This is a genomic window from Catenulispora sp. GAS73, assembly GCF_041262085.1.
Taxonomy (GTDB): domain Bacteria; phylum Actinomycetota; class Actinomycetes; order Streptomycetales; family Catenulisporaceae; genus Catenulispora.
Map to the genome: position 1 here is coordinate 115,344 of NZ_JBGCCM010000013.1, position 55,340 is coordinate 170,683.

Below are 55,340 nucleotides of genomic sequence, written 5' to 3' on the forward strand. Positions count from 1 at the left end.
AGTGAAGGTCCTGGCCTCGGGCCGTTCGAGGTTCCGCCTGTTCCAGCCGCTGTACCCCAAGTTCCCGCCGTTGTGGACCGGCGAGTACTGGGTCCGGCTGAACAAGAACATCCGGTCGTTCTTCGAGTTGCTCGGCGGGCTCGCGGAGCTGCTCAACTGGTGAGCTGCCGGCTGGTGAGCTACCGGACCAGATCCGCCAGATGCCCGGCCACGACCGCCCGGGCCTCGTCCGCCGTCAGCCGGGGCGGGTCGGCCGTCAGCTGGATCACCAGTCCGTCCAGCAGCGCGTGCAGCCGCTGGGACTCCAGGGCCTGATCACGGCCGGTCCCGAGCCGTCCGATCTGGTCCAGCGTCATCATGACGCTGTCCACCGAGCCCCTGATCGCGTCGTCGATCTCCTGTCGCCGGCGGGCCAGGCGGAGGTCGGACCGGGCCAGTGTGACCAGGGCGAACCAGACCTCGGATTCCACCCGCCGAGGCGGATCCAGCGGCAGCAGTTGCTCCAGGTGTTCCTGCAGCACTTCCGGCGTGGGCACCCCGGCGCCGCCCTCGTGCAGTTCCCGGACCCGGTCCTGCGCCATGCCGACGATCAGGTCCACGGCGAACAGGACCATCTCCGCTTTGTCCGGGAAGTAGTGCCGCAACGCACCGGCCGACCAGCCGGCCTCCTGCGCGACTGAGCGCACCGTCACCGCGTCGAAGCCGTCCCGCAGCGCGACCCGCCACAGAGCCTCGCTGAGTTCGGCGCGGCGGCGCTCGTGGTCGACGACTTTCGGCACGGCGCCATTCTCACACACGTGTGTTAGATTGTTTTTGATACCGCTGTGCTAAAAAACGGGAGGCAGTCATGGACGGCGGATGGACTCGACGGGGACCCTGGTGGCTCTACGTGCTCGTGGTGGGCGGCCTGAACGTCGTGCGCCAGATCCTGTTCCCGCCGTCGCGGGTCGGGAGCCTGGCGACGATCGGCCTGTTCGTCGTGGTGCTGATCATCAGCTTCATCGTGATCGAGCTTCTGCGGCTCCCACGACACCGGGCCGACCGGCCCCGATGATGGCGGGGTCGGCCGGCCCGGCGGTCGACGGACCGGTCCCCACGGTAGTGGGGCCGATCTATCGGGCCGGTTGTCGAACCCGGCCCGTCCATGGTGGAGAAACAGGCTCCTCTGCCGCAACATTCCTCGGCGGATCCGTAGTGTGGCGAACGCCTCAGATCATTGACTCGGGCCCGGGACCGCGGCCTGCCGCAGCTCTTTGCGATAGGCGCCGGGCGGCATCCCGAACCGCCGCTTGAACGCCTTCGCGAACGCGAACTCCGACGTGTAGCCGTTGCGCTCGGCGATCGCCGCCAGCGGATCGCCGGACTGCCGCAGCATCCGGGCCGCCGTGACCATGCGCCAGTCGGTGAGGTAGGTCAGCGGCGGCTCGCCGACCACGGTCGCGAAGCGGCGGGCGAACGCGGCACGCGACAGCCCGGCGCGCTCGCCCAACGACTCGACGGTCCAGGGATGGCCGGGGTCGTCGTGGATGGCCTGGAGTGCCGGGGCGACCACCGGGTCGCCGAGGGCGGCGGCCCAGCCGCGGGCGCGCTGGTCCGGCTGCTCGGCGTACCAGGACCGCAGGATGTAGAGGAGAAGCAGGTCGACCAGCGTCGCGACCACCGTGTCCGAGCCGGGCTGCGGCGCCTGGATCTCCGCGCAGAGTTGCTCGACCGCCGAGCGCAGCGCGGGGTGCCGGCCGGGGCGGGCGGGCAGGTGGATGACGTCCGGCAGGTCGCCGAGGACCGGGTGCCGGCGCTCGACGTCCAGCGGGTACGCGCCGCAGATCAGGACCGCGGCGGCGCCCTCGCCGGGCACGGTGAAGCGGCCGATCGGGGAGCCCGCGCCGACCTTGTCCGGAACGAAGTCGATCGCCGGGGTGCCGGGTGTGTCGCAGAGGGTGTGGCCGCTGCCGCGCCGCAGGAAGATGATGTCGCCGGGACCGAGCGCCAGCGGTTCGCCGTCCGGCGGCACCAGATGGCAGCCGCCCTCGGCGACCACGTGGAACCCGGCCCCCGCGACCGGCTGGAAGCGGACGGCCCACGGCGCGCGGGCCTCGGTGCGCACCACCGCGGGACGACCGGTGCGCAACGCGTCGAGCGCGTCGCTGAGGATGTCCATGACGCCACGGTAGCCGCCGATCGGCGAGACGATAAGACAGCGAATCAAGATTCTTAGCCATTCATCGTCTCGCTACGCCGTCGTACTTTCATCGCATGACGACCACAGTGCTCGAACAGACGAAGGCGGACGCCGCCTCGGGCCCGGCCCGGGCGCGCCAGCCCCTGGGCCCGGACGCGGGCCTGTCCAGGAAAACGACGCTCCTGTTCTCCGCCGCGGCCGGGATCGCGGTCGCGAACCTCTACTACGCGCAGCCCCTGCTCACCGCCATCGCCAAGTCCTTCGGCCTCGGGCCCGGCACCGCCTCGCTGCTGGCCACCGTCGGGCAGGTCGGCTACACGGTGGGGTTGGCGCTGCTGGTGCCGCTGGCCGACGTGGTCAACCGGCGGCGGCTGCTCGTCGGACTGCTCGCGGTGACGGCGGCGGCGCTCGCCGCCTCGGCCGCCGCGCCGGGGTTCACCGTCCTGGTGGTCTCGGCGGCGGTGCTGTCCACGGCGGCGGTGGCCGGGCCGGTGCTGGTGCCGTTCGCCGCGACGTTGGCCGAGCCGCGGCAGCGCGGGGCGGTGACCGGATCGGTGATGAGCGGCGTGCTGATGGGGGTCCTGCTGTCGAGGACGGCCGGCGGCCTGCTCGCGCAGCTCGCCGGTTGGCGCGCCGTCTACGCGGCGGCCGCCGTGCTGACGCTGGGCCTGGCCGTGGTGCTGCACCGGGTGCTCCCCGACCTCGCGCCGTCCCAGCATCTCGGCTACGGCGCGCTGCTGGCCAGCGTGGTCCGGCTGGTGCGGGAGGAGGCGGTGCTGCGGCAGCGCATGGCGTTCGGCTTCCTCGGCTTCGCAGCGTTCTCGGTGCTGTGGACGTCGGTCGCGTTCCAGCTGGCGCGGCCGCCGTACTCCTTCGGCGAGGCCGCGATCGGCTTGCTCGGCCTGGCCGGGGCGGCCGGTGCCGCGGCGGCGAAGGTGACCGGCCGGGCCACCGACTCCGGGCGGGACGGCCTGGTCAGCGGCCTGATGTTCGCGACGATGCTCGGCGCCTGGCTGCTGCTCGGCGTGCACGGCGGCCACTGGCTGATCGCGCTGGTCGCCGGCGTCGTGGTGCTGGACCTCGGGGTCCAGGGCGCGCACGTCACCAACCTCGCGGTGGCGCTGCGGCTGCGTCCGGAGGCGCGGAGCCGGATCACCACGGCCTACATGACCGCGGTGTTCCTCGGCGGCGTCGCCGGTTCGGCGGCTTCCGGCGCGGCGTTCGCGGCCGGCGGCTGGACCGCGGTCGCCCTCACCGGGGCCGCGTTCTCCGGAGCGGCGCTGGTGTTGTGGGCGGTCGGCGCGCTCGCCGGCCGCCGCCGCTGATCAATCCTTTCCGGCAGCAACGCTTTGTCGTACTCGCAGCGTCGTAGTGGGTAGACGGGTTCTGGACCGTGGGGCGGTCCGGAACCCGTCTGGTTTTCGGCGCACGACTTTTCAGCGCGCGACGCCGAGCCCTTCGAGCACCTGCGCGCCGGGCAGGCCGGCGATCGCAGTACCCGGCAGCCACAGCTTCGATCCGCGGATCCCGGAGCCGACCACCGCGACCGGGGCCGCGGCCACTGCCGCGTCGACCAGGACCGGCCAGTCCGCGGGCAGGCCGATCGGCGTGATGCCGCCGTACTCCATGCCGCTGAGCTCGACGGCCGTGTCCATCGGGGCGAAGGACGCCTTGCGCGCCCCGAGATGCTTGCGGACCAGCGAGTTGACGTCGGCCTTCGTGGTCGCCAGGACCATGCAGGCGGCATAAGAGGTCTGCTCGCCGCGCCGGGCTGCGACGATCACGCAGTTCGCAGATTCCTCGGGCAGCACTCCGTACGCGGCGCAGAACGCCTCGGTGTCGGCCAGTTCGGGATCGATCTGCGCCACCTCGACGAGCGGGGCGAGGGCCGGCAACGCGCGCAGCGCGGTCGCGACCGGCGCCGCGAGCAGGTCGGGGCGGTCCAGGGCGGGGGTGCGGACTACGGCTTCGGTGGGCATGGACCGAATCTACGCCGGTGATCCGAGCGGCGCGGAGGCCGCTCGGGGACGGGGTTCCGGTTACCGCACGACTTACAGCACGACCGGGGTCGGCGCCTGGGCCGAGGACTCGGTCGCGGTCGCCGTCAGCTCGGCGGCCAGCACCGCGCGGTGCGTGGGCCGGGCCTCGGCCAGCCGTTGCATGCCCTCGTCGGTCAGCACCACGAAGACGCCGCGCCGGTCGGAGCTGCACAGGGTCCGGGTGACCAGATTCTGGGTCTCCAGACGGCCGATCATCCGCGACAGCGCGCTCTGCGTGATCGGGACGTGCGCGGCCAACTCCTGCACTCGCGGCGGCTCGGCGCAGTCGTACTCCGACAGCGTGTCCAGCACCTCGAACTCGCTGGCCGACAGCCCGTGCTGCCGGTCGAGCTCCAGCTCCAAGGCGTTCCACACGCGGGTCTTGCGCGCGACGAGCTCTCGCCACTGTTCGACGAGGTTTCGCTCAAGGAGGGACTCGGTCTCCATGGCGCCATGATAACACGTGCGAGCGCACAAGATTCTCCCGCACAAGGTTCCACAACATAAAGTGCCGACGCATAAGTTGCTTGCGCACTAAGTGCACGTGCATGTAATCTCCACGGCATGAGCCACAGCGACACCTCGACAACTCTTCGTCCCGGCGAGTCCGCCGCGTCGGGACGTTGGCCACTTCGTTTGTGGGGCGCCCTCATAGTTCTGTGCGGTGCCCTGTTCCTCGACGCCCTCGACACCTCGATGGTCGGCGTCGCGCTGCCGTCGATCCGCGAGTCCCTGCACCTGTCCACCTCGTCGTTGCAGTGGGTCGTGAGCGGTTACGTCCTCGGCTACGGCGGTTTCCTGCTGCTCGGCGGACGCGCGGCGGACCTGCTCGGCCGGCGCCGGGTGTTCCTGACCGCGCTCGCGGTCTTCGCCGTGGCCTCGCTGCTGTCCGGCCTGGTCGACGACGGCAGCCTGCTGATCGCGACCCGGTTCGTGAAGGGGATCGGCGCGGCGTTCACCGCCCCGGCCGGCCTGTCCATCATCACCACCACGTTCGCCGAGGGGCCGGACCGCAACCGGGCCCTGAGCATCTACACCACCTGCGGCGCCGCCGGGTTCTCGCTCGGCCTGGTGCTCTCCGGCCTGCTCACCGAGGCCGGCTGGCGCTGGACGCTGCTGGTCCCGGCGCCGGTGGCGGCGCTGATCCTGGTGATCGGCGCGAAGCTGATCCACCGCGACCAGCCGGTCGCGAAGGAGGACCGCGGCGGGTACGACATCCTGGGCGCGGTGACCAGCACCGGCTCGGTGCTGCTGCTGGTCTTCGGGATCGTCCGGGCCCCGCAGATCGGCTGGCTGGCGCCGGTCACGCTCGGCACGTTCGTCGCGGCGGCCGCGCTGGCGGCCGGGTTCGTCGTCACCGAACTGCGGGTCGCCAACCCGCTGGTGCGGCTCGGCGTGCTGCGCTCCCCGTCGCTGATCCGGGCCCTGATCGGCGGCGGCCTGATGTTCGGCGGCTACGCCTCGTTCCAGTTCGTCGTGACGCAGTACCTGCAGACTCTGTCCAAGTGGAGCGCGCTGCACACCGCCCTGGCGTTCCTGCCGGCCGGCCTGATCGTCCTGGTCGCCAGCTTCAAGATCGCCGACGTCCTCAACAAGTACGGCACGGCCCGGGTCGGCGTCGCCGGCTTCGCCGCCCTGTCGCTGGGCTACCTGCAGTTCCTGCGCATCGGCTCGACCCCGAGCTGGTGGGTGATCCTGCCCTCGATCGTGCTGCTGGGCCTGGGCTTCGGCCTGGCCTTCCCGGCGATCAACGTGCAGGCCGCCTCCGGCATCGCCGACGAGGAGCAGGGCCTGGTCTCCGGGCTGCTGAACACGGCGCTGCAGGTCGGCATCACCGTGGTGCTGGCCGCCTCGACCGCGATCATCGCCGCCAACGGCGGCAACACCGCCCAGACCAACGCGCAGGTGCTCTCCAGCTACCGGCCGGTCCTGGTGTTCGTGGCCGTGGCCACGGTCGGCGGGCTGCTGATCCTGGCCGGCGGGTTGTTCCGCGGCCGCCGCACCGCGGTCGAGTCCACGCTCGCAGAGGAGCTCGAAGACGAGCTCGACGTCCTGGTTCTGCGTGAGCAGGACTTGATGGTCTGAGGTCACCAGCCATCCGGCAGGACGCCGGAGCGCGCATCGGCGCCGGCCCCCGGAAACGGGGGACCGGCGCCGATGAGTTTCGCGAAGCGGTTTCGTCTGTTGTGCTGGGGGCGGAAAACGCCTCGCGACGTACTGACCACACACGAACCGCTGGAGGACCGCCATGGCCGACAAGACCGTCGCCGAGAAGCTCGCCATCAAGCCGGGCCGCTCGGTCTGGACCTCGCATCCGGACCGGTTCGCCGAGGTCGGCGTGTTGCCGGACGGGGCGGAGCGGGTCGACGACCTGGCGGCTGCCGACGTCGCGGTCCTGTATGCCGACGACGCCGACTCAGCGCGGGCGCTGTTGACCGTGAACCAGGCCGACATCGTCAAGCCGCTGGTGGTCTGGATCGCCTACCCGAAGGCCAACCGGACCGACATCAACCGCGACAGCCTGTGGCCGATCGTCGTGGAGTTCGGCATGCGGCCCAACGGGCAGGTGGCGATCGACGAGGTCTGGTCCGCCCTGCGGTTCCGCGCCGACAAGCCCGGCGAGGAACCATTCAAGGGCGGCGCACAGAAGTAGGGAAAGCCCAGGAGTAGGGAAAGCCCAGAAGTAGGGAAAAGCCAGAAGTAGCGAAGCGTTGCCGTTACTCGACGACGATCTCGACCGGGATGTTGTCGCGGGTCGCGTTGGAGTACGGGCAGACCTGGTGCGTGGCCTCCAGCAGGGCCTTGCCCTTCTCGCCGTGCAGCTCCTCGGGGAGCTCGGCGCGCAGCACCACGGACAGGCCGAAGGCGCCGCCGTCCAGGCTGTTCAGCGTGACCTCGGCGGTCACCGAGGCGTCGGAGACGTCCACGCCCTGCTGCTTGGCGACCAGCTGCATCGCGCTGGCGAAGCACGCCGAGTAGCCCGCGGCGAACAGCTGCTCGGGGTTGGTGCCCTGGCCGTTGCCGCCCAGCGACTCCGGGAAGGCCATGTTCAGGTCGAGCTTGCCGTCGTCGGTGAAGGAGCGGCCTTCGCGGCCGACGGAGGTGGCGACGGCGGTGTAGACGGGCTTCATGAGCGGGCCTCCAAGGTACGGGAAGGGCTTGGACCAGACAGATCTGTCTGTCTGGTTCGCTGCTTACAGTAGACAGATCTGTCTGGTACCGTCAAGTGTGTGAGGTCAGCCCGTACCCGAGTTCTCGAAACCGCCACGTTGCTCTTCTACCTGGAGGGCATCCACACCGTGGGGGTCGACCGGGTGATCGCCGACGCCGGGGTGGCGAAGGCGACCTTCTACCACCACTTCAAGTCCAAGGAAGAGCTGGTCGTGGCCTATCTGGCCACCGAGTACGAGCGCCAGCGCGAGCTGTTCTCCGCCGTCCCGGGCGACGGCGTCGAGCGCATCGAGACCATCCTCGCCAAGCTTGCCGAGGTCAGCGTGGGACCCGGGTTCCGGGGCTGCCCGTTCCTCAACGCGGCGGCGGAGTTCGCCGATCCCGACCATCCGGTCCGGCACCTCGTCGACGACTACCGCGCCTGGTACCGCGACCTGATGCGCGACATCCTCGTCGCCGCGGGCCGCTCCGACGTCGACCAGAAGGCCGATCTGCTCCTGCTGGTGCGGGACGGGATAGCTGTGGCCGGCGGCCTCGGGGACAAGGCGGCCGTGGAGGCCGGCGTCCGGACCGCCCTCGCCGGGCTCTGAGGGTTCTGCTTCAGGCCGAGGTGACCGAGACCGCGCCGGCGTCGGACGACACCGTCACGTGGTGGCTCGCGGAGGGATCGTCGGGGACGTCCACAGTCCGCGCACCGGCCTTGCTCGACGCGTCGACGGCATAGGCCCCGTTCGGCACGGCCACGGACACCTCACCGGCCTTGCTGTGTACCGTGACGTCGTCCGGCGGCGCGGCGAACGTCAGGTTGACCGCGCCAGCCGAGTCCTGGACCCGCACCTTCGGCGCGCGCAGGTCGTCGCCCTCGACGTGGCCGGCGGACGCGATGACGTCGACCGCCCCCGAGACGCCGTTCACCGTCACCTCGCCGGCGTGGTCGACGACGGTCACTGCGACGGAGGCGGGCACGGTCACGTCGTAGGCGATTCCGCAGCTGTCGCACCCCGAGGTCAGCTCTAGGACGCCGCCGGTTATGGTCTGACCCGGGGTCGGCGGCTGGTCAGTGTGGTAGTCGATGTCGCGGTGCACCACGATGCCGCCGCCGGTGTCCCCGGCGTGGATCACGATCTGGCCCGCGGGGTTGTCGATCCGCAGGGCCTGGACCTTCTGGGTGATCGTGGCGTCGTTCTCGACGTGGTGGTCGTTCAGGTAGCTGCACCCTGACGCGCCGACCACGACCAGGGCCGCGGCGCAGGCAGCCGCGATCGCGGCGACCCGGCCTTGACTCGTTCGGCCCGGATTCGCTCCACCTGTCGTGCGCATGGCACCCACCCCCATCGGTGACGAGACTGCGGCGGCGCTGCTCGCCCCGCGGCCGTGGTCCAGCCTAGAGAGTGCAGAGAAGTTTTGCAAAGCATCTCTGCAAAGATATTTGCAGAACTCTCGGCATCCCGGGATGTGCGAGATAGGGTGACGCCGTGCCCCAAACGCCCCCCGAGCCGATCGGCACCGCCGCCGGCGACCGGTCCACCATCTTCCGTGTACTGGCCAACCCGCTGCGCCGCCGGATGCTCGCCTACCTGCAGCAGCACCGTGAGGCCAACTCCACGAGCCTGGCGAAGGCCCTCGGCGAGAGCACCGGCACCACCAGCTACCACCTGCGCAAGCTGGCCGAGCTGCGGTTCGTCGAGGAGATCCCGGAGCGCTCGGCCGGCCGTGAGCGCTGGTGGCGCGCGCTGCCAATCCAGCTGGAGGCGCCGGACCCCTCGACGATGGACCCCGCCGAGTTCGCCGCGCTCGCGGACCGGGCCCGGGAACAGGCGACGCACGACATCGACCTGTACTACCGCGTGCTCACGCAGTACGAGGGCCCGGAGGGACCGGCGCAGATCTTCCGCGGCGGCTTCTGGATGACCGAGGAAGAGTTGTCGGGATTTCTGCGCGAGTACAACGAGCTGCAGTGGAAGTACGGGCACGCCGATCCCCGGGAGGCGCCGGAGGGTGCGCGGATGATGGCGTTACGGATGTTCGTCATCCCCGAACCGCCGGAGGATCCTGCGGCGCAGTGAGCTCAGGCCACGGGCAGGACGATCGCGGAGCCGGGGCGGATCGCGACGTGGAACGCCTCGCGTCCGGCGGCGAAGCGCGGGTGGGCACCGCCGCTGATCTGGACGCGTATTCGGTGGCCGGGCTGGAAGCGGTGGGCTGCCGAGGACATCGCGATGGTGACGGCGGTCTGCACGGTCTGCACGGTCTGCTGGGATCCTGGATCGACACCCGTCACGCGGGCGATGCCGTCGCAGACGTTCCAGGAACGGCCGCGTTCGTCGACATCGCAGAGCCGGACGAACAGCGTCGCCGAAGGCGCCTGTCCACCGGGATCGGCCAGGATTTCGGCGGCCACCGCGCCGACGACTTCGATCGCTTCGGTCAGCGGCGGGCTGGTGAACACCAGGACGTCCGCGCGGCGTTCCAAGGCCCTGTTGTCCCGCACACCTGCCTTCTGTGCCAGGCCGCTGCCACCGACCGACGGGGTCGGGTCGGCAGGGTCGTAGCGCACGGCTCCAGCCGCGGGGAGGCCCTGCGGCGGCTCGCGGGACAGCGCGCCGTCAGGGTGCGGATACCAGGCCACCGGTAGCGCCGCAGGCGGCCAAGCCGACAGATCACGCCACGCGCCGCCGCTGCTACCGCCACCGCCGTCCGCCCCACCGACGGCGACGTGGACGCGCCCCTTCGGAGGAGCGGGGTCGACGAGGTGCCCGCGCAGCCACGCCACGGATTCGGCGAAGACCGTCCCGAGGCCTCGTTGCAGCGTCGAGGTGTGCGTCCATGGCCCGACCAGCAGCGATCGATGCCCGGACGGCATCCGCGAGTACTGCTGGAGCGCCTGGTCCAGGGCCACATCGGACCAGCCGCTGACCACCAGCGTCGGGACCTCGAAGCGGTCGGCCGACGCCAGGAGATCCGTGCCCTGCCAGTACCCGTCGGCGGCGTCCGGATGAGCGACGGCGCCGGTGAGGGCTATCGGACTTCGGCCCATGACCTGTGTGTACGCATCGATCGGCGATTCAGCCCGGACGATCCGCTTCATGCTCCGCGCCAACCGCAGCGTCGCGCCGATGAACCGCCGCGGGCCGAGGTGCTGCGTCTGGACGGCCGTGGTGGCGATCAACGCGTCTTCGAGGGCGAACAAGCCGTTTCGGTAGAAGAAGCCGTACGGGTTGTGGAGCGGGATGTGCGCCACCATCGCCTTCAACTCCGGCGGCGGGTCCGCGGCGAGCGACCACTGCGCGTACGCCATCCCGCTCGGTCCGACCAGGCCGAGCCGTCCGTCGAACCAGGCCTGGCGCCGCAGCCAGGCGATCGTCGCGCGGCCGTCGGGCCCGTCGTCCCGCCAGGGCAGGAAATCGCCGCCCGATCCGGCGGTCCCGCGGGCGCTCTGGATCAGGACGTGGAACCCCTGCTCGGCGAGGGCCACGCCGTATAGCGCCGCCCACGGGAAGCCGCGACCGTACGGCGAGCGCACGAGCAGCGTCGGGAAGTCCTGCGGCGTGGCCGGATCCGGGAAGTAGCGGTCGGCCACGAGGTCCACACCGTCGGCCATCGGAACCGGGAGGCCGGGTTCCCACGACACGGCGAACCGCGGCGCGGGCAGCCCACCCAAAGTCCGGCGCGCGATGCGGGTGCTGAGCGGGAGCTTCATGAGGGGCCTCCTAGCCTCTAGTTCTCGTACCATGTACGAGAATAGGGCTGGCAAGATTGTCTGTGCAACAGATCTTCACGATCACCAGGTCAGAGCTCGAAGGAACCGAGGGAACCAGGGGAGTTGAGGCGTGGATCCCGAAACGCTGTGGTCCGAGCGCCGCCATCACCGGGGCCGGCCGCCGGCGCACACCCGGGAGGCGGTGGTCGCCACGGCCGTCGGCGTGGCGGACGCCGAAGGCCTGTCGGCGCTGACCATGCGCCGGGTGGCGACCGCCCTCGGCTCCGGCACGATGTCGCTGTACACCTACGTCTCCGAGCGGGACGCGCTGCTGGAGCTGATGATCGACGCCGTCATAGGCGAGCAGCGGCTCTCCGCGCCGACCGGTGACTGGCGCGCCGACCTGGCCGCCTTCGCCCGGGAGCAGCGCATGCTGATGACCCGCCACCCCTGGCTGCCGGTGGCGCTCGCCGGCCGCCGAACGCTGGGCCCGAACACCCTGAAGGCGCTGGACCACGCGCTGGCCGTCCTGGAGCCGTCGGGTATGCCGCCGCGGGCCCGAACCGAGGCCTTCGCGCTGGTCAGCGGCTTCGTGGCCAGCCACGTGGGCTACGAGGTGGCGCAGCAGCGGGCGCTCGGGCGGACCGACGACGTGCGCGAGTTCGTCGCGTCGAACGCGCGCTATCTGGCCGCGGCCGTCGGGTCGGGGGCCTATCCGCACCTCGCGGAGGCGATGGCGGCGGACGGCGCGGAACCCCCGGACGCCGACGAGACCTTCGAGCGGATGCTCGCGCTGGTGATCAGCGGGCTGGGATAGCAGCGCGAGGCAACCTACGCGGCGGCCGGGCGTCATTGTGAACGAGAAGGGTTTGTCCAGGGGAGGTAAACACATGAACGTCAAGGCGTCCGTCGCCATGGCCGTCCTCGCGGTGTCGACCGTCGGGATCAGCGCCTGCGCATCGTCCGCGTCCAAGGACGGCGCGGCCTCGGCGCCCACCACGGTCGTCGGTTCGACGAGCGGGACCCCGGCGACGGCGACGACCGGCACGTCGGCAGCGACCTCGGCGCCGCAGACGACGCCCAGCACGTCGGGCTCGTCGAACACCGCGACCACCCCGGTCCACACCAGCGTCCCGGACGCCGCGATGCTGAACCTCCCGGACCTGGCTCCGCCCCGCGCCGGGTCCTGGAACTCGAACAGCGTCGGCCAGACCGTCTCCCAGGCGCAGATCGTCGACCCGGACGACTGCGACCCGGTCGCGCGTCCGCAGTACGTGGATCCCAACTACCCGGTCAACCGCGCCTGGGCGACCATGCGGAACGTCGCGTGGTCGAGTTCGAGCAACGCGCAGCTCAGCGAGTCGGTGCTGACCTACACGTCCACCGCCGCCGCGGCCGCCGACTTCGCCAAGCACCAGAGCTGGGTCGCCGGCTGCCCGGTCCACTTCCAGTGGACGGACCAGCCCGCGAAGTACTCGGTCTCGACCGTCCACCTCAGCGGTGTGGCCGACGAGTACGCCGTTCGCGTCGCGATGTACCCGCCGGACCAGCCCGCCTCGACCGCCGGCAGCCAGGGCTACGTCTACATGGCGGTCATGCTGCGGGGCAACAGCATCACCGTGGTGACCGTGTCCGAATCGGGCTCGGGCGGCGGGAAGCCACAGGAACCGGCCTTGAGCGCGGTCCAGCACGACGTGCAGGTGGCCGCGGCCAAGGTCGGGAAGGCTTTCCCGTCCGGGCAGCACTGATCGGCAATGCACTGATCAGCAAGAGCGCACCGTGAGCGGCGCCGGGGAACCGGGGCGTCGAACCCGAGACCGTCAGCGAACGGCCTCGGCGAGCTCTTCCCGTCCCCACTGCGAAGGGCTCATCCCCTTCGCCCGCTTGAAGGCGACGCTGAACGCGAACGCATCCTGATACCCGACCGCCTGCGCCGCGGCGGCGACCGTCGTCCCGCTCTCGTCGCGCAGTAGGTCCGCGGCCAGCGTCATGCGCCAGTCGGTCAGGTAGGCCATCGGCGGCTGTCCCACCAGCTGGGTGAAGCGCGCGGCGAACGCGGCGCGGGACAGGCCGGCGACGGCCGCGAGGTCGGCGACCGTCCAGCGCCGCGCCGGGTCGGTGTGCAGGTGGTCGAGCGCGGCGCCGATCGCGGGGTCGGCGAGGGCCGAGTACCAGGACGGGAAGACGGGGCCGGAGAGGGCGCACCACCCGCGCAGCGCCAAGACCAGCACCAGGTCGAGCGAGCGGTGCAGGACGGCTTCCTGGCCCGGTTCGTCGCGCGCGGCCTCGTCGGCCAGCAGGGCCAGGGCCGCGCCGGTGCGCGGTCCGGCCGGGACGACGCCCAGCGGCGGGAGCATCGCCAGCAGCCGGCGGCCGGCGTCGCCGCGCAGCTGGAAGATCCCGCGCAGGACCCTCGTCGCCCCGGGCAGGCCGTCGCCCCAGGTACGCGGCGCCAGGTTCGTCTCCAGCTCCGGATGCCGCGTGGGGTCGCCGAGCAGCTGCTTGCGGCCGCCGCTGATCACCACCTGCGGCGGCGTGGCCAGGTCGTCGGAGATGGTGTGCCGAGTGCTGTGCGCGACCAGCGCGATGTCCCCCGCGGCGAGCTGCACCGGAGGCACCGACGGCACGTCGTCCAGCCGCAGGGCCGCGTGTCCGCCGAGGGTGGCGAACACCGTGAGCGCCGGGGCCTGGGCGTAGGTGATCGACCACGGCGGCAGCTGGATCAGCTGCCGCACCTGTGCGTCCGCCGCTCCGGCGCGCCGGAGCAGATCGCTGAGCGTGTCCACCGGTCCAGGCTAGACGTTCACAAAGGTTTTAGCGACGTTCTCCCATGGAGAGTCCACGCCGATCGCGATTACCTGAAGAGGTGAAGAACTTCCTGATCCTCGGCGGCTCCGGCAAGACCGGCCGCCGCATCGCGTCCCGCCTCACCGCCGCCGGCCACTCGGTCCGCCTCGCCGGCCGGACCGGCGGCGACGTCCGGCTCGACCTCGACGACCCCGCCACTCACGCCGCGGCCGTGGCCGACGTCTCAGCCGCCTACCTCTTCGAACCCAGCCCCGACGCCGGCCGCCAGGCCACGCCGCGGATGGCGGCCCTGGTCGAGGCCGCGGTGGCGGCGGGCGTCCAGCGCCTGGTCGTTCTGACCGCGCAAGGCAGCGGCAACGAACAGCACGGGCTCCACAGCACCGAGCAGGCCGTCATCGAGTCCGGCCTGGAATGGACCGTCCTGCGGCCGGGCTGGTTCGCACAGAACTTCAGCGAGGACTTCTGGCTTCCGGCGGTCCGCAGCGGAACGCTCGCGCTGCCCGGCGGCGAGGGGCGGCTGCCCTTCCTCGACGCCGAGGACATCGCCGACGTGGCCACGGCCGCGCTCACCGAGGATGGCCACGCCGGTCAGGCCTACGACCTCACCGGTCCGCGGGCGATCGGCTTCGGCGAAGCCGTCGAGCTGATCGCCAAGGCTTCCGGGAAGCCGCTCCAGTACCTCGACATCACCCCTGAGGAGTACCTGGAGCAGCAGCTGTCCGCCGGTGTCCCGCGGAACGCGGCCGAGCGCATGACCCGCTTGGTGATGATGGGCCGCGGCGGTGCCGTCGCGGGCGTGGCCGACGGTGTCGAACGCGCGCTCGGCCGGGCCCCGCGCCGCTTCGAGGACTTCGTCGTCGCGGCGGCCGCCACTGGCTGCTGGAGCTGAAGGGCCGGCGTTCACCGGATGGCGGCAGCCCTCACCGCCTGGGGGCGCGCCGCCGCCGCGGCCCGGTTACTAAGGACCCATGCCCGACTTCGTGACCGGTGAGCAGTACGAGATCACCGCCGGCCCCTACCGCGCGGTGATCACGGGAGAAGGCGCGGGGCTCAGAGAACTGACCCACGACGACGATCCCCTCGTCCTCACCTACGCCGCCGACGAACCCGCGCCGGCGGCGTTCGGGCAGCTCCTGATCCCCTGGCCGAACCGCGTGGACCGGGGCCGCTACACCTTCGACGGCCGCGACTACCAGCTGGACCTGTCCGAGCCGGAACTGGACAACGCCATCCACGGACTGACGCGCTGGGCCGCGTGGTCCCCGGTGGAGCAACGTCCGGACGCCGTGCGCCTGGCCTGCGCGCTGCACGGCTCGACCGGCTACCCGTTCCGCCTCGACGTCGAGGCCGAGTACCGCCTGGACGCCGCCACCGGCCTCACGGTCACGCTCGTCGCGACCAACCCCGGCACCCGGGCGCTGCCCTACGCCCACGGCATGCATCCCTACCTCACCGTCGGCGAGCCGCTCGACACCTGCACCGTCCAGCTCCCGGGCGGCCTCTACCAGCCGGTGGACGATCGGATGATCCCGACCGGCGGGCCGAAGGATGTCGCAGGCAGTGATTACGACCTGCGCGCGGGCCGGGTGTTGGGCGAGCAGAAGATCGACATCGCCTTCACCGGCCTGGAACGCGACCCCGACGGCCTGGCCCGGGTCCGCCTCACCGGCAGCCGCCGCGGTGTTTCTTTCTGGCTGGACAAGGCGCAGCCGTGGCTGGAGATTTACACAGCGGACAACGTCCCTGTCGACAGCCGCCGCCGCGGCCTGGGCTGCGAGCCGATGACCGGCCCGCCGAACGCCTTCGCCAGCGGCGTGGACCTCATCCGCCTGGAACCGGGGGCCGAGTACCGCGGCTCGTGGGGGATCGCGGCCGGCTGACCGCCGTCCGCCTCCGGTTCCGCCGACACCACCAGCAAGGGAGCCCGCTCATGCCGTTGTCCGCCAGCGTGACCTCGACCCACAACCACGATCTGGAGGGCGCCGACGTCCTGGTCCTCTACGGCATCACCGGCGACCTGGCCAAGAAGATGCTGCTGCCGGCGCTGTACCGGCTCACCGAGCGCGGCATGCTCAAGGTACCGGTGGTCGGCGTGGCTTACTCGGACTTCGACGACGAGGCGCTGCGCGCGCACGCGCGCCAGTCGGTGCTCGACGCGGGCTACACCATCGACGAGAAGGTGTTCAAGAAGCTCGCCGCCGGCCTGAGCATCGTCACCGGCGACTTCACCGACCCGGCTATCTACGCGAAGGTCGGAAAGGCGATCGCCGGAAAGGGTTTCGCCGCGCACTACCTGGCCATCCCGCCCTCGCTGTTCGACAAGGTCGCCGCCGGGCTGGCCGGGGCCGGGCTGAACAAGAACGCGCGGCTGATCGTGGAGAAGCCGTTCGGCCACGACCTCGCCTCGGCCCGCGAGCTGGAGGCCGTGCTGGAGCAGTACTTCGACCGCGACCACCTGCTGCGCGTCGACCACTTCCTGGGGGACGAGTCGGTCGAGGGCCTGGGCACCTTCCGCTTCGCCAACACCCTGCTGGCCCCGGTGTGGGACCGGTCGTACATCGACAACGTGCAGATCACCCTCGCGGAGGACTTCGACGTCGCCGACCGCGGCTCGTTCTACGACGCCGTCGGCTGCCTGCGCGACGTGGTCCAGAACCACCTGTTCCAGGTCATGACGCTGCTGGCGATGGACGCGCCGACGGTCGGCGACGCGCAGGCGCAGTCCCTGGAGAAGTGGCGCTTGCTGCACTCGGTGCGCACCATCGACCCGGCGGACGTCGTGCGCGGGCAGTACGAGGGGTACCTCGACGTGAAGGGCGTGAAGAAGGGCTCGCACACCGAGACCTACATCGCGCTGCGGCTGTGGATCGACAACTGGCGCTGGGCCGGCGTCCCGTTCTACATCCGCAGCGGCAAGGCGCTGGCGGTGACCGCGACCGAGGTCTGCGTGCAGCTGCGGCGGCCGCCGTCCGAGCTGTTCCGGGGACTGGCCGCCGACGTCCCGCCGAACCTGATCCGGATCCGCCTGGAGCCCGGCGCCGGGATCGCCTTCGAGCTGATGGCCCGCCGGGGCGAGCGCGGCCAGCTGCCGGTGGCGTTCCCGATGGGCATCGACTTCGAGAAGGTGCTGGGCGGCCAGGCCAAGCCCTACGAGAACATCCTCTTCGCGGCGATCGTCGGCGACTCCAGCGGCTTCGCGTTCTTCCCCGCCATCGAGGAGAGCTGGCGCATCGTCGGCGACATCCTGGACGCGCCGAAGCCGACCGTCTACAAGTCCGGCAGCTGGGGACCGGAGGCGGCGGCGAAGCTGCCCGGCGCGGACGGCTGGCACGATCCGGCCGGGGAACTGCTCGAAGAACCGCAGATCGAGGACGGGACGCCTGCGGCGAAGGGCGCGACCAAGAACGCGACCAAGAAGAAGTAGCGGGCCGGCTACTGGTCGGCGGCAGACCAACCATTCTGCCGCCGGCGCAGGAGGCTGCGGTTCACCGCCGATCCTGACGGCGATCAGCGGGATCGACCGCCGAGCCGGCGTCCGTGCGCCCGGCGTCGTACGAGGCCGCGGAGGTCCGCGCCTCCGGCACCGGCTGCTTGCCGAACCGCCTGAACAGCGCGTTCTGGACCTCGTTCGTGTCGCGGTTCTTCGTCTCCGGCACGTAGCGGCCGACGAACATCAGCCCGACGACGCACACCCCGGCGAAGATCAGGAACGTCTGGCCCTGGCCGATCCCGTTGGCCACGGTCAGGAAGGACTGGCTGACGATGAAGTTCGACAGCCAGTTCACCGTGGTCGCCGCGCTGGAGCCGTCGGCCTTGGCCCGGGTCGGGAAGATCTCGCCGACCAGGACCCAGAACACCGGGCCCAGGCCGCCGGCGAAGGCCGCGATGTAGGCGACCATGAACAGCAGCGTCAGGTTGGAGTTCCAGCTCCAGATGAAGCTGAAGCCCAGCAGCGCCACGAAGCCGGCCATCCCGGCCAGGGAGAGCAGCAGCAGCTGGCGCCGGCCCAGGCGGTCGATGGTGTTGATGGCGACGATCGTCATCACGAAGTTGATGATGCCGATGTAGACCGAGTAGATGATCGAGTTGCTGGCGCTGCGGCCGGTCTGCTCGATGATCGTCGGGGCGTAGTAGATGATCGTGTTGATGCCGCCGAACTGCTGCAGCGCGGCCATCGTCAGCCCGACGACCATCGCCGGCCGCACCGCCGGGGTGAGCAGGATCCGCCAACCCTTCTCGTGCGCGCCGCGCGCCGCCTCCAGCCGCGCGGCCTGCTCGGTGCGCTGCCGGTAGACCTCGATGATCTCGTCCGCCTGCTCGCCCACGGTCACCTTCAGCAGGCCCTGCCGCAGCTGCTCGATCCGGCCCCGGCCGAACAGCCAGGTCGGCGACTCCGGCACCACGAACCACACGCCCAGGCTCAGGACCAGCGCCGGGATCGCGCCGAAGGCGAACATCGCGCGCCAGTTCCCGCTGCTGGAGAACGCCAGGTCGATCAGGTACGAGCAGAGGATGCCGACGGTGATCAGCAGCTGGTTCAGCGACAGGATGCGGCCGCGGATGTTCGCCGGGGAGATCTCGCCGAGATAGACCGGGACCTGCGCCGAGGCGCCGCCGACGGCCAGGCCGAGGATGAACCGCGCGGCCAGCAGCGTCCCGTAGTTCTGCGACACGACGGCGATCAGCGTGCCCAGGCCGAACACCAGACCGAAGATCGTCACCGCCTTCTTGCGGCCCAGCGAGTCCGAGATCCGCCCGGCCACCAGCGCGCCGATCATCGCGCCGATCAGCAGGACGCTGACCACGCTGCTCTTCTCGGAGTTCGACAGGTGGAAGTCCTTGGCGATGTACAGCAGCGCGCCGGACACCACGCCGGTGTCGAAGCCGAACAGGAAGCCGCCGACCGCGATGATGATCGCCCAGCCCCAGACCCGCCGCTCACCCGCCTTGGGCAGGGTGATCGTGATCGGCCCGGTGGTGCCGGGTTCCCGGGAGAAGCCTTGCATCGGTCGCTCGCATTCTCACGTGCCAGGTCGGGGCGGCGGTCGCTTCTGTCATCGTGGTCGTGCCCGGCTCCGACGGCACGCGTGGTGACCCGAACGGTGAGCGTCCGTACTGGTGTGCGCCTCGGCTCGCTCAGAGGCCTGCGAGCAGCCGTGGCTCGCCCCGTTCGGCGGCGAGCCGGTCCCGCTCCGCCAGGATCTCGGCGCTCTCGGCGTCCGCGGGCAGGAACGATTCGAGCACTGACTCCGCGACTGTGACGTCGACGGCCGTGGCGAACGCGGTCAGCGCCGTCATCAGCCGCAGCTCGCCCTCGCGCACGGTCAGTCGCATGGGTACGGCGAAGCCGAGGTACGTCTGGTCCACCGGGGCGTCCGGCACATACCCGGCCAGCTCCTCCACGAGCGCGTCCAAGCCCTGTCCAGGACTCTGCATAGCCAGCAGCCGCAGGTTGTCGATCACGTGACGTCCCCACTGCGCGAGGTTGTGGATCCGCGGCGCGACGCCGTCGGGGTGCAGCATGATGCGCAGGAGGTTGATCGGCGGGGCGAGCAGCTCCGGAGAGCAGCCTTCCAAGAACACCGAGAACGCCCGGTTGGCCGCGATCACGCGCCCCGGCCGCCGCAGCACCAGCGCCGGATACGGCAGGTGCCCCTCGATGACCCGCTCCAACGCCTCGCGCACTGGAGCCATCGCCGGCGCGTCGTAGCTGGTCTCCTCGTACGCCGGGGCATAACCGGCCGAGAACAGCAGGGCGTTGCGTTCCCGCAGCGTGAGCCGCAGCGACTCGGCCAGCCGCAGCACTATCGGCCGCCCCGGATGCGAACGCCCCTGCTCCATGAAGCTCAGGTGGCGCTGCGTGGTGCCGGCGCGGTTGGCCAGCTCCAGCTGGCTCACGCGGCGCAGCGTTCGCCAACGCCGCAGCTCGGCGCCGAACGCCGGCGAGGACAGCGCCGATGAGATCTGGGAGATCGCGGTGCTCACAAAGGAAGTCTTCGGCATCGCACCGCCGCCGGTCCATTCCTCGGAGGGAATTGGATCACCGCACGCGCCGCCGCACGCTGAAGCCATGCGTACCCACCGTTTGCCCGGCCCCGGCTCGCTCGACGACATCGTCGCCGGCACCGAAGACATGCCGACCCCAGGCCCGACCCAACTCCTGATCAAGGCCAAGGCCGCCTCGATCAACCGCCGCGACCTGCTCATCACGACCGGCCGATATCCGCTGCCGGCGCGCCCCGACGTGATCCCGCTCAGCGACGGCGCCGGTGAGGTCGTGGGTATCGGGGACGCCGTCCGCCGCTTCTCCGTCGGCGACCGCGTGACTGCCTCGTACTGGCCGCGCTGGATCAGCGGTCCGCTGCGCGCGGAAGTCATCGACCAGCTCGGCTGTACCTCCGACGGCTGGCTGGCCGAGTACGTGCTGATCGACGAGGCCGCGGCGGTTTGCATCCCCGACCACCTGAGCTATGCCGAAGCCGCCGCGCTGCCCTGCGCGGGCGTGACGGCGTGGAACGCGCTCACCCGGCCCGGAACGCTGACCGCCGGACAGACGGTGCTGGTCCTGGGAACAGGCGACGTCTCGGTGTTCACCGCGCAACTCGCCAAGGTGATGGGCTGCCGCGTCATCGCCACCACCTCCAGCGCGGCGAAGGCGGAGCGGCTGCGCGAGATCGGGGTGGACGAGGTGGTCGACTACGCCGCGACGCCGGAGTGGTCCAAGGAGGTCCGCGCGCTGACCGGAGGCGCGGGCGTCGACCTGGTCGTGGAGACGCAGGGCCCGGCCACTTTCGGCCAGTCGCTGCGCGCGGCCTCCGCCTACGCGAAGATCTGCCTGCTCTGGGTGGTGTCCGAGAAGCCGGAGGCGATCACCATCACCGAGGACGACCTCAGCGGATCGCTGGCCACCATCTGGCGGGAGTTCGTCGGCAACCGCTCGGACCTCGAAGCGCTGTGCCGGGCGGTCGCGGCGCACCGGATCCGCCCGATCGTGGACCGGGTGTTCGGCTTCGACGAGGCGATCGCCGCGTACCGGTCGTACCGCGACGAGGGCAGCTTCGGGAAGGTCGTCATCGAGGTCGGCTGAGGCTGGTTGAGATCGGCTGATGTCACAAGCGGCCGGGCTGTCTCGTCTTGGTCGATGACGAGCCGGCACGATGATCACGGCGGTCGTGGGATCACGGCGATCGAGGAAGGGGCGGTCATGACGCGCGACGAGGAGTTCGAGGACCTGCGCCCGCTGCTGTTCTCCATCGCGTACCGCATCCTGGGGAGCGTGGTCGAGGCCGAGGACGCCGTGCAGGACACCTGGCTGCGGTGGCAGGGCACCACGACGGAGCCGGTGTCCGCGAAGGCTTTCCTGTCGGCGGTGGTCACGCGGATCTCGATCGACGTCCTGCGCTCGGCCCGGGTGCGGCGCGAGGAGTACGTCGGGCCGTGGATGCCCGAGCCGCTGCTGTCGGACCCGTATGAGGACCCCGAACGCGCGGCGGAGTTGGCCGACTCGCTGTCGACGGCCGCACTGCTTCTCCTGGAGCGCCTGTCTCCTTTGGAGCGCGCGGTTTTCGTGCTCCGCGAGGTGTTCGGCTTCGGCTTCCCCGAGGTGGCGTCGGCGGTCGGGCGCTCGGAGACGGCCTGCCGACAGCTCGCGGTTCGTGCGCGGCGGCACATGAATGACGGCCGGCCTCGGTTCGAGGCCGACCGCCGCGAACGCGAGGAACTGGCTGAGCGCTTCTTCGACGCCTTCTGCGTAGGGGATGTCGCCGGGCTGCGCGAGCTGTTGGCGGCCGATGTATCGCTGGTCGGCGACAGCGGCGGCAAGGCCCCGCTGGTCGCGCAGGAGGCGTACGGCATCGAGGCGGTGGCGGGGCTGATGGCGCTGGTGGCGGAGCGGTTCGAGCGGATCGGCGTGCGGCTGGAGCCGCATGCTCTCAACGGTCAGCCCGGCGCCATCTTCCACGCGCCGGATGGGAAGGTGCTCAGTGTGATGACGCTCGACGTGCTCGATGGACGGATTCAGGCCATCCGCGCTGTGGTGAATCCCGACAAACTCGGCCACGTGGGGCCGGTTGCGGATATCTGGGCACTGAGTCGCGCGGCTGTAGCGGCTATAGAGGACGAGGCAGCGGCGAAGGCAGAGGCAGAGGTAGAGGTAGCAGAGGGAGAGGCGGGGGAGTAGGGAGAACCGGGCTACCCTGACATCTCGGGGCGGCCCGTCAGCGCCTCGTGGCACGCTCCCGATCGGCCGCGTCGAAGGCCGCCAACGTTCGGGCGCCTGCCATCAACGCGTCGGCAAGCCCTTCCATCTGTGCTGAATCCAGCCCGCCGAGCTCTTCCGAGATTTCCTCCGCAGCGTCCTCCGCGATCTCTGCCGCTACGATCTCCGGCGCGCTACCGGGCCCCAACTTGCTCACCGCGGCTGCGGCGCGCGTCGGTGTGAGCAATGCCGAAGCCTGGACGACGAGCCACGCCGGGACCCCCGCCGCGCCTTCCGGCGGCGCGATATAGGGCCGAGCGCCAGCGAAACGGTCGTCTTCCGCGAATGCCTTCTGCTTCACCTTCAGCATCGGGCGTTCGGCGCCTTCCTCCCACTCGACGGCCGGCTTCAGTACGTAGCCTTCGGCGAGGTTGTCCTCTACCTCCGGCAAGCCGAACAACGCCGGCACCCGGCTCGGAAACGCCACCGGCAAGTCCTGCAACTGCTTCAGCGCACCACGTGCCAACACCGGTACGCTCAGCAGCCCCGCCTCCGAGGCGGCAGCGCGGACCTCCCGCTCCGCGACCCACCAGCGGCGCTCGCCGGGTTCTCCGGGATCGCCGATCGTCACCTGCGCGTCGAACAGCAGCCAGAACAGGCCCGGCGCGTACCAGACCCCGGTCTGCACCGGCTGCGCGCCGTCGACCTCGGCGACATCAGGATGCGGATAACGGCCGCCGGCCAGTTCCCCGTACAGCGTCACGACCGTGTCCTCGGCCAGACCGGCACCGGCGCGCAGCAACGCCGCGCATCGCGCGGCCGCCACCGCCACCGTCGGCCAGATCCGGCTCACCCCGAAGAACGCGTCGAGCTCGTCCTCGCCGAGCAACTCCCGCCGCTTCGCGGGCCGCACCCCCGAGGCGTCGCAGAGGAGCGCGAAGTGCGCACCGTGCACCTTCTCGGTCGCGACCCACTCGCGCGCGGCGGGGGTGTCGCCTTTGCCTTTCGACGCCATCTTCGGATACGGCCGCAGCGCCCGAGGCTGCGGAACACTTCCAGACATTGGCGGATCATCGCTCATCCGGGTTCGGGGGACAACCGGAAAATGGGCGCTCCTGCCTGTGTCGGGATCGGGTGCGATACCGCTTGGGGGCGGCGGGCTGCCGGGCGCGGTTGATTTGTGTTTTTATGGGCGATTTTCATGGCTTCGCCAGTCGGTGTCCAAGGCCGCGCACCACCCTGCGAAGCCGTCAAGCCCTACGTGCCACCGAAAAATCCCTTTGTGCGGCCGCATCGCGCCTGAGCGCGTCGTTTACACGCCCTTGTAAAGGATCTCATCGTTTCACCACCCTTTGGCCCGGTTCCCGGAGTACAGCCCCGGCAACCCAGGGTGACGGAATCGTAAAATCCTGATCAACTCGCCGCCGGCCGATCAAACTCATGTGCTTCTTACCCTTGTGTTTCTCGGCGGCCCGTCTATAGAAATGAGCGACGCGGGCTCGTATCCCACTGCCCACGATGCGTTTTTCGGGTTTTGGGAACATTCATCCCTCTTTTCGGGAAGGGAACACCCACTATGACCAATGCCGTACCACGGCACCGCCGACGAATAGCCACGGCCACGACCATGACGGCCGTCGCGGCGTTCGTGACCGCCGGCGTGGCGCTGGCCGCGCCGTCGAACGCCGACTCCGGCTCGGCGACGCTCGCAGGCAGCACCCCGGCCTACGCGACCGCCTCGGCCGACCTCGGACAGACCGGTACCGCCGCGCCGCTGAGCGTGCGGGTGTACCTCTCGGGTCAGGACGCGGCCGGGCTTGAGGCCTACGCCCGCGCCGTGAGCGACCCGTCCAGCTCCAGCTACAAGCACTTCCTGAGCGCCGCTCAGGTGCAGAGCCGCTTCGGCGCCTCGCAGAAGCAGATCGACGCGGTCACCGCGTGGCTGAAGAAGTCGGGCCTGAACGTCACCGGGACGAACACCCACTGGATCGACGTCACCGGCACCGTCGCCGCCGCGCAGAAGGCGTTCGGCACGCAGCTGCACAACTTCGCCACCTCGCAGGGCACGCTGCGCGCGCCGCAGAGCGACGTGAAGGTCCCGTCGGAGCTGGCCGGCGTGATCCTGGGCGTGGCCGGTCTGTCGCAGACCACCGCGCACGCGGTCACCAACCACACGAAGGACCCGCAGACCACCACGAAGAAGGGCGGGATCTCCAACAACGACCCGTCCTGCTCGGACTACTACGGCCAGAAGAAGGCGCCGTCCTCGGCTCCGGCCGTCCCGGCCGGGTACACCACGCCGGCCACGCTGGCGCAGTGCTCGGTGGTCCCCTCCGAGCTCCGCCAGGCCTACGGCGTCTCCAGCACCGGCCTGACCGGCAAGGGCGCCACGATCGCGATCGTGAACTGGTACGGCTCGCCGACGATGGAGGCCGACGCCAACCAGTACTCGATCAACCACGGCGACAAGCCGTTCGCGCCCGGGCAGTACTCCGAGGTGAACGACCCGTCGCAGTACACGAACCAGGCCCTGTGCGGCTTCGGCGACTACGGAGAGGAGTCGCTGGACGTCGACATGGCCCACGGCCTCGCGCCGGACGCCAAGGTCATCACCGTCGCCGCGAACTCCTGCTTCGACAGCGACCTGATCGCGTCCGAGGCGAAGATCGTCGACAACCACCTGGCCGACATCGTGTCGAACAGCTGGGGCGAGCTGCAGTACACCACCGGCGGCGACATCGACCCGGCGGTGACGAAGGCGTTCGACCAGATCTTCATGCAGGGCGCGGCCGAGGGCATCGCCTTCGACTTCTCCTCCGGCGACTGCATGAACAACGACGCCTACTCCATCTCCCAGGGCCTGAACTGCGACCCGACCTCGTCGCGCGCGCAGATCGAGTGGCCGACCGGCTCCTCGTGGGTCACCTCGGTCGGCGGCACCGCCCTGGCGCTGAACAAGCAGGGCGGCTACGGCTTCGAGGCCCCGATGGGCGACACCCGCAGCGGGCGCACCGCTCCGGGCGCGGCCTCGTGGGCCCCGGGCGCGCAGACCTTCGGCGGTGGCGGCGGCGTCAGCGAGACCGAGTCGCAGCCCTGGTACCAGAGCTGGACGGTCCCGAACAAGCTGTCCACCACCCTGATGAGCGGCGCCAAGGCCACCCAGCCGATGCGCACCATCCCGGACATCTCGCTGAACGGCGACCTGTACTTCAGCAGCACCCTGGTGGGCCAGACCACCAACGGCGTCTACGGTGAGGCCGGCTTCGGCGGCACCTCGGTCTCCGCGCCCTCCTGGGCGGGCTTCCTGGCCGACGCGCAGCAGGCGCAGTGGGGCGTGCCGGTCGGCTTCGCCAACCCGGCGATCTACGCCCGCTCGTGGCTGGCCAACGACGTGGTCCAGACCCCGAAGCAGATCGCGACCTCGCCGACGCACTCGGTGGTGTTCCAGTACCCGGCCAGCAGCCCCGCCGCCGGCCAGTACCGCCTGATCCAGTACGGCCTGGACGAGGGCCTGCCGGCCGCGCGCGGCTACGACGAGGCGACGGGCGTCGGCTCGCCGAACGCCTGGTTCCTGCGCTCGTTCGGCTTCGGCTTCTGAGCACCTGAATCGGTGACGGAGTCCGCGCTGTCGTGAGCGGACCGGCCGCTTCGTCCTTCGGGGCGGGGCGGCCGGTTTGTTTTTCGGCTCATGGCGGATTGGGTTCGGAACCTACGCCCGCAGCTTCCTAGCCCGCGCATCCAAATACCGCTGCTCAGCAATACTCGCCGTAGCCTTCGCCGCACGCCGATAGTTCTCGTACGCGCCGTCCGTGTCCCCGGCCATCTCCAGCAGGTGTGCCCGCACCGACAGCAGCCGGTGGTGCTTGGCCATCCGCTCGTCGGTGTCCAGTGTCGCCAGGACCGCCAGCCCGGCCTCCGGTCCCTCGATCTCGGCGAGTGCGACCGCGCGGTTCAGCGTGACCATCGGGTTCGGTGCGATCCGTTCCAGAACCAGGTACAGCGTGTGGATCTGCCGCCAGTCGGTGTCCGCGGGGTCGGTGGCCACCGCGTGGGTGGCGGCTATGGCCGCCTGCAACTGGTACGGCCCCAACTCGATGCCGCTCAGCGAGTTCTTCGCCAGCTCCAGCCCTTCGGCGATCAGCTCGGCGTCCCACTTGGTCCGATCCTGCTCGTTCAGCGGGACCAGGTCGCCGCTCGCTGTCGTGCGCGCCTCGCGCCGGGAGTGGGTCAGCAGCATCAGCGCCAGCAGGCCGGTCACCTCGGCGTCGTCGGGCAGCTGCGCGTGGACCATCCTGGTCAGGCGGATCGCCTCGGTCGCGAGGTCGACGCGGTCCAGGTCCGCGCCGGACGACGCGGTGTAGCCCTCGTTGAAGATCAGGTAGAGGACGTGCAGGACGACCTGCAGCCGCTCTTCGCGCTCCGGCCCCTCCGGGAGCTCGAATCTGCTCCCGGCCGCCTTGACGCGCTGCTTGGCGCGGCTGATGCGGGCCGCCAGCGTGGCCTCCGGGACCAGGAACGCGCGGGCGATCTCGGCGGTCGTCAGGCCGCCGACGGCGCGTAGCGTCAGCGCGGTCTGGGAGGCCGCGGTCAGCGTCGGGTGGCAGCACAGGAAGAGCAGGACCAGGGTGTCGTCGGTGTCCGGAATCTCGTCCGGGACCACCTCGGAAGCCCAGACCTGCTCTTCCCTTTCGCGGCGTGCGGAGTCGCTGCGGACCTGGTCGATGAGCCGGCGGGAGGCGACGGTGGTCAGCCAGCCGCGCGGGTTGTCCGGCAGGCCGTCGGCCGGCCACTGGACCGCGGCGGCCAGGACGGCCTCCTGCACCGCGTCCTCGCAGCCCTCGAACCGGCCGTAGCGGCGGACCAGGGCGCCGAGGACCTGCGGGGCCAGTTCGCGGAGCAGGTCCTCGATCGCCGGTGCTGTCATGCCTCCAATTGTCCATCGGAGAACATGACCTGGCGCACTTCCACCCCGAGTCCGTCGATCGAGGCGTCCGGGATCTGCGTGGCCAGCTCGACGGCCCGCGCCTTGTCCTCGACGTCGATCAGGTAGAAGCCGCCCAGGTACTCCTTGGCCTCCAGGAACGGGCCGTCGGTGACCACCGGCTGGCTGTTGCGGACCCGCACCACGGCCGCCTGCGACGGATCGACCAGCGCCTGGGTCAGGATCAGCTCCCCGGAGTCCTTCAGGGACTGCATGAACCGGCCGTGGCCCTCGCCGATCCCGGCCTTCTCCTCGTCGGTCAGCGCGTCCAGCACGGCGGGGTTGATGTGCAGGCTGATCAGGAACTTCATCTCAATACTCCTCGTGTCCGGGACGCCCGGCGGCGCCCTTCTACCCGGTTGTCGGAGCCGCCGCCGCGTCCTTGACATCCTCCGCCGAAATTTTTTCGCGAGGCGGTTCTCGCCGAGACAGGCCGAGAGAAGCCGAGCGAAGGAGCCACGGAGACCGCTCCCGCGGCCGTGCCATAGCGATCTGGGCCACCTGCCAGTTCACCGGCGGCGCGATCGGCCCGGTGTTGGCCGGGTTCCTCCTCCAGCACTCCTGGTGGGGTTCGGTGTTCCTGGCGGCGGTGCCCGCGATGGTGCTGCTGGTGGGGGCCGGCCGGTTCGTGCTGCCGGAGTTCCGCGGCTCGCAGGCCGGCCGGCTGGGCCCGGCGAGCGTCGCGCTGTCGCTGATCGCGGTGCTGCTGATGGTCTACGGGATCAAGCAGCTGACCGTGGCGCACGCCGTGGCCGGTCGCCGCCGTGATCTTCGCGGCCCTGTCGGTGTTGGTGTTCGTGATGCGACCGGCCGAGCCGCAGCCGCAGCCGCTGGAACCGGCCGCCGCCAGCACCGAACCGCCTCCCACCAGCGCCGGATCAGCCGTCCCAGAGCCGGTGGCGGCCTGGCATTGAGATCCCTCCGTATGGGTGACTTTTCAAGGTTCCTTTCACAAAGCTCTGACCTGCGGAGACAGTGAGTCAGGGCCCGGTCTTGCAGGCGAGGGGCGCTGTCGCCCGGAAGATGTAGTCCGGTTTACGACCGATGGCTGGAAAGTGTAGAGCTTGCGGTGGTTCGCACCTCCAACGTCAGGGAGCTTCAATGAGCATCCGCAAAACCCTCGTGGCCGTGGCCTGCGCCGCGTTCGCGGTCCTGGGCACTGCCGGCACCGCCTCCGCCTCCGGCGCGGGCGCGATCGGCAGCGCGTTCGGTTCGCCCGGTCTGCTGTCCGGCAACGTGATCCAGGTTCCGGTCAACATCCCGATCAACGTGTGCGGCGACAGCGTCGGCATCCTGGCGGCGCTGGTCGGCAGCGCCGGCAACGTCTGCGTCAACCGCTGACGTTCTCCACGCTCCCCAAGGACCCCGGGCCACCTGTGGCCCGGGGTCCTGCCTTTCCCGCTCGCCGGCGCCTCATGGTTTGCCATATCCGGCAGTGCGGGAGAGCGTTGTTCGGGAGTCTGTTCACAAGGAGGCGCACGGATGTCGCACAGCCATAGCGAACGCGATCTGAGCGGGGACGTTGACGTCAACCCGCTGTTCGCCCGGCCGGGGGAGTTGCGCAGCCGGCCCCGGACCCGGCTGGCCGACCTGCCGATGCTGCCCGAGACCGCCTACCAGGTGGTGCACGACGAAGCCATGCTCGACGGCAACGCCCGGCTGAACCTGGCGACGTTCGTCGGCACCTGGATGGACGACCAGGCGCGCCGGCTGTACCTCGAAGCCTTCGACAAGAACATGATCGACAAGGACGAGTACCCGAGCACCGCCGCGATCGAGGAGCGGTGCTGGCGGATCCTGGCCGACCTGTGGCACGCCCCGGACCCGGCGCGCGCCATCGGCACCTCGACCATCGGCTCCTCCGAGGCCTGCATGCTCGGCGGCCTGGCGTTCAAGCGGCGCTGGCAGGAGGCCCGGCGCGCGGCCGGCAAGCCCGCCGACCGGCCGAACCTGGTGATGAGCTCGGCGGTGCAGGTGGTCTGGGAGAAGTTCTGCAACTACTGGGACGTCGAGCCGCGCTACGTCCCGATCACCGAGGAGCACAAGACGCTCGACGGCACGGACCTGAAGTCCTACGTCGACGAGAACACCATCGGCGTGGTCAGCATCCTCGGCGTCACCTACACGGGCATGTACGAACCCGTGCTGACGGTCAGCCGGGCTCTGGACGAGATCCAGCGCGAGACCGGCCTGGACATCCCGATCCACGTCGACGGCGCCTCCGGGGCCATGGTCGCCCCGTTCCTGCAGCCGCACCTGGAGTGGGACTTCCGGGTCCCGCGCGTGGCCTCGATCAACACCTCCGGCCACAAGTACGGGCTCGTCAATCCGGGCCTGGGCTGGGTCCTGTGGCGGGACCGGGACCTGCTGCCGGAGAGCCTGGTGTTCAAGGTGAGCTACCTCGGCGGCGAGATGCCGACGTTCGGCCTGAACTTCTCGCGCCCGGCCGCGCAGGTGCTGGTGCAGTACTTCCAGTTCCTGCGGCTGGGCCGGCTCGGGTACCACGAGGTGCAGAAGGCGTCCCAGGACGTCGCGAAGTACCTCGCCGACCGGATCGGTGCGATGGACGCCTTCGAGCTCTGGAACGACGCCTCCGACATCCCCGTCTTCGCCTGGCGCCAGAAGCCCGGCCACGGGACCAACTGGACGCTGTACGACGTCTCCGACCGGCTGCGGATGAAGGGCTGGCTGGTGCCGGCGTACCCGATGCCGGACAACCTGGCCGACACGGTGGTGCAGCGCGTGGTGATCCGGAACGGGATGAGCATGGATCTGGCCACGAACCTGCTCGCGGACATCGAGGAGGCGGTCGCCTACCTCGACAAGCTGACCCAGCCGCTGCCGGACGTGGAGCGCTCGGTGTTCCACCACTGAGCCGCGAACTCGGCGTTCCACCACTGACCCGCGAGCACTGACAGACAGAGCATCCCGGAGCCCTTCTCAGGCCGCGTGCTCGGCGAGGAACCCGGTCATCAGCGCCAGCCACTCCGCGGGCCGCTCGGCGAACGGCAGATGCCCGGTCGCGATCCGGGCCAGCCGCGCGCCGGGGATCTTCATCGCCAGCTCCTCGTGCAGGTGCGGGGAGACCAGCGGGTCCGCGGTGGTGGAGATGACGAGCGTCGGCGCGGTGATCGAGGCCAGGTCACCGCGCACGTCGACCCGCCGCACCAGGTCCACGTGCTCCGGCGTGCCGGCCGGGATGAGCTCGGCCAGGCCGTCGATCGCCAGCCGCAGATGGCTTTCCGGCGTCGCGTCCAGGGTCTCGGCGCCGAACGCGACGAGCGTCAGGAACTCCGAGAGCCGGACGGCGTCGCCGGCCTGGTAGAGGTCGCTCCACAGCTTCGCCGCGAGGTCCAGCCGCGCGTCCCGGTAGGCGAAGGTCGCCGTCAGGATCAGGGCACTGACGCGCTCGGGGTGCCTGGCCGCCGCCCGGATCGCCACCGGTCCGCCGAGCGAGAACCCGGCCAGCGCGAAGCGCTCCAGCCCTTCGGCATCGGCCGCGGCGACCAGCTGGTCGGCGAGGAAGTCCACACTCAGCGGCCCGGCGGCGCGCGGCGTCCGGCCGGTCCCCGGATAGTCGATCCCGACCACGGTGTGCCCGGCGCCCAGGCCGTCCAGGACCGGGCCGTAGTTCAGGGCGATGCTCCCGCCGGCGCCGTGCGCCAGCAGCAGCCCGGGGCCGGTGCCCCCGACGGTGCGAGCCAGGACGGGCTCGACGGCGAACGGCGTGCTGACGACAGGCATGGCAGCCCCCTCACAAGTATTTGTAGCGGTCGCTACAGAAGAACCGTACCATGTTCTGTATCGATCGCTACGTAAGCGTCAGATGATCGTCCGCGAGAAAACGCTGTGCCCGTGCGACTCAGCCCGCCGGGCCAGCGCCCGGAACTGCTCGACGGAACTCCGCGCCTCGACGAAGTCGACGAACGTGACCTCGGGGATCTCCATCCACTGCGCCGCGAGCATCGGCACGTGATCGTCGGTCACCGCGGCCAGGGTCGTGACCCAGTCCTCCGGCATCACCTGCAACAGCAACCCGGATTCCCACGGCGACTGCTCGCCGGGGCGCTCCTCCCCATAGGGCCACGCCTCCTGGTCCGGCCACACCAACCGCGGCCCCGCACCGCGCCGGACCTTGAACGGCACGCCCTCGGCGAACGCGACCAGCTGCCCGACCACCACGTGTACGTCGAGCCCCTTGGCCTCGAACCAGTCGGCCCCGTGGTCGTCGAGCCCCACCTCGGCGGGCTCCCGCCAATCCCCACCCGGCCCCACCGCCCACGCGATCGCCGTCGCCGGGTCCGGCGCGCGGAAGTAGTCATGAAACACGCCCATGGCGAGAGCGTAGCCGCCGGTCAGGACAGTTTCGGGCGGATGGCCCAACCGCTGAGCCCTATGCTGAGCTGATTGCTCAACCGGTTGCCGAGCTGATTGGCGAACCGCCACAACAGAATCTTGACGTCCCCAGGCATGCCTATGCTTGCCCGCATGGCGAGGAAGAAGAAGCGGCTGCCGAAGGACTTCGACACCACGCTCCGCTCCGGCGACCTGGACGCGATGAAGGCGGTCTTCGAGACCACCGAACTCGACGCCCACGACGGCATGTACGGCCCGACCGCGCTCGGCATGTACGGCATCCCGCCGGAGCTGGTGGCCTGGCTGGTCGAGCAGGGCGCCGACGTCGAGGCCGTCGACCGCTCCGGCCACACCCCGCTGTGGCAGCACGCGCGCGTCGGCCACGACGTGATCGTCACCGCCCTCCTCGACGCCGGCGCCGATATCGCGAATCCTCAGCGGCCCGCGCTCCATTCGGCCGCCGAAGGTGCCAGGCCTTCCACGGTGCGCCTTCTCCTGGATCGCGGCGCGGATCCCCTTGTCCTCAAAGGCCAATCGACGGCGCTCGCCTCGGGCCTGCAGTACTGCTCCAACATCCACCTGCCGGAGATGGCCGAGGTCGCTGAAGTCCTGCTCGGCGCCGGTACCCCGATCACTCCCATGATGCGCGAGCGCATAGAGGCGATCGGCAAACGCTTCGAGTTCTACCGGGCGGGCTTCAACCCGGACTACATCGACGAGGCCGACGCGGGCCTGACCCGCCTGTACGAGCTGTTCGGCGTCACCCCGGTCGGACAGCGCCGCACCCACGACGGCACCTCCCCGATCACCGTGACCGCCACCGCCTGGGACGACGGGCATCAGGAACTCTGGGACTACCTGGTCCCCGGCCAGGGCCCGGCCGCCACGGCCCAGGGCGAGGCCATCCGCATCACCGGCCGCCTCGCGCACGAAGTCCTCGACAACGGCGGCATCAACTGGGACAGCGACTTCCGGTCGATGGCCCGCACCCTGCCGACCCTGTTCGCCTCCGGCGTGCCGCTACCCGACGCGCAGCTGAACGAGGCGACCACGCTTGCCCTGAACTACCGCCGCAACAGTCCCGAGGAACACATCCAGCGGCTCAGCGAGCTGGCGGTGTGGTGGGTGCTCGCCAACCCCGAGCCTCTGCCGGCGCCGGAGCCCGCCTACACGCGCTGAGCGCTCAAGCGCCAAGCGATCGAGCGATCAGTCGCCTGAATCGCTGCGTATCCGCACGTCGGCGACTCTGCTGACGTGCCGAGCCCCGCACACGTCCCCCGGCACGACCAACTGCGGCCCCTCCGCGTCCAACGCGCTGCCGTCGCGGGTCAGCCCGAGCAGTACCGGGATGTTCGCGAACTCCGGGTCGATCTCAGCCCACGACAACACGACCCGGTGCCCGTCGTGCGCCCGGATCGAGATCAGGAACCGCAACCGGTCCTTCCGCTCCCCGGGCACGAAAGCCGGCTCCGCGAGCCGCGCCACGTCCAACAGCAGCGGCCCGGAGAACCGGTGCCGCCGTGGCCCGCTCTTGCGGCAGGTGAACTCCACCTCGCACTCGTGCCGCCGCAGCGACCACAGGTCGGCCACGCTCAGGACGCGGGGCGACCGCACCTCGCCGCCGAGCCGAACGAACCCGCCGCCGGCCGCACGGACCGTGCCGGTCTGCTCACCGAGCATGGGATCCTCCCTCGCGCGGGCCGCCTCCGTCCGGCGGATGCCGCCCACGATCCACAGTAGGCCGGGTCCCGGCAGAAGCAAGGGTTGTCACAGCACCTGCGAGACCATGTGCGCCGTCCATTATGAATATGCAAGGTCTTCCGGCCTTTCACCCTGGCGTCTGCGCTGTAAGCTCACCGCGTGGACGTCTACCGGATGGGTGAGGCCGCCGAGCTGCTCGGCGTCAGTGCCGACACCGTGCGGCGCTGGGCCGACGCCGGCCGGCTGAGCGCCGAGCGCGATGAGAACGGACACCGGGTGATCCCGGGGCCCGAGCTGGCCGCCTTCGCCTCGTCGCTGGCCTCGGCCGCCGACGAGCGCTCGGAGGTGTCCTCGGCCCGCAACCGGCTGCGCGGCATCATCACCGCGGTGACCAAGGACGCGGTGATGGCGCAGGTGGACATCCAGGCCGGGCCGTTCCGAGTGGTGTCGCTGATGAGCCGGGAGGCCGTGGACGAGCTGGACCTGCGGGTCGGCGCCACGGCGGTCGCGGTGATCAAGTCGACGACCGTGGTCGTGGAACGCGGCCCGGCCCGGGCGTCGCACGCAGGCAAGCCGAAACCGGACGAGGCCGACGGCGGCGCGGTCGCCGCCGAGTCCTCGGACGTGACCGTGGAGACCCGAGGGGGCCGTTCGTGAAGAAGTCAGTCGCCGTAGTCATCGCCACCGGCCTGTTGCTGGCCGGGTGCAGCAGCTCCAAGAGCTCGCCGAAGGCCGGCGCGGGATCGAGCTCGACGCCGACTTCGTCGTCCGCCACCTCCGCCTCGGGCTCGGTGCCCGGCGCGACCGGTCCGGTCAAGGTCGCCTACGCCGCCTCGCTGGCGAACCTGATGGAGCACGACCTCGGCCCGGCCTACGACAAGGCCACCGGCGGCGACTTCCAGGGCAACGCGGCCGGCTCCACCCAGCTGGTCAGCGAGATCAAGGGCAAGGTCAAGCAGGCCGACGTCTTCATCAGCGCCTCGACCGACGCCAACACCGGCCTCATCGGCGACGCCAACGGCGGCTGGGAGACCTGGTACGCGACCTTCGCCACCGCTCCGCTGGTCATCGCCTACAACCCGAACAGCAAGTTCGCCGCCGACATCAAGTCCAAGCCCTGGAACCAGGTCATCACCGAGTCCGGCTTCAAGATGGGCTCGACCGACCCCAAGCTGGACCCGAAGGGCAAGCTCGCCGCGCAGGCGCTGACCAAAGACAACCTCCCTGCCTCGGCGGTGCAGGTGTTCCCCGAGGAGCAGCTGGTCGGCCGCCTGCAGTCCGGGCAGTTGGACGCCGGCTTCTTCTACTCCAGCGAGGCCGCCGAGCTGAACATCCCGACCGTCCCCCTCGGCGACATCCACCTGCAGGCCACCTACACCGTCAGCGTCCTGAACAAGGCCCCGGACGCGGACGCGGGCGTCGCCTTCGTGCAGTTCCTGCTCGGCGACGCGGGCAAGGCCCTGATGACCAAGCACGGCCTGCAGCTGCAGCCGATCAAGGTCACCGGCACCGCCGGGTCCGTGCCGGCGCCGCTGCAGTCCCTGCTCAACGCCGGCTGAATCTGAGTACCGACACAGTGCGGCCGACCGTCGGGGGCTCAGGCGCGCGGATGCTGCGCACCCCGCTTCCGTGGCTGGCCGCACTGCTGGTCGCCTACCTGCTCGTCCCGCTGGTCGCCTTCCTGGTCCGGGCTCCGGGCCAGGGCGGCTCGGCCACCGCGGCCCCCGGCGTCGGCGACGCGCTGCGGACGTCGATGGTCACGGCGACCATCAGCACCGCCGTGGTCACCCTGCTCGGCGTCCCGCTGGGCTACCTGCTGGCCCGCTCAAGCGGTCGCACCGCCGGCGCGCTGGGCGTCGCGGTCCAGCTGCCGCTGGCGCTGCCGCCGCTGATGAGCGGCATCCTGCTGATCTACCTGGTCGGGCCGTACACCACGATCGGCCAGTTCTTCCACGGCGGGCTCACCGACAGCGCCACCGGCGTCGTGCTGGCGCAGTGCTTCGTGGCGGCGCCTTTCCTGGTGGTCTCGGCGCGCTCGGCCTTCGCCGCGGTGGACCCGGCGCAGCTGGACGTCGCGGCGACGCTGGGCCACGGCGCGCTGTCCCGGACCCTGCGCGTGGCGCTGCCGATCGCGGCGCGCGGGATCCGGGCCGGGATGCTGCTGGCGTGGCTGCGGGCCTTCGGCGAGTTCGGGGCCACGATCGTGCTGGCCTACCACCCCTACACCCTGCCGGTGTTCACGTACGTGCAGTTCAGCAGCACCGGCCTGGCAGCGACGACGGTTCCGGTACTGGTGACGCTCGGCGCGGCGCTCGTGGTCCTGCTGATCGCCGATCGCGGCCCGGCGCGCCGCGCGCACCGCCGTCGCCCGGTCCGGCTCCCCGCGCCCCGGCATCCGGCACTGTCGCAGGGCCCAGTTCTGGACTTCCACATGACGGCCCGCCTCGGCGCCTTCCGGCTGGCGGTCGAGCACCGAGGAGTGGGCCGCAACCTGGCCATCCTCGGGGCCTCGGGCTCGGGCAAATCCGCGACGCTGCGCCTGCTGGCCGGAGTCCTGCCGACGCACGACGCGCACATCACCCTCGGCGGCCGCGATCTGGCGGCGCTGCCTGCCGAACACCGGGGCATCGGCTACCTCCCGCAGCACCCGACCCTGCTCCCGCACCTGCGGGTCTGGGAGCAGGTCACCTTCGGTGTCGGCGCCGATCCGGCGCTGGCGGCGTTCTGGCTGGACCGGCTGAAACTGACCGACCTCGCCGACCGCTACCCCGACCAGCTCTCCGGCGGCCAGGCCCGCCGCGTCGGCCTGGCCCGGGCGCTGGCGCGCGAACCCCGGTTGCTGTTGCTCGACGAACCCTTCGCCGGCCTGGACGCCCCGGTCCGCGACGAACTGCGCCGCCTCCTGCGCACGGTTCTGCGCGAAACCGCTCTGACGTCGGTCTTGGTGACGCACGATCCTGACGACGCGGCGCTGCTGTCGCAGGACACGTTGCTGTTCGCGGACGGCGCGGTGCTTCAGGACGGGCCCACGCGCACCGTTCTCACGCATCCAGCGGGCCCGAACGCGGCACGCCTGCTCGGCGTCCGCAACATCGGGCACGGCCATGTCGACTCCGACGGAGTGCTGGAGAGCGGGCCGCTGCGCATCGCGCTTCCGAAGTCGGCACTGGAAACCCCGGCCTGGCACCACGCGACGCCGCCGAGCGCGGTCGCGTGGTGCGTCCAACCGCACGACGTGCGATTGGTCCCCGCCGGCGGAACCCGGGCCGTCGTCGATGACGTCGCGCACCTCGGGCCGGTCGCCGAACTCGTCCTTCTGCTCGAAGACGGCGGCGCCGAACTGACCGTCACCGTCCCCGGCGGCCAGGAACCGGAAATCGGGGCAGAATGCCAGGTGGACGTGCCGGCCGAAGCCGTCATCGTCTGGCCCGAAGGCTGATCTTCCCTGGAGCCGCCCGATGTCCGAGAACCCGCACGCCGTCACCAAAACCGCGAGCACGTCGGTCACCGAGACCAGCCGCCGCCTGCTGGAGCTGCTGGAGCACGCCGGCGCCACCGTCTTCGCGGTCATCGACCAGGCCGCCGCGGCCCGCACCGTCGGCCAGGACCTGCGCGAGACGATCCTTGTCCTGTTCGGCAACCCGGCTGCGGGCACTCCGGTCATGGCCGCGCACCCGCTGGCCGCGCTCGATCTCCCGTTGCGCATCCTCATCTGGGACGACAGCGGGACCACCCGCGTCAGCTACCTGGATCCCGCGGCGTTCGCCGACCGCTACGGCGTCGATCCCGAGCTGCTCGCGAAGCTCAGTGTGGTCCACATGCTCAGCGACAAGCTGGCCGCCGACGACGCCGCGAGCTCATAGAACGCTGTCCGCACATCAAACAGCCCCCGAAGCGTGGAAACGCAGTTCGGGGGCTGTTTCGCCGATCTCAAGCTGTCGACCTCAAGCCGTCGATCTCAAGCCGTCAGTCGTTCCCGGCCTCGATCGCCGCGCGGTCCAGCAACTCCTCGTCGCCCTCCGCCTCGGCCTCGGCTGCCGGCCGCGCGGCGATGCTCTGCGCCCCGCCGTCGGTCATCGCGCCGATCAGCTCGCTGGAGAAGGGGTGGCCGCCGGGCAGCGCTGCCGCGGCCTCCCCGCCGGCACCGCTGCCGACCATGCCCAGGCGCGCGTACTGCTCAAGCTTCGTGCGCGAGTCGGCGATGTCGAGGTTGCGCATCGTCAGCTGCCCGATGCGGTCGACCGGACCGAAGGCCGCGCCCTCGGTGCGCTCCATCGACAGCTTCTCCGGGTGGTAGCTCAGTGCCGGGCCGGTGGTGTCGAGGATCGAGTAGTCCTCGCCCCGGCGCAGCCGCAGCGTCACCTCGCCGGTGATCGCGCGGCCGACCCAGCGCTGCAGCGACTCGCGGACCATCAGCGCCTGCGGGTCCAGCCAGCGGCCTTCGTACAGCAGCCGGCCCAGGTGGCGGCCCTGGTTGTGGTACGCCGCGACGGTGTCCTCGTTGTGGATCGCGTTCACCAGCCGCTCGTAGGCGATGAACAGCAGCGCCATGCCGGGCGCCTCGTAGATGCCGCGGCTCTTGGCCTCGATCACCCGGTTCTCGATCTGGTCCGACATGCCCAGGCCGTGCCGGCCGCCGACGGTGTTGGCCTCCTGCACCAGCTCGACCGCCGAGCCGAAGGCCTTGCCGTTGATGGTGACCGGCCGGCCCTGCTCGAAGCCGACGGTGACGTCCTCGGCCGCGATCTCGACCGCCGGGTCCCAGAACCGGACGCCCATGATCGGCTCGACGATCTCCAGGCCGGTGTCGAGGTGCTCCAGCGACTTCGCCTCGTGCGTGGCGCCCCAGATGTTCGCGTCCGTGGAGTACGCCTTCTCGGCGCTGGCGCGGTAGGGCAGGTCGCGCTCGGTGAGCCACTGCGACATCTCCGAGCGCCCGCCGAGCTCGCTGACGAAGTCGGCGTCCAGCCACGGCTTGTAGATCCGCAGCGCCGGGTTCGCCAGCAGCCCGTAGCGGTAGAACCGCTCGATGTCGTTGCCCTTGAAGGTCGAGCCGTCGCCCCAGATCTGGACGTCGTCTTCGAGCATCGCGCGCACCAGCAGCGTGCCGGCCACCGCCCGGCCCAGCGGCGTGGTGTTGAAGTAGGCCCGGCCCCCGGACCGGATGTGGAAGGCGCCGCAGGCCAGGGCCGCGAGCCCTTCCTCGACCAGGGCGGCACGGCAGTCGACCAGGCGCGCGAGCTCGGCGCCGTAGGCCTGGGCGCGCCCCGGCACGCCGGGGAGGTCCGGCTCGTCGTACTGGCCGAGATCGGCGGTGTAGGCGCACGGCACGGCGCCCTTCTCGCGCATCCACGCGACCGCGACCGAGGTGTCGAGCCCGCCGGAGAAGGCGATGCCGACGCGCTGACCTGCTGGCAGGGATGTGAGTACCTTGGACACGGATGCAACTATATACGACTGGCTGAATAATCATGCCACCGCGTCCACATGATGGGCACGGCGCGCCGTCATTCGGGCCGCTCGCCGCCCACCTCGGTTGCCCCCGGGGCTTCAGACGGCCTTGACGACGGTCCCGGCCGCTTCGAGCGCGGCCACCTCGTCGGCGGGAGCCCCGGCGTCGGTGACGACGGTGTGCAGGATCGACGACGGCCCCACATAGGCATGCGCTGTCCGCCCGAGCTTGCTCCCGTCGGTGGCCAGGAGGGTGCGGCGCGACGAGGCGATGCTCGCCTTCTTCACCGCCGCGTCGTCGAGGTCGTAGGCGGTCAGCCCCTCGGCGGCGCTGAGCCCGCAGCAGCCGAGGACGGCGGTGTCGAAACGCAGCGCGGCCAGGGACGCGAGCGTCAGCGGACCGGTCAGGTCCCCTTCGGTGGTCCGAGGGCGCCCGCCGGGCACCAGCAGCGCGGCCCGTCCCGGTGTCTCGCTGAGCACGCGGATCGCCTGGAGCGACACGGGCATGACGGTGACCGGCCGCTGGTGCAGGAGGCGTGCGACCTCCAGGCACGTGGTGCCGCTGTCCAGCACGACGGTCTCGCCGTCGGCGATCAGCGACGAGACCTCGGCGGCGATGCGGCGCTTGGCCTCGACGGCGTCGTGGGCGCGGAGCGCGAAGGGCGGCTCCTCGCCCCGGAGGAGCAGCGTGCGGGCCCCGCCGCGGACGCGTTCCAGCACGCCCTGCGCGGCCAGCACGTCGAGGTCGCGCCGGATGGTCATCTCCGAGGCGCCGGTGAGCTCGGCGAGCTCCGGGACCGTGGCGTCGCCCGACTCTTTCACGGCCTCGGCGATCTGCCGGTGACGGTCTGCGGTGCTCATACCGGCGATTGAACACTACGCACAACGAACATGCAAACTGTTCATTTACTGGGTTTTCAAACATAGATTGTGTTCGTTATGGTGGTCCGCATGGAACGATCACTCCGGTCCGCCCGAATAGCGACCTTCACGTACTTCATCCTCTGCGGGACGCTGATGGGCACCTGGGTGGTGCACATCCCCGCCATCGAGCACCAGGTCGGCATCAGCCACGCGACGCTCGGCGGCCTGCTGGTGCTGCTGGGCCTCGGCGCGTTCGCCGGCATGCAGGTGTCGGGGCGGCTGGCCGACCGCTTCGGGCCTCGCGTCGTGGTGCCCACGGCCGGCGCGCTGTGCGGCGCGACGCTGGTGCTGCCGGGGCTGGCTCGGGAGCCTTGGACGTTGGCCGCGGCGTTGTTCGTCTTCGGGTTCTTCAACGGCTGCCTGGACGTGAGCATGAACGCGCACGCGGTTCATGTGGAGAAGGCTTACGGTCGGCCGGTCATGTCGGCGTTCCATGCCGCGTTCTCGGTCGGGGGAGTGCTCGCCGCGATCATCGCCGCCGGTACTTCGGGCGTCGATATGAGCCCGGCGGCGGCGCTCGCGATGATGGGTGCTGTGGGCGTTGTGGTGGCCGTTCTCACGACGCGCGCTTTGCTTCCGGCAGAGCCGAGGCCCGCCGCTACCCCGGCTCCCGCTGTTGAGGACGAGCACCCGCCGCTTCCCTCCCCGTTCACGCGCCGCAGTGCCGGAAAGCGCATCTGGCTCCTCGCCGCCCTGGCTCTGATGATCATGCTGTGCGAAGGCGCCGCGAACGACTGGAGTGCCCTGCACATGAAGGACGTCCTGGGCGCGCCGGCCAGCACCGCCGCCTTCGCGTACGGCACGTTCGCCGCGGCGATGACGCTCGGCCGACTGCTCGCCGACCGCATCTCCGCTCGCTTCGGCGCGATGGCGATCCTGCGGTACGGCGCGGCCATGGCAGCCGTCGGCATCACGATCGTGGCGCTGGCGCCGTGGATCTGGGCCGCGTTCGCCGGGTGGGCGCTGTTCGGCCTGGGGCTGTCCGGCTGTGTCCCACAGCTGTTCAGCGCGGCCGGTCACACCGACCCCTCGGCCGCCGGCACCAACGTCTCGCGCGTCGCCGGACTCGGCTACGTCGGCATGCTGGCCGGCCCCGCCGTCATCGGCTGGATGACGCATGTGATGGCCCTGAACCACGCGTTCCTTCTGCTGACCGCGATGTGCGTGACGGCCGCGACGACCGCCGGGGTCCTGCGCGTCGGATCGTCTCGCACGCCGGAGCTGGCGCTCAGCAGCACGTGAGCAGCGGCTACCCCTCGCGATGACTTGAAGGCTAAACTCATCCCATGACCGCCCCGCCGACAGCCCACCAAGCCGAGACAACCCCCGACACCGACGCCGCCCTCTGGCTCAGCGCAACCGAACTCTCCTCCTGGCTGTCCGTGGTCCGCCTCATCACGCGCCTCCCCTGGGCCATCGACGGCCAACTCCAACGCGACGCCGACGTGAGCATGGTCGAGTACATGACGATGGCCATGCTCGCCGAGGCACCAGACTGGACAATGCGCATGAGCACCCTCGCCGAAGAGGCCTCGGTATCCCTCTCCCGCCTATCCCACATGGCCAAGCGCCTAGAAGCACGCGGCTACATCCGCCGCGAACCCGACCCCGCCGACGGCCGCTTCACCAACGCGATCCTCCTAGCCCCAGGCATGCACAAACTCCAAGAAGCGGCCCCGGCCCACGTAGCCTTCGTCCGCCACCTGGTCATAGACAACCTGTCCGCCGAGCGCCTCCGCCGCCTAGGCCAAGACGCCGACCGCGTCCTGCGCCGAATCGACTCGCCCGCCCGCTGAACCGCGCCGCACCGCGCCGCGCTGTGCCGGCGGCGCCGCGCCGAGCCAAGCCGCACCGAGCCGATCTGCCCCGCGCCGCCCCGCGCCGCGCCGCCCCGCGCCGCGCCGCCCCGCGCCGCGCCGCCCCGCGCCGCGCCGCCCCGCGCCGCCCCGCGCCGCGCCGCCCCGCGCCGCGCCGCCCCGCGCCGCCCCGCGCCGCCCCGCGCCGCCCCGCGCCGCGCCGCCCCGCGCCGCCCCGCGCCGCGCCGCCCCGCGCCGCCCCGCGCCGCGCCGCCCCGCGCCGCCCCGCGCCGCCCCGCGCCGCCTCGCGCCGCGCCGTCCCGTACCAGGCCGCACCGAGCCGCCCCGGACCGCGTCGCACCGAGCCGCCCCGCGCCGCACCGAGTCGCACCGCGCCCCACCGCGCCAAGCCGCGCCGCGCCAGGCCGGGCTGCCCCGCGCCGCACTGCACCAAGCTGCACCGCGCCGGGCTGCCCCGCGCTGCGCCGCACCAGGCCGCCCCGTACCGCGCCGCACCAGGCCGCCCCGTACCGCGCCGCGCCAAGCCGCACCGAGCCGGGCTGCCCCGCGTCGCCCGGCACCAAGCTGCACCGGGCCGGGCCGAGCCGAGTTATGCCGAGCCGAGCCGTCCCGTGCCGAGTTGTGTCGCGTCGTGCGAGCCAATCGCACCGAGTCACACCGAGTCACACCGAGTCGCACCGAGCCCAGCCGCGCCGCCCCGGGCTCCGAGCCACCAGCTGGGCCTCGCACCGAGACCCCGTCCCCAGCTCAGCCCCAACTTCCGACCTATCACTTGAATGTTCATGTCATCAGCGCTAGATTTACCCTGTCAGCACAACACGCTCGGGAAACACCCCGAACATGACATGAACCTTCAAGTCCTCCCGAAGGAGACCACCATGAGCGACCTGCGAATCGCCGTCATCCTCGGCAGCACCCGTCCGGGTCGGCGGGGCGAGGTCGTCGCGGACTGGGTCATGGCGCGTGCCAAGGCCCGGACCGGGGCCGAGTACGCGCTGGTCGACTTGCTCGACTATCCGCTGCCGCACATGGACGAGCCGTTGCCGCCGTCCTTCGGGCAGTACGTCGGTGACCACACCAAGGCCTGGGCCGAGACCATCGGGTCCTTCGACGGCTTCATCTTCATCACGCCGGAGTACAACCACTCCATCCCCAGCGTGTTGAAGAACGCGATCGACTACGTCTACGCCGAGTGGAACGACAAGGCCGCCAGCTTCGTCGCCTACGGTACCGTCGGCGGTACCCGCGCCGTCGAGCAGCTGCGCGGGATCCTGTCCGCCGTGAAGATCGCGCACGTGCACCAGCAGCTGTCGTTCTCGGTGTTCACCGACTTCGACGAGGCGGGAGCCTTCACCCCGGACCCGCGCAACGAGCAGGCCATGAAGACGCAGTTCGACCAGGTCGAGTCCTGGGCCCGGGCGCTCAAGACGGTCAGGGCCTGATCATGGCTGCCCCGCGCACCCCCGCCACAAACCCCCACATCGACATCCGCCGCGCCGCCGACCGCACCGAAACCCGCCTGTCCTGGCTCCACGGCCGCCACTCGTTCTGGATCGGCGGCCAGCCCTACGACCCCGCCAACACCCACCACGGCCTCCTCCTCGTCCACAACGAGGACACCATCGACCCCGGCACCGGATTCGAGACGCACCCCCATCAGGACATGGAGATCGTCACCTGGGTCCTCGAAGGCGCCCTGGTCCACCAGGACTCGGAGGGCAACTCCGGCGTCATCTACCCGGGCCTCGCCCAACGCATGAGCGCCGGCACCGGCATCCTGCACTCCGAGAAGAACGACTCCTGGCGCCTCGGCGGCGCCCCGCACTCGGACCCGGTCCACCTCGTCCAGATGTGGATCGTCCCCGACGAGCCCGGCATCACCCCGGGCTACGAACAGCTCGACATCGACCACGACCTGCTCGCCGGCGGCCTCGTCACCGTCGCGTCGGGCCGTCCCCGGCACGCCGCCGAGACCGCGATCCGCATCCGGAACCGCGACGCCGCACTGTACGCGGCCCGCCTCATCCCGGGACGCCCGGTCCAGCTCCCCGAAGCGCCGTACCTGCACCTGTACGTCACCCGCGGCTCCATCGACCTCGAAGGCGCCGGCCCGCTCGCCGCCGGCGACGCCGCGCGCCTCACCGCCACCGGCGGCCAACGGATCAGCGCCACCGAACCCGCCGAGGTCCTGGTGTGGGAGATGCACGCTGACCTCGCTCACGCGTGACCAATGACTTGATCATTCAAGCAACCAAGGAGTGAGCCACCATGCACGAGAACGAGAAGATCATCCGCGCCGCCTACCAGGTCGCCGAGGACCAGGACGTCGCCGGCTGGATCGCCGCCTTCACCGAGGACGGCACCTTCACCGACGAATCCATCCCCCACACCTACCGCGGCCCCGCCGAACTCGGCCTGACCGTCGAGGTCTACGCCAAGGCGTTCCCCGACATGCACCGCGAGCTCGAAAAGTTCTACGTCGTCGACAACATGGTCATCGTCCAGCTCCGCCTCCAGGGCACCCACACCGGCCCGCTGGAGCTGCCCACCGGCACCGTCCCGCCGACCGGCAAGCGCATGGACGCCCCCTGCTGCGACGTCTTCGAGCTCGTCGACGGCAAGATCAAGCGCTTCGACTGCTACGCCGAGGGCTCGGTCATAGCCAAGCAGCTCGGCCTGGCCTGAGCACCCGCGTCCCGGCACCCGCCTCGCCGCCCGATCCCCCAAACACCACCACGGCGCCCGCGACTCCGTTCCTGGAGTCGCGGGCGCCATCATGGTCTCCGACTCATAAGGCCTCACAAGACCCTCGGCCGATGCAACCCTGCGCGGACGCCCAGGCGTACAGCGCTCGACACATCGGCAAGGGAGGGGAGCGGCATGACGGGGAAACAAGCGGAGTCGGCTGCCACAGATTTCGACCTCATCTACGCGACGAACGCGCCACGCTTGGTCGGCCAGCTCTACCTGATGATCGGCGACCTCGCCGAGGCCCAGGACTGCGTCCAGGAGGCGTTCGCCAAGGCCTGGCTGCGGTGGGACTCGCTGACCGACGGCCGCGGCGACCCGGTCGGGTGGGTCAAGACCACGGCGTACCGCATGGCGGTCTCGCAGTGGCGGCACTGGAAGTCCGGGGTCAAGGCCCTGCGCAAGCACGGCGCGCCACCGGACGCTCCGGAGCCGTCCCCGGACGCCGTCGCGCTGCGCGACGCACTGGCCAAACTGCCCAAATCCCAGCGCGTCGCCCTGGTTCTGCACCACCTGAACGACATGCGGGTCGAGGACGTGGCCCGCGAACTCCGCGTCGCCCCCGGCACGGTCAAGGCCCGGCTGTCCCGGGGCCGCGCCGCCCTCGCGATCCTTCTCGCCGACTGGCACACGGACGTTCTGGCAACGGAGGAATCCCATGCTTGACAACGAAGTCTTCACCGAAGCGATGCGCCCCGAGGACTGGACGCACCTGGCCGGCACCGGCGCCGCGGCCCGCGCCAAGAGCGTCGGCCTGCGCCGTACCCGCTACGCCGGGATCGCCGGCGGGACGGCCGCGGCCGTGGTGGGTGCCGCGGTGATCGCCGGAACCCTCGGGTTCGGCGGCGGTTCGGCGGCCTCGCCGACCTCCGGCGCCGACACGACGAAGTCCGGCCCGGTGACCATGGCCAGCATCTTCGCGCAGTGGAAGACCTGCCCGGACTCGGAGCTGACCGTGGTGAACCTGTTCCCGGGGGATCCGGCCGACTTGCAGCAGCGGTGGCGCGACGCTTGCCATCGTTACGAAGGGACCTTGTCCGCGCTGCTGCCCTCGTACGAGGTCACGCCGGACATGGGGAGCATCAAGCAACCCGAAGGCTCCAATCCCGACTGGCGGGACTACGAGAATCCCGCGTACGTCGTCCCCGCCGGCTATACGCCGCACATGAACCCGAACATCTACCGAGTCGTCAGCTCCGACGGCAGCATCACATCGGTGATGATCCGTGCGTACCGCCGCGTGGACATGAAGCCGCTATCCGGCGAACAGGTCACTCTGCCCAACGGGATGAAGGCCACGTTGGGTCTTGGCGCCGGCGACTTCTTGAACAAGGGTGACAAGGGCTACGGGATCTTCATTCTCGACGGCACCAAGTCCTTCTTGATGACCGCGGGCGGAAGCAGCATCGGGAAGACCTCAAAGCCGACGCCGAACTTCGATTTCAAGACCCTGGTGATGAGCCCGCAGTTCGCACAGATGGTGACGCAGGCCTTGGCTGAGCCCGAGAACTGAGTCTCCAGCTGATCCTCGATCCGTGCCGCTCCCCGCATACGGGAGTGGCACGGATCCGTTCCCCCTCGCCTCAGACCAGCGGACCGAAGAACGTCCGCAGATCCACCGCGAGCACATCAGGGCACTCCATCGCCGGGAAGTGCCGCCCGCGCTCGAACTCGCTCCAGTGCGCGTCCGGCGGGGTCGGAACCAGTATGCGGACCGTCGCATCCGCGCCGAACACCGCGAAGCCGTGCGGCACGGGGGAGGGGGCGCCCCAGTCGGAGGAGTGGAACTGGTCGTAGAGCGTGTGGGCGGCCCAGGCCCCGGCGCCGGTGAACCAGAACAGGCTCACGGTGGTCAGCAGCTGATCGCGGTCTATCGGCAGGTCGGTCCACTGCTCGAACTTCTCCGCGATCCAGGCCAGCTGCAGGACCGGGGAGTCGACGAGGCCGTAGCCGATGGTCTGCGGCCGGCTGCTCTGGATCGCGAGGTAGCCCGACCCCTCCTTCTGGAACGCGTTCATCCGCTCCAGCGCGAGCGCGTCGACGGGATCGGCGGGGTCTAGGCGGTCGGCCAGGCCCGGCAGGAACGTGGCGACGTTGGCCGCGGTCAGCGGATCGGTGGTCACATGGACCCCGGTGACGTGCTCGGCGTCGTACCCGGCGACCATCCCCGACACGCCGCCGCCGACATCGCCGCCGTGCACGCCGTAACGGTCGTAGCCGAGCCGGCGCATGAGCTCGATCCAGGCGCGCGCGGTCCGGCCGAGGGTCCAGCCCTGCGCGGAGAGCGGCGTGGAAAACCCATAGCCCGGAAGGGAAGGCGCGACGATGTCGAACGCCGGGTCCTCCTCCCGTCCCGGCGCGACCAGCGGCTCGATCAGGTTGAGGAACTCGGCGACCGAGCTGGGGAAGCCGTGCGTGAGCAGCAGCGGCTTGGCGTCCGGGCGCGCGGACCGGACGTGCAGGAAGTGGATGCGCTGACCGTCGATCTCGGTCACGAACTGCGGGAGGGCGTTGAGCGCCTTCTCCTGCGCGCGCCAATCGAAGCCGGTCCGCCAGTACTCCGCGAGCTCCTTCAGGTGGTCCACGGGCACCCCGCGCTCCCACCCGGCGCCGGGCACGGACCCGGCCCAGCGGGCGTTCGCCAGCCGCGCGTGGAGGTCGTCGAGCTCGGCCTGCGGGATCACGATCTGGAAGGGCTGGATCTCGGTGCTCATCAGGGTCTGGGCGCTCATCAGAATCTCGGTGCTCATCAGGGTCTCCATCCGACGGTCGGTCCACCGATCGGCTACGGCCGATCGCCTCTGACGCGAGCGTAGGAACAATTGCGGAAAGCTTCGTTCCGCTATCCCGGATACAGTTCGAGAATGTTGGAGACCTCGGCACGGCTGCTGCGCCTGCTGTCCCTCTTCCAGGCGCGCCGCGACTGGACCGGCTCCGAACTCGCCGAACGGCTCGGCGTGACCACCCGGACCGTGCGCAACGACGTCGAGCGCCTGCGCGAGCTCGGCTACCCGGTCGAGGCCCGGCCCGGCGTCGCCGGCGGCTACCGCCTCGGCCCCGGCGCGGCGCTGCCACCGCTGCTGTTGGACGACGAGGAGGCGGTAGCCGTCGCGCTCGGCCTGCGGGTCGCGGCCGGGGGCGCGGTCGTCGGCATCGAGGAGACCTCACTCAGCGCACTGGCAAAGCTCCAGAGCATTCTGCCGACCCGCCTGCGCCACCGCGTCGAGTCCTTCGCCTCGCACGCGCTCCCGGTCCCGGCCCGCGGCACGGCCGTGGACGCGGAAGTCCTGACGACCCTGGCCCTCGCCTGCCGCGACCACCTGGCCCTCCGCTTCGACTACGAAGCCCACTCGGGCACGCCGACCCGCCGCGCCACCGAGCCCTACCGCCTGGTCCACCGCCGCCAGCGCTGGTACCTGTTCGCCTGGGACCTGGAGCGCGCGGACTGGCGCACCTTCCGCGCCGACCGCATCAGCCCGATCGGTCCGCCCGGACCACGTTTCACCCCGCGTTCCACACCGCCGGACAGCGAGATCGCCGCGCGGGTCGACAGCGGCGTCGCACGCGCGCCGTGGCGCTACACGGCGCGGGTGATCGTGCACGCGTCCGCCGACTATGTACGGTCCCGCATTCCGACACCGATCGACATCGAGCAACTGGCCGCCGACCGCTGCGCGTTCGAGCCCGGCTCCGACGATCCGGATCGCCTGGCGCTGTATCTGGGGATGCTCGAAGCCGACTTCGAGGTGGTGGACGCGCCGGAGCTGGCGGCGGCATTGGAGCGGATCGTCGCGCGGTATCAGCGGGCCATAGGCGTCCGACCCATTGACGCAGAACACTGACAGTGGCTCGATATCCGGTATGACGGCCAGCGCCTCGGCACCGAGGCCAGCATCGGATCTCCTCACCGGCGCCACTCCGCGCCAACTCGCGCGAACCGCCGGCGCTCTCTACCTGGTGAACATAGTCCTCGGCGCCTTCGCCATCGGCCTGGTGCCGAGCATGCTGTTCGTGTCCGACCTGGCGAAGACGGCGCACAACATCCAGACCCACGAAACGCTCTATCGCCTCAGCCTGGCGGCGCACGTCGTGGTGACGCTGACCAACGTCCCCATGGCGCTGCTCTTCTACGAGTTGTTCAAAGTGGTGAACCGGCGCCTGGCTCTTCTGGATGTGTTCTTCATGCTGGTCGCGACCGCCGTCGAGACCGCAGGCATCCTCAACGAGTTCACGCCCCTCGCCCTCCTGCACGGCAAGACCTACACCGGCGCCCTCCCGGCAGCACAGCTGCAAGCGCTGGAGCACCTGCCCGGCGACCTGTCCTCGGTCGACTACAGCATCTACGGGATCTTCTACGGCTTCGACATCCTCTGCGTCGCCTACCTGGTCCGCCGATCGACCTTCATGCCCAGGTTCATCAGCATCCTGCTGGCGATCGACGGCCTGGCCTACCTCGTCGGCGGCTTCACGAACATGATCGCCCCGGGCGTCGCGAGCCACCTCGGCCCCTGGATCCAGATCCCCGCACCGATCGGGGAAGGCGCGCTCTGCCTCTGGCTGTTGATCGTCGGCGTGGATGTCGAGCGTTGGTACCTACGCGCTGGCGAGATGTCGGCGGGGGTCTGAAGACAGAACTGGGTGACAGAGCCGGCGACAGAACTGGGCGACAGAGCCGGGCGACAGAACCGGTGCGCCTGACTCATCTGTGGGGTGGTTGCCGGCGCCGGTGGGTCGGTGGGCCGGTGGGCCGGTGGGCCGGTGGGGTGCGCGGGTGCGGTTGGGCTGTGGTTTTACAGGCGATTTTTACGGCTTCGCGCAGGGTTTGATGACCTCGCGGGGGGACGCAGTTCGGTTGTGCGTCGCGGGTTGCGCTGGCGGCCGGCGGTTTTGGTGTCGGTGTCGGCGGCGGGTGCTATACCTGTGTATAAGGGGCGATAATTCCATAACAAAATGCCGGCATGATCGACTCGCGCACTGGGTTGCGTTGGCGGCTGGCGGTTTGCGCGTGCAAGACCGCGCGCCGGTCCGAGTCACTGCGCATGTCGTAGGCGGCAATCGTCGTGCGTGGTGGGCGCCTTGAGGCCTCCGGCGGGCGCTCTACAGCGAGGGGGCGACCCGTGCGTGCTGCTGTTTGGCGGCGGTCCGGGACTGGTCGGCTTTGTATCCGCTGTTGCCTGCGTTGCGCTGCTTGGTGGCGGTGTTGCTTGTGGTCGCCGGGTTCTGGGTCCCTCGCCGCGTCGTCGCCGTAGACGGAACCAGCCCGGTCCGGTGGTGTCCAGCCGCATCGCTGCTGCTGTGGTCGTTCTCCGTTCGGCTGGACACCACCGGCCCGGGCAGGTTGGCAGAGCCCGCCGACGCGGCGAGGGACCCAGAACCAACACCCCGCATGGTCCGGTCGGACACGACGAACCCGTCACCGTCCGCCGATGCCGAGCGCCAGAGCCAGGCGACTCAGCCCTCGAACAGCGACCGGTCGAAGGCTCCCAGAATCTCCTCCGCCGCATTCGTAGCCGTCATCGCCCCGGCGCGCACCTGTTCCTCCAGCATTGGCGCGAGCTTCCGGATCTCGGGATCCTCCCGGAGCCGGGCCAGCAGCCGGTCCTCGACCATGCTCCACACCCAAGCCACTTGCTGGTCCCGCCGTCGCGCCGCCAACTCCCCGGCCGCCTCCAGAATCCGGCGGTGCCGGCCGATCTCCTCCCATAGCTCCGCCAGCCCGCTGTCCTCCAGCGCGCTGCACGTCAACACCGGCGGATTCCACGCCGCGTCCGCAGCCGAATCCCCGGTGCGCAGCAACCGCAGCGACCCGGCCAGTTCCCGGGCGGCGGCGCGCGCGTCGCGCTCATGCGGGCCGTCGGCCTTGTTCACCGCGATCAGATCGGCGAGCTCCAGCACGCCCTTCTTGATCCCCTGAAGCTGGTCGCCGGTACGAGCCAGCGTCAACAACAGAAACGTGTCCACCATCGCTGCGACCGTCGTCTCCGACTGCCCGACCCCGACGGTCTCCACCAGCACCACGTCGTACCCGGCCGCCTCCATCACCACGATGCTCTCGCGGGTGGCCTTCGCGACGCCGCCGAGGGTCCCGGACGTCGGCGAGGGCCGGATGAACGCGGCCGGATCGGCGGCGAGCCGCTCCATCCGCGTCTTGTCCCCGAGGATCGAGCCCCCGGTCCGCGTCGAGGATGGGTCCACGGCCAGCACCGCCACCCGGTGCCCCCGCCCCGTCAGCAACGTCCCCAGCGCGTCGATGAACGTCGACTTGCCCACCCCCGGCACCCCGGTCACCCCGACCCGCACCGCGCCGCCGGAGAACGGCAGCAGCGCCGTCAGCACTTCCTGAGCCAGAACCCTGTGATCGGCGCGTGTCGACTCCAGCAGCGTGATGGTGCGAGCGATCACCGCCCGCGACCCGGAACGCACTCCCTCCACGAAGTACTGCGGATCCCGAGGTGTCACAGCTCGTGCCCGAGCGTCCGGGCCAACTCCCGCACCAGGTCCCGCGCGGCGTCGGGGATCACCGTCCCCGGCGGGAACACCGCGGCTGCGCCGGCGGCGTACAGGGCCTCGAAGTCCTGCGGCGGGATGACGCCCCCGACCACGATGACGATGTCCTCCCGCCCCGCCGCCGCCAACTCCGCGCGCAGCGCCGGCACCAGCGTGAGGTGCCCGGCGGCCAGCGAGGAGACGCCCACGATGTGCACGTCCGCCTCCACCGCCTGCCGGGCCACCTCCGCCGGCGTCTGGAACAGCGGGCCGACGTCCACATCGAACCCGAGGTCGGCGAACGCGGTGGCGATCACCTTCTGCCCCCGGTCGTGCCCGTCCTGCCCCATCTTCGCCACCAGGATCCGGGGACGCCGGCCCTCGGCCTCGGCGAAGGCGTCGACCAGCGCCCGCGTCTCGGCGACCGGCCCGCCGGCCCCGGCTTCGTCCCGGTAGACCCCTGAGATGGTCCGGATCTGCCCGGAGTGCCGCCCGTAAACCTGTTCCAGCGCCTCGGAAATCTCGCCCACCGTCGCCTTCGCCCGCGCCGCGTCGACCGCCAGCGCCAGCAGGTTGCCCTCCAACGAGCCGTCACGCTGCGCCCCGGAACGCGCCGAGGCGGTCAGCGCGCGCAGCGCGTCCTGACAAGCCTGCTCGTCCCGCTCGGCGCGCAACCGCCGCAGCTTCTCCACCTGCTGTGCCCGCACCTGCGCGTTGTCGATCTTCAGGACGTCGATCTCGTCGCCGCCCGACACCCGGTACTTGTTCACGCCGATCACCGGCTGCCGCCCGGAGTCGATCCGCGCCTGCGTCCGCGCCGCCGCCTCCTCCACCCGCAGCTTCGGAATCCCGGCGTCGATCGCCGCCGTCATCCCGCCGGCCGCCTCGACCTCCTGGATGTGCTGCCACGCGCGCTGCGCGAGGTCGTGCGTCAGCCGTTCGACATACGCGCTGCCGCCCCACGGATCGATGACGCGGCACGTCCCCGACTCCTGCTGCAACAGCAGCTGCGTGTTCCGGGCGATCCGCGCCGAGAAGTCCGTCGGCAGTGCCAGCGCCTCGTCCAGCGCGTTCGTGTGCAGCGACTGCGTGTGCCCCTGCGTGGCCGCCATCGCCTCCACACACGTGCGCGTCACGTTGTTGAACACGTCCTGCGCGGTCAGCGACCATCCCGAGGTCTGGCAGTGCGCGCGCAGCGACAACGACTTGGCACTCTTCGGGTCGAAGTCCTTGACCAGCTTCGCCCACAGCAATCGCGCCGCCCGCAGCTTCGCGACCTCCATGAAGAAGTTCATGCCGATCGCCCAGAAGAACGACAGCCGCGGCGCGAACGCGTCGACGTCCAGCCCCGCGTCCAATCCGGCCCGCAGATACTCGACGCCGTCGGCCAGCGTGTACGCCAACTCCAGGTCGGCCGTGGCCCCGGCCTCCTGGATGTGGTAGCCGGAGATGGAGATCGAGTTGTACCGGGGCATCCGCTGCGAGGTGTACGCGAAGATGTCGGAGATGATCCGCATCGACGGCTGCGGCGGATAGATGTAGGTGTTGCGGACCATGAACTCTTTGAGGATGTCGTTCTGGATGGTCCCGGCCAGCTGCTCCGGCGCGACCCCCTGCTCCTCGGCGGCGACGATGTACAGCGCGAGGATCGGCAGCACCGCGCCGTTCATCGTCATCGACACCGACATCTTGTCCAGCGGGATCCCGTCGAACAGCTGCCGCATGTCGTAGATCGAGTCGATCGCGACGCCGGCCATCCCCACGTCGCCGGTCACCCGCGGGTGGTCGCTGTCGTAGCCGCGGTGCGTGGCCAGGTCGAAGGCGACCGACAGGCCCTTCTGCCCGGCCGCGAGGTTGCGCCGGTAGAACGCGTTGGACTCCTCGGCCGTCGAGAAGCCCGCGTACTGCCGGACTGTCCACGGCTGGTTCACGTACATCGTCGGATACGGTCCGCGCACATAGGGCGCAATCCCGGGATACGTGTCCAGGAAGTCGAGCCCGTCCAGGTCGGCGGCCGTGTACAGCGGCTTGACCGTGATGCCTTCAGGCGTCTCCCACAACGCCTCGTCGACATCCTTGCCCGTCTCCTCGCGCCAGGCGTCACGCCAGTCCGCTTCGCAGGCCGCAGGCGCCGGGGCGGCGGCCGGGTCCTCGAAGTCCACCTCGGAGAAGTCGGGAATCATCAGGACGCTCCGATCTCGGCGTAGGCGGCACGCAGCGCGGCGAGCACGTCGCAGCCCACATATACGAACTCGTCGATACCGGCGGCCCGGTATTCCTCTTCCCGCTCGCCGGGCCGTCCCGCCAACGAGACCCGGCCGATGCCCGCCTCGCGCAGAACCCCGGCAGCGGCCGTTGCCTGCTCGGCGTACACGGCATCGCCGGAACACAGGCAGGCCACTCGCGCACCGCTGTCGGCCAGCGCCTTGACCAGGGCTTCGGCGTCGAATCCGGCGTCGCTGTCAGCCTTGGTCGGAACCGGCACGAGAACCGTCTCGATGCCGCCGGCCTGGAACAGATTCGCCGCGAACGAAGACCGTGCCGAAAACACCGCCTCGCTGCCCAGCCCGATCAGCGCCATCCTCGGACGCGTCCCACTGGCCGCCAGCTGCGCATCCGACCGCGCACGCAGTTCCTCGAAAGCATCAGAGCGCCGCACCACCGGCAACCCGCCGCCGCGAGGACCAGGCGCCGCCGGCCGAACCAGCCGCTCCTCACCGAGGTGGGGGAACTCGCTCACGCCCAGAATCGGCTCGCGACGCCGCGCGATGTCCTTACCGCGCTTCTCCCACGCCGCGCCGATCCGCTCGGCGACCAGCCCGGAGGCCAGCGCCTCGCGCAGTCCCGCGGCGCGCTCGATCTCCTGGAACCAGCCCCACGCGGCCCGCGCCACGTCGCGCGTCAGCTGCTCGACGTACCAGGATCCGCCGGCCGGGTCGACGACCCGGCCCAGGTGCGACTCGTCCAGCAGGATCGACTGCGTGTTGCGGGCGATGCGGCGGGCGAAGTCGTCGGGCAGGCCGATGGCGGCGTCGAACGGCAGCACCGTCAACGATTGCGCGCCTCCGACGCCCGCCGCCAGACAGGCGACCGTGGTGCGCAGCATGTTCACCCATGGATCGCGCTCGGTCATCATCACCGACGAGGTCACCGCGTGCAGCCGCAGCTCCCCGGCCGCCTCGGTTGACCCGCTGGCTTGCAGGACCCGGGCCCACAGCAGCCGGGCGGCCCGCAGCTTGGCGATCGTGAGGAACTGGTCGGCGGTCGCCGCGAAGCGGAACTCCAACTGCGCCGCCGCGGCCGACACCGAAAGCCCGGCCGCCGTCAGCTCCCTGAGATAGGCGACGGCTGTGGCCAGGGCGCTGCCCAGTTCCTGCGCGGCGGTGGCCCCCGCGTCGTGATAGACGAGTGCGTCCACCATCAGGGTACGAATACCCGGTCGATCCCGAGCGTTGTCAACGGCCAGCTCGACCGCGGACCGCAGCAGCTCCGAGGTCTGGGCATCGGAGCCGGTCCGGGCCTGCAGCCCGAACGGATCGGCGCCGACGTTGCCTCCGGCCCCGGCCGATCCCGCAGGCAGGCCGCGCTCGTCATACAGCGCGAACAACCGGTGCGCCGCCTCGCGAAAGTCGGCTCCGGCGTCGAGGACGACGGCGGCCAGGTCGAGAAAGACGCCGTCCAGCACCGTCGGCAGCGCGTCGATCGCCGGCCCGCGCTCGCCGACTTCGAGCCAGACCGACGTGACACCGTTCTCCAGGTCGGCCAGCACCGCCTCGTTGGTCCGCCGGGGGTCCGGATCCGCGTGGTGCTGCCGGATGTCCCAGCCGTCGAGCACCGCGCCCTGTGGCCGGGTGCCCCGGACGTACGGCGCGAACCCCGGCGGGCCCGGCTCGGGCAGCGCCTCGCCGGCGGTGTACAGCGGCAGGACGGTCAGGCCGTCGTCGAGGCGGGTGCTCAGCGCCGCCTCGGCTGCGACGCCGTCCAAGCCCTGCTTGCCCGACTTCGCCAGGACCCCGGCGACCAGCCGCTGCCACTGCTCGCGATCCGCCGCCGGGAACTGCGTGGCCGACGGTGTCATGTGCAGGCCTCCTCGTGGGGTGCCTCGCCCCGGGCTACGGAGACCACGGGCCAGCTCCCCTGACCTTCGGATCGGTGCGGCGCGCAGGTCCCTCGGTCTTCCAGCCGTCCCTCGGACGTGCTGTGGCCGTGGATCCTGCGCACCGTGGTCTCGCTATATGGATGTCTGTCCGTGACGATGCCGGAGGCCGTGCCGCCGCGTCAACGCTCCTCCGCTGTGGCGAGCGACACGCCGGACGCCGTCGGCGACCAGCCCCTCGTCTCAGATCGCCAGGCTGAGCAGCCCGGCGGCCGTGAATCCGACTACGGAAAGGATCGTCTCCAACACCGTCCAGGTCCTCAGCGTGTCCTTGACCGTCATGTTGAAGTACCGGGAGACGATCCAGAACCCGCCGTCGTTCACGTGCGAGGCGATGATCGATCCGGCCGAGATGGCCACCGCGATCAGGGCGATGTGCGGCTGCGAGAAGTGGCCCTTCTCCACCAGCGGCGCGACGATTCCGCCGGTCGTGACGATCGCGACGGTGGCGGAGCCCTGCGCCAGGCGCATGCCGCAGCTGATGACGTACGCGAGGAGGATCAGCGGGAGGCCGGCCGAGGTCAGCGTGTGGGACAACGCCTTGCCGACGCCGGTCGCGGTGATCACGGCGCCGAAGAAGCTGCCCGCCCCGATCACGAGCAGGATCATCGCCACCGGACGCAGCG

General features: G+C 70.6%; 55 protein-coding genes and 1 pseudogene (2 of these 56 cut by a window edge). 32 read left to right on the forward strand and 24 right to left on the reverse strand.

Annotation, left to right across the window (positions count from 1 at the left end; translation table 11 throughout):
* Positions 1-163, forward strand: partial view of a hypothetical protein gene (locus tag ABH935_RS20920; RefSeq protein ID WP_370379592.1) — the final stretch only. 590 nt of this gene lie to the left of the window's left edge; 163 of the gene's 753 nt are visible here — the last part of the coding sequence; its start codon lies beyond the left edge, outside the window; it ends in the stop codon at positions 161-163.
* A 16-nt stretch (positions 164-179) separates the two neighbouring features.
* Here the strand turns inward: ABH935_RS20920 and ABH935_RS20925 are convergent, their stop codons facing one another.
* The gene (locus tag ABH935_RS20925) at positions 180-779 is read right to left on the reverse strand and encodes a TetR/AcrR family transcriptional regulator (protein ID WP_370379593.1); all 600 of its coding nucleotides are present in this window, start codon (positions 777-779) and stop codon (positions 180-182) included.
* Positions 780-847: 68 nt separating this feature from the next.
* Between ABH935_RS20925 and ABH935_RS20930 the strand changes: the two genes are divergently transcribed.
* Positions 848-1,054: a hypothetical protein gene (locus tag ABH935_RS20930; protein ID WP_370379594.1), complete on the forward strand. Its 207-nt coding sequence runs from the start codon at positions 848-850 to the stop codon at positions 1,052-1,054.
* A gap of 159 nt (positions 1,055-1,213) precedes the next feature.
* On the opposite strand, the gene ABH935_RS20935 is transcribed toward ABH935_RS20930, so the two are convergent.
* Positions 1,214-2,158, reverse strand: coding sequence for an AraC family transcriptional regulator (locus tag ABH935_RS20935; protein ID WP_370379595.1), 945 nt, complete (start codon positions 2,156-2,158; stop codon positions 1,214-1,216).
* Between the two features lie 95 nt (positions 2,159-2,253).
* On the opposite strand from ABH935_RS20935, the gene ABH935_RS20940 reads away from it, so the two are divergent.
* Positions 2,254-3,504: an MFS transporter gene (locus ABH935_RS20940; RefSeq protein WP_370379596.1), complete on the forward strand. Its 1,251-nt coding sequence runs from the start codon at positions 2,254-2,256 to the stop codon at positions 3,502-3,504.
* Between the two features lie 111 nt (positions 3,505-3,615).
* Here the strand turns inward: ABH935_RS20940 and ABH935_RS20945 are convergent, their stop codons facing one another.
* Positions 3,616-4,158 carry a YbaK/EbsC family protein gene (locus tag ABH935_RS20945; protein ID WP_370379597.1) on the reverse strand — a complete coding sequence of 181 codons (543 nt, stop codon included), beginning with the start codon at positions 4,156-4,158 and terminating at the stop codon, positions 3,616-3,618.
* Between the two features lie 72 nt (positions 4,159-4,230).
* The gene (locus ABH935_RS20950) at positions 4,231-4,665 is read right to left on the reverse strand and encodes a MarR family winged helix-turn-helix transcriptional regulator (protein WP_370379598.1); all 435 of its coding nucleotides are present in this window, start codon (positions 4,663-4,665) and stop codon (positions 4,231-4,233) included.
* 117 nt (positions 4,666-4,782) lie between these two features.
* Here ABH935_RS20950 and ABH935_RS20955 point away from each other — a divergent pair, with 117 nt between their 5' ends.
* Both ABH935_RS20955 and ABH935_RS20960 read left to right on the forward strand, forming a co-directional pair.
* Positions 4,783-6,303 carry an MFS transporter gene (locus ABH935_RS20955; RefSeq protein WP_370379599.1) on the forward strand — a complete coding sequence of 507 codons (1,521 nt, stop codon included), beginning with the start codon at positions 4,783-4,785 and terminating at the stop codon, positions 6,301-6,303.
* A 163-nt stretch (positions 6,304-6,466) separates the two neighbouring features.
* The gene (locus tag ABH935_RS20960; protein WP_370379600.1) at positions 6,467-6,871 is read left to right on the forward strand and encodes a hypothetical protein; all 405 of its coding nucleotides are present in this window, start codon (positions 6,467-6,469) and stop codon (positions 6,869-6,871) included.
* A gap of 64 nt (positions 6,872-6,935) precedes the next feature.
* On the opposite strand, the gene ABH935_RS20965 is transcribed toward ABH935_RS20960, so the two are convergent.
* Complete coding sequence (locus ABH935_RS20965) at positions 6,936-7,349, reverse strand: organic hydroperoxide resistance protein (RefSeq protein WP_370379601.1); 414 nt, start codon at positions 7,347-7,349, stop codon at positions 6,936-6,938.
* Positions 7,350-7,448: 99 nt separating this feature from the next.
* Between ABH935_RS20965 and ABH935_RS20970 the strand changes: the two genes are divergently transcribed.
* Positions 7,449-7,979: a TetR/AcrR family transcriptional regulator gene (locus tag ABH935_RS20970; RefSeq protein ID WP_370379602.1), complete on the forward strand. Its 531-nt coding sequence runs from the start codon at positions 7,449-7,451 to the stop codon at positions 7,977-7,979.
* A gap of 10 nt (positions 7,980-7,989) precedes the next feature.
* Here ABH935_RS20970 and ABH935_RS20975 read toward each other — a convergent pair whose 3' ends face one another.
* Complete coding sequence (locus ABH935_RS20975) at positions 7,990-8,709, reverse strand: DUF4097 family beta strand repeat-containing protein (protein WP_370379603.1); 720 nt, start codon at positions 8,707-8,709, stop codon at positions 7,990-7,992.
* 155 nt (positions 8,710-8,864) lie between these two features.
* On the opposite strand from ABH935_RS20975, the gene ABH935_RS20980 reads away from it, so the two are divergent.
* Positions 8,865-9,455: an ArsR/SmtB family transcription factor gene (locus tag ABH935_RS20980; RefSeq protein ID WP_370379604.1), complete on the forward strand. Its 591-nt coding sequence runs from the start codon at positions 8,865-8,867 to the stop codon at positions 9,453-9,455.
* Positions 9,456-9,457: 2 nt separating this feature from the next.
* Here ABH935_RS20980 and ABH935_RS20985 read toward each other — a convergent pair whose 3' ends face one another.
* A complete protein-coding gene (locus ABH935_RS20985) occupies positions 9,458-11,089 on the reverse strand; it encodes a CocE/NonD family hydrolase (RefSeq protein ID WP_370379605.1) in 1,632 nt (543 codons plus the stop codon).
* A gap of 130 nt (positions 11,090-11,219) precedes the next feature.
* On the opposite strand from ABH935_RS20985, the gene ABH935_RS20990 reads away from it, so the two are divergent.
* Together ABH935_RS20990 and ABH935_RS20995 are read left to right on the forward strand one after the other, a co-directional pair.
* A complete protein-coding gene (locus ABH935_RS20990; RefSeq protein ID WP_370379606.1) occupies positions 11,220-11,906 on the forward strand; it encodes a TetR/AcrR family transcriptional regulator C-terminal domain-containing protein in 687 nt (228 codons plus the stop codon).
* Positions 11,907-11,979: 73 nt separating this feature from the next.
* Positions 11,980-12,837 (forward strand): hypothetical protein, encoded by an 858-nt coding sequence (locus tag ABH935_RS20995; protein WP_370379607.1) that lies wholly within the window; start codon positions 11,980-11,982, stop codon positions 12,835-12,837.
* A gap of 72 nt (positions 12,838-12,909) precedes the next feature.
* Here ABH935_RS20995 and ABH935_RS21000 read toward each other — a convergent pair whose 3' ends face one another.
* Positions 12,910-13,875: an AraC family transcriptional regulator gene (locus ABH935_RS21000; RefSeq protein WP_370379608.1), complete on the reverse strand. Its 966-nt coding sequence runs from the start codon at positions 13,873-13,875 to the stop codon at positions 12,910-12,912.
* 80 nt (positions 13,876-13,955) lie between these two features.
* Between ABH935_RS21000 and ABH935_RS21005 the strand changes: the two genes are divergently transcribed.
* The 3 genes from ABH935_RS21005 (at position 13,956) to zwf (ending at position 17,321) form a co-directional block, all read left to right on the forward strand.
* Positions 13,956-14,786, forward strand: a complete 831-nt coding sequence (locus ABH935_RS21005) for an NAD(P)H-binding protein (RefSeq protein WP_370379609.1) — start codon at positions 13,956-13,958, stop codon at positions 14,784-14,786.
* 79 nt (positions 14,787-14,865) lie between these two features.
* Positions 14,866-15,777, forward strand: coding sequence for an aldose 1-epimerase family protein (locus ABH935_RS21010; protein ID WP_370379610.1), 912 nt, complete (start codon positions 14,866-14,868; stop codon positions 15,775-15,777).
* 50 nt (positions 15,778-15,827) lie between these two features.
* On the forward strand, positions 15,828-17,321 hold the full coding sequence (gene zwf / locus ABH935_RS21015; RefSeq protein ID WP_370379611.1) for a glucose-6-phosphate dehydrogenase: 1,494 nt from the start codon (positions 15,828-15,830) through the stop codon (positions 17,319-17,321).
* Between the two features lie 61 nt (positions 17,322-17,382).
* Here zwf and ABH935_RS21020 read toward each other — a convergent pair whose 3' ends face one another.
* Both ABH935_RS21020 and ABH935_RS21025 read right to left on the reverse strand, forming a co-directional pair.
* Entirely contained in the window at positions 17,383-18,903 is a 1,521-nt protein-coding gene (locus tag ABH935_RS21020; protein WP_370379612.1) for a sugar porter family MFS transporter, read from the reverse strand.
* A gap of 130 nt (positions 18,904-19,033) precedes the next feature.
* Positions 19,034-19,900: a helix-turn-helix domain-containing protein gene (locus ABH935_RS21025; protein ID WP_370379613.1), complete on the reverse strand. Its 867-nt coding sequence runs from the start codon at positions 19,898-19,900 to the stop codon at positions 19,034-19,036.
* A gap of 67 nt (positions 19,901-19,967) precedes the next feature.
* Between ABH935_RS21025 and ABH935_RS21030 the strand changes: the two genes are divergently transcribed.
* Both ABH935_RS21030 and ABH935_RS21035 read left to right on the forward strand, forming a co-directional pair.
* Positions 19,968-20,984 (forward strand): NAD(P)-dependent alcohol dehydrogenase, encoded by a 1,017-nt coding sequence (locus tag ABH935_RS21030; RefSeq protein ID WP_370379614.1) that lies wholly within the window; start codon positions 19,968-19,970, stop codon positions 20,982-20,984.
* A 117-nt stretch (positions 20,985-21,101) separates the two neighbouring features.
* A complete protein-coding gene (locus ABH935_RS21035) occupies positions 21,102-22,076 on the forward strand; it encodes an RNA polymerase sigma-70 factor (protein WP_370379615.1) in 975 nt (324 codons plus the stop codon).
* 37 nt (positions 22,077-22,113) lie between these two features.
* Here the strand turns inward: ABH935_RS21035 and ABH935_RS21040 are convergent, their stop codons facing one another.
* Complete coding sequence (locus tag ABH935_RS21040) at positions 22,114-23,109, reverse strand: RNA ligase family protein (RefSeq protein WP_370379616.1); 996 nt, start codon at positions 23,107-23,109, stop codon at positions 22,114-22,116.
* 561 nt (positions 23,110-23,670) lie between these two features.
* Between ABH935_RS21040 and ABH935_RS21045 the strand changes: the two genes are divergently transcribed.
* Positions 23,671-25,692: a protease pro-enzyme activation domain-containing protein gene (locus tag ABH935_RS21045; RefSeq protein ID WP_370379617.1), complete on the forward strand. Its 2,022-nt coding sequence runs from the start codon at positions 23,671-23,673 to the stop codon at positions 25,690-25,692.
* A gap of 111 nt (positions 25,693-25,803) precedes the next feature.
* Here the strand turns inward: ABH935_RS21045 and ABH935_RS21050 are convergent, their stop codons facing one another.
* Positions 25,804-27,018 carry an RNA polymerase sigma factor gene (locus ABH935_RS21050; RefSeq protein ID WP_370379618.1) on the reverse strand — a complete coding sequence of 405 codons (1,215 nt, stop codon included), beginning with the start codon at positions 27,016-27,018 and terminating at the stop codon, positions 25,804-25,806.
* Positions 27,015-27,386: a YciI family protein gene (locus ABH935_RS21055; RefSeq protein ID WP_194908830.1), complete on the reverse strand. Its 372-nt coding sequence runs from the start codon at positions 27,384-27,386 to the stop codon at positions 27,015-27,017. The genes ABH935_RS21050 and ABH935_RS21055 overlap by 4 nt, the downstream gene beginning before the upstream one ends.
* A 71-nt stretch (positions 27,387-27,457) precedes the next feature.
* On the opposite strand from ABH935_RS21055, the gene ABH935_RS21060 reads away from it, so the two are divergent.
* From ABH935_RS21060 to ABH935_RS21070, 3 genes are all read left to right on the forward strand, one after another.
* Positions 27,458-28,054 carry a hypothetical protein gene (locus ABH935_RS21060; protein ID WP_370379619.1) on the forward strand — a complete coding sequence of 199 codons (597 nt, stop codon included), beginning with the start codon at positions 27,458-27,460 and terminating at the stop codon, positions 28,052-28,054.
* A gap of 122 nt (positions 28,055-28,176) precedes the next feature.
* On the forward strand, positions 28,177-28,416 hold the full coding sequence (locus ABH935_RS21065) for a chaplin (protein WP_370379620.1): 240 nt from the start codon (positions 28,177-28,179) through the stop codon (positions 28,414-28,416).
* Between the two features lie 141 nt (positions 28,417-28,557).
* Complete coding sequence (locus ABH935_RS21070; protein ID WP_370379621.1) at positions 28,558-29,949, forward strand: glutamate decarboxylase; 1,392 nt, start codon at positions 28,558-28,560, stop codon at positions 29,947-29,949.
* A gap of 66 nt (positions 29,950-30,015) precedes the next feature.
* Here the strand turns inward: ABH935_RS21070 and ABH935_RS21075 are convergent, their stop codons facing one another.
* Positions 30,016-30,819: an alpha/beta fold hydrolase gene (locus ABH935_RS21075; protein WP_370379622.1), complete on the reverse strand. Its 804-nt coding sequence runs from the start codon at positions 30,817-30,819 to the stop codon at positions 30,016-30,018.
* Between the two features lie 78 nt (positions 30,820-30,897).
* Positions 30,898-31,410 (reverse strand): hypothetical protein, encoded by a 513-nt coding sequence (locus tag ABH935_RS21080; RefSeq protein ID WP_370379623.1) that lies wholly within the window; start codon positions 31,408-31,410, stop codon positions 30,898-30,900.
* Positions 31,411-31,563: 153 nt separating this feature from the next.
* On the opposite strand from ABH935_RS21080, the gene ABH935_RS21085 reads away from it, so the two are divergent.
* On the forward strand, positions 31,564-32,610 hold the full coding sequence (locus tag ABH935_RS21085) for an ankyrin repeat domain-containing protein (RefSeq protein WP_370379624.1): 1,047 nt from the start codon (positions 31,564-31,566) through the stop codon (positions 32,608-32,610).
* A gap of 27 nt (positions 32,611-32,637) precedes the next feature.
* On the opposite strand, the gene ABH935_RS21090 is transcribed toward ABH935_RS21085, so the two are convergent.
* Positions 32,638-33,111 carry a hypothetical protein gene (locus ABH935_RS21090; RefSeq protein WP_370379625.1) on the reverse strand — a complete coding sequence of 158 codons (474 nt, stop codon included), beginning with the start codon at positions 33,109-33,111 and terminating at the stop codon, positions 32,638-32,640.
* A 180-nt stretch (positions 33,112-33,291) separates the two neighbouring features.
* Here ABH935_RS21090 and ABH935_RS21095 point away from each other — a divergent pair.
* The 4 genes and pseudogenes from ABH935_RS21095 to ABH935_RS21110 all read left to right on the forward strand — a co-directional run.
* A pseudogene (locus ABH935_RS21095) lies at positions 33,292-33,714 on the forward strand (molybdopterin-binding protein); the annotation flags it as partial.
* A 71-nt stretch (positions 33,715-33,785) separates the two neighbouring features.
* Entirely contained in the window at positions 33,786-34,691 is a 906-nt protein-coding gene (locus tag ABH935_RS21100; protein ID WP_370379626.1) for an extracellular solute-binding protein, read from the forward strand.
* Positions 34,692-34,741: 50 nt separating this feature from the next.
* Positions 34,742-36,571, forward strand: a complete 1,830-nt coding sequence (locus ABH935_RS21105; protein WP_370379627.1) for an ATP-binding cassette domain-containing protein — start codon at positions 34,742-34,744, stop codon at positions 36,569-36,571.
* Between the two features lie 19 nt (positions 36,572-36,590).
* Positions 36,591-36,995: a DUF302 domain-containing protein gene (locus ABH935_RS21110; protein WP_370379628.1), complete on the forward strand. Its 405-nt coding sequence runs from the start codon at positions 36,591-36,593 to the stop codon at positions 36,993-36,995.
* A gap of 103 nt (positions 36,996-37,098) precedes the next feature.
* On the opposite strand, the gene argG is transcribed toward ABH935_RS21110, so the two are convergent.
* Positions 37,099-38,571 (reverse strand): argininosuccinate synthase, encoded by a 1,473-nt coding sequence (gene argG, locus ABH935_RS21115; protein WP_370379629.1) that lies wholly within the window; start codon positions 38,569-38,571, stop codon positions 37,099-37,101.
* 111 nt (positions 38,572-38,682) lie between these two features.
* Positions 38,683-39,444, reverse strand: coding sequence for a DeoR/GlpR family DNA-binding transcription regulator (locus ABH935_RS21120; protein WP_370379630.1), 762 nt, complete (start codon positions 39,442-39,444; stop codon positions 38,683-38,685).
* Between the two features lie 90 nt (positions 39,445-39,534).
* On the opposite strand from ABH935_RS21120, the gene ABH935_RS21125 reads away from it, so the two are divergent.
* The 7 genes from ABH935_RS21125 (at position 39,535) to ABH935_RS21155 (ending at position 45,585) form a co-directional block, all read left to right on the forward strand.
* The gene (locus tag ABH935_RS21125; protein ID WP_370379631.1) at positions 39,535-40,749 is read left to right on the forward strand and encodes an MFS transporter; all 1,215 of its coding nucleotides are present in this window, start codon (positions 39,535-39,537) and stop codon (positions 40,747-40,749) included.
* A gap of 44 nt (positions 40,750-40,793) precedes the next feature.
* Positions 40,794-41,303: a MarR family winged helix-turn-helix transcriptional regulator gene (locus ABH935_RS21130; RefSeq protein ID WP_370379632.1), complete on the forward strand. Its 510-nt coding sequence runs from the start codon at positions 40,794-40,796 to the stop codon at positions 41,301-41,303.
* Positions 41,304-42,202: 899 nt separating this feature from the next.
* Complete coding sequence (locus ABH935_RS21135; protein ID WP_370379633.1) at positions 42,203-42,766, forward strand: NADPH-dependent FMN reductase; 564 nt, start codon at positions 42,203-42,205, stop codon at positions 42,764-42,766.
* A 2-nt stretch (positions 42,767-42,768) separates the two neighbouring features.
* Positions 42,769-43,551: a pirin family protein gene (locus ABH935_RS21140; protein ID WP_370379634.1), complete on the forward strand. Its 783-nt coding sequence runs from the start codon at positions 42,769-42,771 to the stop codon at positions 43,549-43,551.
* Positions 43,552-43,592: 41 nt separating this feature from the next.
* Positions 43,593-44,009, forward strand: coding sequence for a nuclear transport factor 2 family protein (locus ABH935_RS21145; RefSeq protein WP_370379635.1), 417 nt, complete (start codon positions 43,593-43,595; stop codon positions 44,007-44,009).
* Between the two features lie 195 nt (positions 44,010-44,204).
* Positions 44,205-44,738, forward strand: coding sequence for a SigE family RNA polymerase sigma factor (locus ABH935_RS21150; protein WP_370379636.1), 534 nt, complete (start codon positions 44,205-44,207; stop codon positions 44,736-44,738).
* Complete coding sequence (locus ABH935_RS21155; protein ID WP_370379637.1) at positions 44,731-45,585, forward strand: hypothetical protein; 855 nt, start codon at positions 44,731-44,733, stop codon at positions 45,583-45,585. The genes ABH935_RS21150 and ABH935_RS21155 overlap by 8 nt, the downstream gene beginning before the upstream one ends.
* Positions 45,586-45,655: 70 nt before the next feature.
* Here the strand turns inward: ABH935_RS21155 and ABH935_RS21160 are convergent, their stop codons facing one another.
* Positions 45,656-46,822 (reverse strand): epoxide hydrolase family protein, encoded by a 1,167-nt coding sequence (locus ABH935_RS21160; RefSeq protein ID WP_370379638.1) that lies wholly within the window; start codon positions 46,820-46,822, stop codon positions 45,656-45,658.
* Between the two features lie 114 nt (positions 46,823-46,936).
* On the opposite strand from ABH935_RS21160, the gene ABH935_RS21165 reads away from it, so the two are divergent.
* Positions 46,937-47,914 carry a helix-turn-helix transcriptional regulator gene (locus ABH935_RS21165; protein WP_370379639.1) on the forward strand — a complete coding sequence of 326 codons (978 nt, stop codon included), beginning with the start codon at positions 46,937-46,939 and terminating at the stop codon, positions 47,912-47,914.
* Positions 47,915-47,933: 19 nt separating this feature from the next.
* A complete protein-coding gene (locus tag ABH935_RS21170) occupies positions 47,934-48,698 on the forward strand; it encodes a DUF4386 domain-containing protein (RefSeq protein ID WP_370379640.1) in 765 nt (254 codons plus the stop codon).
* A gap of 471 nt (positions 48,699-49,169) precedes the next feature.
* Here ABH935_RS21170 and ABH935_RS21175 read toward each other — a convergent pair whose 3' ends face one another.
* The 5 genes from ABH935_RS21175 to ABH935_RS21195 all read right to left on the reverse strand — a co-directional run.
* Positions 49,170-49,475 (reverse strand): hypothetical protein, encoded by a 306-nt coding sequence (locus ABH935_RS21175; protein WP_370379641.1) that lies wholly within the window; start codon positions 49,473-49,475, stop codon positions 49,170-49,172.
* Between the two features lie 48 nt (positions 49,476-49,523).
* A complete protein-coding gene (gene meaB / locus ABH935_RS21180; RefSeq protein ID WP_370379642.1) occupies positions 49,524-50,531 on the reverse strand; it encodes a methylmalonyl Co-A mutase-associated GTPase MeaB in 1,008 nt (335 codons plus the stop codon).
* Complete coding sequence (gene scpA / locus ABH935_RS21185) at positions 50,528-52,741, reverse strand: methylmalonyl-CoA mutase (protein ID WP_370379643.1); 2,214 nt, start codon at positions 52,739-52,741, stop codon at positions 50,528-50,530. Before scpA ends, meaB begins: the two co-directional genes overlap by 4 nt.
* Positions 52,741-54,636, reverse strand: a complete 1,896-nt coding sequence (locus ABH935_RS21190; RefSeq protein ID WP_370379644.1) for a methylmalonyl-CoA mutase family protein — start codon at positions 54,634-54,636, stop codon at positions 52,741-52,743. The genes scpA and ABH935_RS21190 overlap by 1 nt, the downstream gene beginning before the upstream one ends.
* A 261-nt stretch (positions 54,637-54,897) precedes the next feature.
* A protein-coding gene (locus tag ABH935_RS21195; protein WP_370379645.1) for a GntP family permease crosses the window boundary here: on the reverse strand, positions 54,898-55,340 show its final stretch. Its footprint extends 1,009 nt past the window's final position; 443 of the gene's 1,452 nt are visible here — the last part of the coding sequence; its start codon lies beyond the right edge, outside the window — the gene reads right to left on this strand; the stop codon is at positions 54,898-54,900.

Excerpts from the sequence above, each read along its gene's own strand:
- ABH935_RS20930 (WP_370379594.1), top strand. The coding sequence starts at position 848 with ATGGACGGCGGATGGACTCGACGGGGACCCTGGTGGCTCTACGTGCTC.
- ABH935_RS20935 (WP_370379595.1), bottom strand. The coding sequence starts at position 2,158 with ATGGACATCCTCAGCGACGCGCTCGACGCGTTGCGCACCGGTCGTCCC.
- ABH935_RS20940 (WP_370379596.1), top strand. The coding sequence starts at position 2,254 with ATGACGACCACAGTGCTCGAACAGACGAAGGCGGACGCCGCCTCGGGC.
- ABH935_RS20945 (WP_370379597.1), bottom strand. The coding sequence starts at position 4,158 with ATGCCCACCGAAGCCGTAGTCCGCACCCCCGCCCTGGACCGCCCCGAC.
- ABH935_RS20950 (WP_370379598.1), bottom strand. The coding sequence starts at position 4,665 with ATGGAGACCGAGTCCCTCCTTGAGCGAAACCTCGTCGAACAGTGGCGA.
- ABH935_RS20955 (WP_370379599.1), top strand. The coding sequence starts at position 4,783 with ATGAGCCACAGCGACACCTCGACAACTCTTCGTCCCGGCGAGTCCGCC.
- ABH935_RS20960 (WP_370379600.1), top strand. The coding sequence starts at position 6,467 with ATGGCCGACAAGACCGTCGCCGAGAAGCTCGCCATCAAGCCGGGCCGC.
- ABH935_RS20965 (WP_370379601.1), bottom strand. The coding sequence starts at position 7,349 with ATGAAGCCCGTCTACACCGCCGTCGCCACCTCCGTCGGCCGCGAAGGC.
- ABH935_RS20975 (WP_370379603.1), bottom strand. The coding sequence starts at position 8,709 with ATGCGCACGACAGGTGGAGCGAATCCGGGCCGAACGAGTCAAGGCCGG.
- ABH935_RS20985 (WP_370379605.1), bottom strand. The coding sequence starts at position 11,089 with ATGAAGCTCCCGCTCAGCACCCGCATCGCGCGCCGGACTTTGGGTGGG.
- ABH935_RS20995 (WP_370379607.1), top strand. The coding sequence starts at position 11,980 with ATGAACGTCAAGGCGTCCGTCGCCATGGCCGTCCTCGCGGTGTCGACC.
- ABH935_RS21010 (WP_370379610.1), top strand. The coding sequence starts at position 14,866 with ATGCCCGACTTCGTGACCGGTGAGCAGTACGAGATCACCGCCGGCCCC.
- zwf (WP_370379611.1), top strand. The coding sequence starts at position 15,828 with ATGCCGTTGTCCGCCAGCGTGACCTCGACCCACAACCACGATCTGGAG.
- ABH935_RS21020 (WP_370379612.1), bottom strand. The coding sequence starts at position 18,903 with ATGCAAGGCTTCTCCCGGGAACCCGGCACCACCGGGCCGATCACGATC.
- ABH935_RS21025 (WP_370379613.1), bottom strand. The coding sequence starts at position 19,900 with ATGCCGAAGACTTCCTTTGTGAGCACCGCGATCTCCCAGATCTCATCG.
- ABH935_RS21030 (WP_370379614.1), top strand. The coding sequence starts at position 19,968 with ATGCGTACCCACCGTTTGCCCGGCCCCGGCTCGCTCGACGACATCGTC.
- ABH935_RS21035 (WP_370379615.1), top strand. The coding sequence starts at position 21,102 with ATGACGCGCGACGAGGAGTTCGAGGACCTGCGCCCGCTGCTGTTCTCC.
- ABH935_RS21040 (WP_370379616.1), bottom strand. The coding sequence starts at position 23,109 with ATGGCGTCGAAAGGCAAAGGCGACACCCCCGCCGCGCGCGAGTGGGTC.
- ABH935_RS21045 (WP_370379617.1), top strand. The coding sequence starts at position 23,671 with ATGACCAATGCCGTACCACGGCACCGCCGACGAATAGCCACGGCCACG.
- ABH935_RS21050 (WP_370379618.1), bottom strand. The coding sequence starts at position 27,018 with ATGACAGCACCGGCGATCGAGGACCTGCTCCGCGAACTGGCCCCGCAG.
- ABH935_RS21055 (WP_194908830.1), bottom strand. The coding sequence starts at position 27,386 with ATGAAGTTCCTGATCAGCCTGCACATCAACCCCGCCGTGCTGGACGCG.
- ABH935_RS21065 (WP_370379620.1), top strand. The coding sequence starts at position 28,177 with ATGAGCATCCGCAAAACCCTCGTGGCCGTGGCCTGCGCCGCGTTCGCG.
- ABH935_RS21070 (WP_370379621.1), top strand. The coding sequence starts at position 28,558 with ATGTCGCACAGCCATAGCGAACGCGATCTGAGCGGGGACGTTGACGTC.
- ABH935_RS21075 (WP_370379622.1), bottom strand. The coding sequence starts at position 30,819 with ATGCCTGTCGTCAGCACGCCGTTCGCCGTCGAGCCCGTCCTGGCTCGC.
- ABH935_RS21080 (WP_370379623.1), bottom strand. The coding sequence starts at position 31,410 with ATGGGCGTGTTTCATGACTACTTCCGCGCGCCGGACCCGGCGACGGCG.
- ABH935_RS21085 (WP_370379624.1), top strand. The coding sequence starts at position 31,564 with ATGGCGAGGAAGAAGAAGCGGCTGCCGAAGGACTTCGACACCACGCTC.
- ABH935_RS21090 (WP_370379625.1), bottom strand. The coding sequence starts at position 33,111 with ATGCTCGGTGAGCAGACCGGCACGGTCCGTGCGGCCGGCGGCGGGTTC.
- ABH935_RS21105 (WP_370379627.1), top strand. The coding sequence starts at position 34,742 with ATGCTGCGCACCCCGCTTCCGTGGCTGGCCGCACTGCTGGTCGCCTAC.
- ABH935_RS21110 (WP_370379628.1), top strand. The coding sequence starts at position 36,591 with ATGTCCGAGAACCCGCACGCCGTCACCAAAACCGCGAGCACGTCGGTC.
- ABH935_RS21120 (WP_370379630.1), bottom strand. The coding sequence starts at position 39,444 with ATGAGCACCGCAGACCGTCACCGGCAGATCGCCGAGGCCGTGAAAGAG.
- ABH935_RS21125 (WP_370379631.1), top strand. The coding sequence starts at position 39,535 with ATGGAACGATCACTCCGGTCCGCCCGAATAGCGACCTTCACGTACTTC.
- ABH935_RS21130 (WP_370379632.1), top strand. The coding sequence starts at position 40,794 with ATGACCGCCCCGCCGACAGCCCACCAAGCCGAGACAACCCCCGACACC.
- ABH935_RS21135 (WP_370379633.1), top strand. The coding sequence starts at position 42,203 with ATGAGCGACCTGCGAATCGCCGTCATCCTCGGCAGCACCCGTCCGGGT.
- ABH935_RS21140 (WP_370379634.1), top strand. The coding sequence starts at position 42,769 with ATGGCTGCCCCGCGCACCCCCGCCACAAACCCCCACATCGACATCCGC.
- ABH935_RS21145 (WP_370379635.1), top strand. The coding sequence starts at position 43,593 with ATGCACGAGAACGAGAAGATCATCCGCGCCGCCTACCAGGTCGCCGAG.
- ABH935_RS21150 (WP_370379636.1), top strand. The coding sequence starts at position 44,205 with ATGACGGGGAAACAAGCGGAGTCGGCTGCCACAGATTTCGACCTCATC.
- ABH935_RS21155 (WP_370379637.1), top strand. The coding sequence starts at position 44,731 with ATGCTTGACAACGAAGTCTTCACCGAAGCGATGCGCCCCGAGGACTGG.
- ABH935_RS21160 (WP_370379638.1), bottom strand. The coding sequence starts at position 46,822 with ATGAGCACCGAGATTCTGATGAGCGCCCAGACCCTGATGAGCACCGAG.
- ABH935_RS21165 (WP_370379639.1), top strand. The coding sequence starts at position 46,937 with ATGTTGGAGACCTCGGCACGGCTGCTGCGCCTGCTGTCCCTCTTCCAG.
- ABH935_RS21170 (WP_370379640.1), top strand. The coding sequence starts at position 47,934 with ATGACGGCCAGCGCCTCGGCACCGAGGCCAGCATCGGATCTCCTCACC.
- scpA (WP_370379643.1), bottom strand. The coding sequence starts at position 52,741 with ATGATTCCCGACTTCTCCGAGGTGGACTTCGAGGACCCGGCCGCCGCC.
- ABH935_RS21190 (WP_370379644.1), bottom strand. The coding sequence starts at position 54,636 with ATGACACCGTCGGCCACGCAGTTCCCGGCGGCGGATCGCGAGCAGTGG.